51 protein-coding genes and 2 pseudogenes (1 of these 53 running past the window's edge) are annotated in these 55,532 nt (G+C 73.5%); 29 read left to right on the forward strand and 24 right to left on the reverse strand.

Going from position 1 to position 55,532, the window contains the following annotated elements:
- Positions 1-220 carry the start of an aa3-type cytochrome oxidase subunit II gene (ctaC, locus tag ACWDBB_RS19305; RefSeq protein WP_392869423.1) on the reverse strand. The gene continues 635 nt to the left of window position 1, outside the view, so only the first 220 of its 855 coding nucleotides appear in the window; it begins with the start codon at positions 218-220; its stop codon lies beyond the left edge, outside the window.
- A 369-nt stretch (positions 221-589) separates the two neighbouring features.
- Between ctaC and ACWDBB_RS19310 the strand changes: the two genes are divergently transcribed.
- Positions 590-2,014, forward strand: a complete 1,425-nt coding sequence (locus ACWDBB_RS19310; RefSeq protein ID WP_449790751.1) for an aminotransferase class V-fold PLP-dependent enzyme — start codon at positions 590-592, stop codon at positions 2,012-2,014.
- A 10-nt stretch (positions 2,015-2,024) separates the two neighbouring features.
- Here the strand turns inward: ACWDBB_RS19310 and ACWDBB_RS19315 are convergent, their stop codons facing one another.
- Entirely contained in the window at positions 2,025-3,002 is a 978-nt protein-coding gene (locus ACWDBB_RS19315) for a carbohydrate kinase family protein (protein WP_402405398.1), read from the reverse strand.
- A 273-nt stretch (positions 3,003-3,275) separates the two neighbouring features.
- On the opposite strand from ACWDBB_RS19315, the gene ACWDBB_RS19320 reads away from it, so the two are divergent.
- Together ACWDBB_RS19320 and ACWDBB_RS19325 are read left to right on the forward strand one after the other, a co-directional pair.
- Entirely contained in the window at positions 3,276-3,482 is a 207-nt protein-coding gene (locus ACWDBB_RS19320; protein WP_449790752.1) for a hypothetical protein, read from the forward strand.
- Positions 3,483-3,608: 126 nt separating this feature from the next.
- A complete protein-coding gene (locus ACWDBB_RS19325; RefSeq protein ID WP_449790753.1) occupies positions 3,609-4,289 on the forward strand; it encodes a hypothetical protein in 681 nt (226 codons plus the stop codon).
- Between the two features lie 68 nt (positions 4,290-4,357).
- Here the strand turns inward: ACWDBB_RS19325 and erpA are convergent, their stop codons facing one another.
- Entirely contained in the window at positions 4,358-4,711 is a 354-nt protein-coding gene (gene erpA, locus ACWDBB_RS19330; RefSeq protein ID WP_316520866.1) for an iron-sulfur cluster insertion protein ErpA, read from the reverse strand.
- A 255-nt stretch (positions 4,712-4,966) separates the two neighbouring features.
- Here erpA and ACWDBB_RS19335 point away from each other — a divergent pair, with 255 nt between their 5' ends.
- Positions 4,967-5,827 (forward strand): GNAT family N-acetyltransferase, encoded by an 861-nt coding sequence (locus ACWDBB_RS19335; RefSeq protein ID WP_449790754.1) that lies wholly within the window; start codon positions 4,967-4,969, stop codon positions 5,825-5,827.
- Between the two features lie 52 nt (positions 5,828-5,879).
- On the opposite strand, the gene ACWDBB_RS19340 is transcribed toward ACWDBB_RS19335, so the two are convergent.
- From ACWDBB_RS19340 to ACWDBB_RS19350, 3 genes are all read right to left on the reverse strand, one after another.
- Positions 5,880-7,247 (reverse strand): pyridoxal phosphate-dependent decarboxylase family protein, encoded by a 1,368-nt coding sequence (locus tag ACWDBB_RS19340; RefSeq protein ID WP_449790755.1) that lies wholly within the window; start codon positions 7,245-7,247, stop codon positions 5,880-5,882.
- A gap of 186 nt (positions 7,248-7,433) precedes the next feature.
- Positions 7,434-7,898 carry an Lrp/AsnC family transcriptional regulator gene (locus ACWDBB_RS19345; RefSeq protein WP_449790756.1) on the reverse strand — a complete coding sequence of 155 codons (465 nt, stop codon included), beginning with the start codon at positions 7,896-7,898 and terminating at the stop codon, positions 7,434-7,436.
- 160 nt (positions 7,899-8,058) lie between these two features.
- Positions 8,059-8,982: an NADP-dependent oxidoreductase gene (locus ACWDBB_RS19350; RefSeq protein WP_449790757.1), complete on the reverse strand. Its 924-nt coding sequence runs from the start codon at positions 8,980-8,982 to the stop codon at positions 8,059-8,061.
- 191 nt (positions 8,983-9,173) lie between these two features.
- Between ACWDBB_RS19350 and nadA the strand changes: the two genes are divergently transcribed.
- The gene (nadA, locus tag ACWDBB_RS19355; RefSeq protein WP_392869438.1) at positions 9,174-10,358 is read left to right on the forward strand and encodes a quinolinate synthase NadA; all 1,185 of its coding nucleotides are present in this window, start codon (positions 9,174-9,176) and stop codon (positions 10,356-10,358) included.
- A gap of 114 nt (positions 10,359-10,472) precedes the next feature.
- Here the strand turns inward: nadA and pspAA are convergent, their stop codons facing one another.
- On the reverse strand, positions 10,473-10,766 hold the full coding sequence (pspAA, locus tag ACWDBB_RS19360) for a PspA-associated protein PspAA (RefSeq protein WP_392869440.1): 294 nt from the start codon (positions 10,764-10,766) through the stop codon (positions 10,473-10,475).
- Positions 10,767-10,803: 37 nt separating this feature from the next.
- Complete coding sequence (locus ACWDBB_RS19365) at positions 10,804-11,610, reverse strand: PspA/IM30 family protein (RefSeq protein ID WP_392869442.1); 807 nt, start codon at positions 11,608-11,610, stop codon at positions 10,804-10,806.
- Between the two features lie 301 nt (positions 11,611-11,911).
- On the opposite strand from ACWDBB_RS19365, the gene ACWDBB_RS19370 reads away from it, so the two are divergent.
- Complete coding sequence (locus ACWDBB_RS19370) at positions 11,912-12,511, forward strand: DUF3043 domain-containing protein (protein ID WP_449790758.1); 600 nt, start codon at positions 11,912-11,914, stop codon at positions 12,509-12,511.
- Positions 12,512-12,708: 197 nt separating this feature from the next.
- Positions 12,709-13,431, forward strand: coding sequence for a class I SAM-dependent methyltransferase (locus tag ACWDBB_RS19375; protein ID WP_402405485.1), 723 nt, complete (start codon positions 12,709-12,711; stop codon positions 13,429-13,431).
- Between the two features lie 22 nt (positions 13,432-13,453).
- Here ACWDBB_RS19375 and ACWDBB_RS19380 read toward each other — a convergent pair whose 3' ends face one another.
- Positions 13,454-13,654 carry a hypothetical protein gene (locus ACWDBB_RS19380; protein ID WP_392869445.1) on the reverse strand — a complete coding sequence of 67 codons (201 nt, stop codon included), beginning with the start codon at positions 13,652-13,654 and terminating at the stop codon, positions 13,454-13,456.
- Between the two features lie 37 nt (positions 13,655-13,691).
- Here ACWDBB_RS19380 and cobU point away from each other — a divergent pair.
- The 7 genes and pseudogenes from cobU to ACWDBB_RS19415 all read left to right on the forward strand — a co-directional run.
- Positions 13,692-14,345 (forward strand): annotated as a pseudogene (cobU, locus tag ACWDBB_RS19385) (bifunctional adenosylcobinamide kinase/adenosylcobinamide-phosphate guanylyltransferase); the annotation flags it as partial.
- Positions 14,346-14,373: 28 nt separating this feature from the next.
- Positions 14,374-15,498 (forward strand): nicotinate-nucleotide--dimethylbenzimidazole phosphoribosyltransferase, encoded by a 1,125-nt coding sequence (locus tag ACWDBB_RS19390; protein WP_449790759.1) that lies wholly within the window; start codon positions 14,374-14,376, stop codon positions 15,496-15,498.
- 82 nt (positions 15,499-15,580) lie between these two features.
- Complete coding sequence (locus ACWDBB_RS19395) at positions 15,581-16,372, forward strand: adenosylcobinamide-GDP ribazoletransferase (RefSeq protein WP_449790760.1); 792 nt, start codon at positions 15,581-15,583, stop codon at positions 16,370-16,372.
- Positions 16,373-16,630: 258 nt separating this feature from the next.
- A complete protein-coding gene (locus tag ACWDBB_RS19400; protein WP_449790761.1) occupies positions 16,631-18,133 on the forward strand; it encodes a leucyl aminopeptidase in 1,503 nt (500 codons plus the stop codon).
- 539 nt (positions 18,134-18,672) lie between these two features.
- Positions 18,673-20,079, forward strand: coding sequence for a dihydrolipoyl dehydrogenase (gene lpdA / locus ACWDBB_RS19405; protein WP_263455757.1), 1,407 nt, complete (start codon positions 18,673-18,675; stop codon positions 20,077-20,079).
- A gap of 80 nt (positions 20,080-20,159) precedes the next feature.
- A complete protein-coding gene (sucB, locus tag ACWDBB_RS19410; protein WP_449790762.1) occupies positions 20,160-21,902 on the forward strand; it encodes a 2-oxoglutarate dehydrogenase, E2 component, dihydrolipoamide succinyltransferase in 1,743 nt (580 codons plus the stop codon).
- A 157-nt stretch (positions 21,903-22,059) separates the two neighbouring features.
- On the forward strand, positions 22,060-22,575 hold the full coding sequence (locus ACWDBB_RS19415; RefSeq protein WP_449790791.1) for a DUF4240 domain-containing protein: 516 nt from the start codon (positions 22,060-22,062) through the stop codon (positions 22,573-22,575).
- Positions 22,576-22,585: 10 nt separating this feature from the next.
- On the opposite strand, the gene ACWDBB_RS19420 is transcribed toward ACWDBB_RS19415, so the two are convergent.
- Together ACWDBB_RS19420 and ACWDBB_RS19425 are read right to left on the reverse strand one after the other, a co-directional pair.
- A complete protein-coding gene (locus tag ACWDBB_RS19420) occupies positions 22,586-23,686 on the reverse strand; it encodes a DUF2510 domain-containing protein (protein WP_449790763.1) in 1,101 nt (366 codons plus the stop codon).
- 197 nt (positions 23,687-23,883) lie between these two features.
- Positions 23,884-24,390: an N-acetyltransferase family protein gene (locus ACWDBB_RS19425; protein ID WP_449790764.1), complete on the reverse strand. Its 507-nt coding sequence runs from the start codon at positions 24,388-24,390 to the stop codon at positions 23,884-23,886.
- A gap of 66 nt (positions 24,391-24,456) precedes the next feature.
- On the opposite strand from ACWDBB_RS19425, the gene ACWDBB_RS19430 reads away from it, so the two are divergent.
- Both ACWDBB_RS19430 and ACWDBB_RS19435 read left to right on the forward strand, forming a co-directional pair.
- A complete protein-coding gene (locus ACWDBB_RS19430; RefSeq protein ID WP_449790765.1) occupies positions 24,457-25,362 on the forward strand; it encodes a TIGR01777 family oxidoreductase in 906 nt (301 codons plus the stop codon).
- Between the two features lie 459 nt (positions 25,363-25,821).
- Positions 25,822-27,153 (forward strand): FAD-dependent oxidoreductase, encoded by a 1,332-nt coding sequence (locus ACWDBB_RS19435; protein WP_449790766.1) that lies wholly within the window; start codon positions 25,822-25,824, stop codon positions 27,151-27,153.
- A 245-nt stretch (positions 27,154-27,398) separates the two neighbouring features.
- On the opposite strand, the gene ACWDBB_RS19440 is transcribed toward ACWDBB_RS19435, so the two are convergent.
- The gene (locus ACWDBB_RS19440; protein WP_449790767.1) at positions 27,399-29,249 is read right to left on the reverse strand and encodes a regulator; all 1,851 of its coding nucleotides are present in this window, start codon (positions 29,247-29,249) and stop codon (positions 27,399-27,401) included.
- 368 nt (positions 29,250-29,617) lie between these two features.
- Here ACWDBB_RS19440 and ACWDBB_RS19445 point away from each other — a divergent pair, with 368 nt between their 5' ends.
- From ACWDBB_RS19445 to ACWDBB_RS19475, 7 genes are all read left to right on the forward strand, one after another.
- On the forward strand, positions 29,618-30,379 hold the full coding sequence (locus tag ACWDBB_RS19445; RefSeq protein WP_449790768.1) for a 3-hydroxybutyrate dehydrogenase: 762 nt from the start codon (positions 29,618-29,620) through the stop codon (positions 30,377-30,379).
- Positions 30,380-30,529: 150 nt separating this feature from the next.
- Positions 30,530-31,939, forward strand: a complete 1,410-nt coding sequence (locus ACWDBB_RS19450) for an MFS transporter (protein WP_449790769.1) — start codon at positions 30,530-30,532, stop codon at positions 31,937-31,939.
- Positions 31,940-32,006: 67 nt separating this feature from the next.
- Positions 32,007-33,917 (forward strand): helix-turn-helix domain-containing protein, encoded by a 1,911-nt coding sequence (locus tag ACWDBB_RS19455; protein WP_449790770.1) that lies wholly within the window; start codon positions 32,007-32,009, stop codon positions 33,915-33,917.
- Positions 33,918-34,068: 151 nt separating this feature from the next.
- Positions 34,069-34,839 (forward strand): lipoyl(octanoyl) transferase LipB, encoded by a 771-nt coding sequence (lipB, locus tag ACWDBB_RS19460; RefSeq protein WP_449790792.1) that lies wholly within the window; start codon positions 34,069-34,071, stop codon positions 34,837-34,839.
- A gap of 162 nt (positions 34,840-35,001) precedes the next feature.
- Entirely contained in the window at positions 35,002-35,955 is a 954-nt protein-coding gene (gene lipA, locus ACWDBB_RS19465) for a lipoyl synthase (RefSeq protein WP_360349931.1), read from the forward strand.
- A gap of 145 nt (positions 35,956-36,100) precedes the next feature.
- Complete coding sequence (locus ACWDBB_RS19470; RefSeq protein ID WP_449790771.1) at positions 36,101-36,352, forward strand: hypothetical protein; 252 nt, start codon at positions 36,101-36,103, stop codon at positions 36,350-36,352.
- A 129-nt stretch (positions 36,353-36,481) separates the two neighbouring features.
- A complete protein-coding gene (locus tag ACWDBB_RS19475; RefSeq protein ID WP_449790793.1) occupies positions 36,482-37,180 on the forward strand; it encodes a DUF4191 domain-containing protein in 699 nt (232 codons plus the stop codon).
- A gap of 111 nt (positions 37,181-37,291) precedes the next feature.
- Here ACWDBB_RS19475 and ACWDBB_RS19480 read toward each other — a convergent pair whose 3' ends face one another.
- Positions 37,292-37,759, reverse strand: a complete 468-nt coding sequence (locus tag ACWDBB_RS19480) for an RDD family protein (RefSeq protein WP_449790772.1) — start codon at positions 37,757-37,759, stop codon at positions 37,292-37,294.
- 286 nt (positions 37,760-38,045) lie between these two features.
- Between ACWDBB_RS19480 and glnA the strand changes: the two genes are divergently transcribed.
- Positions 38,046-39,458 (forward strand): type I glutamate--ammonia ligase, encoded by a 1,413-nt coding sequence (glnA, locus tag ACWDBB_RS19485; RefSeq protein ID WP_449790773.1) that lies wholly within the window; start codon positions 38,046-38,048, stop codon positions 39,456-39,458.
- A 99-nt stretch (positions 39,459-39,557) separates the two neighbouring features.
- On the opposite strand, the gene ACWDBB_RS19490 is transcribed toward glnA, so the two are convergent.
- The 5 genes from ACWDBB_RS19490 to ACWDBB_RS19510 all read right to left on the reverse strand — a co-directional run bounded on the left by ACWDBB_RS19490 (position 39,558) and on the right by ACWDBB_RS19510 (position 45,496).
- Positions 39,558-40,811 (reverse strand): acyltransferase family protein, encoded by a 1,254-nt coding sequence (locus tag ACWDBB_RS19490; protein ID WP_449790774.1) that lies wholly within the window; start codon positions 40,809-40,811, stop codon positions 39,558-39,560.
- Positions 40,812-40,900: 89 nt separating this feature from the next.
- Entirely contained in the window at positions 40,901-41,494 is a 594-nt protein-coding gene (locus ACWDBB_RS19495; RefSeq protein WP_449790775.1) for a phosphatase PAP2 family protein, read from the reverse strand.
- A complete protein-coding gene (locus ACWDBB_RS19500; protein ID WP_449790776.1) occupies positions 41,487-42,776 on the reverse strand; it encodes a diacylglycerol/lipid kinase family protein in 1,290 nt (429 codons plus the stop codon). Before ACWDBB_RS19500 ends, ACWDBB_RS19495 begins: the two co-directional genes overlap by 8 nt.
- Positions 42,777-43,002: 226 nt before the next feature.
- On the reverse strand, positions 43,003-44,100 hold the full coding sequence (locus ACWDBB_RS19505) for a PP2C family protein-serine/threonine phosphatase (RefSeq protein WP_449790777.1): 1,098 nt from the start codon (positions 44,098-44,100) through the stop codon (positions 43,003-43,005).
- Positions 44,101-44,278: 178 nt separating this feature from the next.
- Positions 44,279-45,496 (reverse strand): cytochrome P450, encoded by a 1,218-nt coding sequence (locus tag ACWDBB_RS19510; protein ID WP_449790778.1) that lies wholly within the window; start codon positions 45,494-45,496, stop codon positions 44,279-44,281.
- Between the two features lie 191 nt (positions 45,497-45,687).
- Here ACWDBB_RS19510 and ACWDBB_RS19515 point away from each other — a divergent pair, with 191 nt between their 5' ends.
- Positions 45,688-46,044, forward strand: coding sequence for an arsenate reductase family protein (locus tag ACWDBB_RS19515; protein WP_449790779.1), 357 nt, complete (start codon positions 45,688-45,690; stop codon positions 46,042-46,044).
- A 26-nt stretch (positions 46,045-46,070) separates the two neighbouring features.
- On the opposite strand, the gene ACWDBB_RS19520 is transcribed toward ACWDBB_RS19515, so the two are convergent.
- Positions 46,071-46,541, reverse strand: coding sequence for a pyridoxamine 5'-phosphate oxidase family protein (locus ACWDBB_RS19520; protein WP_449790780.1), 471 nt, complete (start codon positions 46,539-46,541; stop codon positions 46,071-46,073).
- A 135-nt stretch (positions 46,542-46,676) separates the two neighbouring features.
- On the opposite strand from ACWDBB_RS19520, the gene ACWDBB_RS19525 reads away from it, so the two are divergent.
- Together ACWDBB_RS19525 and ACWDBB_RS19530 are read left to right on the forward strand one after the other, a co-directional pair.
- Complete coding sequence (locus tag ACWDBB_RS19525; protein WP_449790781.1) at positions 46,677-47,225, forward strand: DUF1697 domain-containing protein; 549 nt, start codon at positions 46,677-46,679, stop codon at positions 47,223-47,225.
- 207 nt (positions 47,226-47,432) lie between these two features.
- Positions 47,433-47,996, forward strand: a complete 564-nt coding sequence (locus ACWDBB_RS19530; RefSeq protein ID WP_449790782.1) for an FHA domain-containing protein — start codon at positions 47,433-47,435, stop codon at positions 47,994-47,996.
- Between the two features lie 45 nt (positions 47,997-48,041).
- Here ACWDBB_RS19530 and ACWDBB_RS19535 read toward each other — a convergent pair.
- Positions 48,042-48,497: pseudogene (locus ACWDBB_RS19535) on the reverse strand (DUF1152 domain-containing protein); the annotation flags it as partial.
- Between the two features lie 127 nt (positions 48,498-48,624).
- Between ACWDBB_RS19535 and ACWDBB_RS19540 the strand changes: the two are divergent.
- Complete coding sequence (locus tag ACWDBB_RS19540; RefSeq protein WP_449790783.1) at positions 48,625-49,218, forward strand: DUF6891 domain-containing protein; 594 nt, start codon at positions 48,625-48,627, stop codon at positions 49,216-49,218.
- 50 nt (positions 49,219-49,268) lie between these two features.
- Here the strand turns inward: ACWDBB_RS19540 and ACWDBB_RS19545 are convergent, their stop codons facing one another.
- The 3 genes from ACWDBB_RS19545 to ACWDBB_RS19555 form a co-directional block, all read right to left on the reverse strand.
- Complete coding sequence (locus ACWDBB_RS19545; protein ID WP_449790784.1) at positions 49,269-49,706, reverse strand: hypothetical protein; 438 nt, start codon at positions 49,704-49,706, stop codon at positions 49,269-49,271.
- Between the two features lie 238 nt (positions 49,707-49,944).
- Positions 49,945-50,805, reverse strand: a complete 861-nt coding sequence (locus ACWDBB_RS19550) for a hemerythrin domain-containing protein (RefSeq protein WP_449790785.1) — start codon at positions 50,803-50,805, stop codon at positions 49,945-49,947.
- A gap of 277 nt (positions 50,806-51,082) precedes the next feature.
- Complete coding sequence (locus ACWDBB_RS19555) at positions 51,083-52,141, reverse strand: alpha/beta hydrolase (protein ID WP_449790786.1); 1,059 nt, start codon at positions 52,139-52,141, stop codon at positions 51,083-51,085.
- A gap of 434 nt (positions 52,142-52,575) precedes the next feature.
- Between ACWDBB_RS19555 and ACWDBB_RS19560 the strand changes: the two genes are divergently transcribed.
- Positions 52,576-53,331, forward strand: a complete 756-nt coding sequence (locus ACWDBB_RS19560) for an SDR family oxidoreductase (RefSeq protein ID WP_449790787.1) — start codon at positions 52,576-52,578, stop codon at positions 53,329-53,331.
- Positions 53,332-53,415: 84 nt separating this feature from the next.
- On the opposite strand, the gene ACWDBB_RS19565 is transcribed toward ACWDBB_RS19560, so the two are convergent.
- Entirely contained in the window at positions 53,416-55,152 is a 1,737-nt protein-coding gene (locus ACWDBB_RS19565; protein WP_449790788.1) for a carbohydrate-binding module family 20 domain-containing protein, read from the reverse strand.
- Positions 55,153-55,532 lie beyond the last annotated feature (380 nt).

Genomic DNA, 55,532 nt, shown 5'->3' on the forward strand with positions numbered 1-55,532 from the left:
ACATCAGTACGCCGACCACCAGCGCCGCGATCCAGGAGCCCTGCCACATCCGGAGGACCATGGGCCCTTCCTCGGTGACGGGGCTCGGGAGGCCAAGCCTGGGGAGGTCGTTGGCCGAGCAGCCGGTGGCGGTCGCGATGACGAGGCCCAGTGCCAGCGCCTGAGGCAGCTTCCGCCGCATCGTGCGCCGCGGCGAGCGGTCGGAGCCGTTGGGACTCACGTAGCGCCTTCCCGAAGTCTCGCCCGCCTTCGCGTCGCCCCGGGGAGGAGTGTGAGCCTCCCCGGCGACCCGTCCACGGGCACGGTTTGAATGCTTATGCGGGCCAAACCCTACTCCAGCCTTATGCGCTCCTGACGGGCAGCCCCCGGTAACGCGCCGCCTGCTAGCCCGATCAGGCCCGGCAGGGGCTGCGTCGCAGGTCATCGCAGGCATTCGAGGTCCGTACGCCCGATCGGGGGATGACCTCGGACGACGCCCGTGACGGCCCGTCGGGCGCGGACGAAGCGGACATTCGGGATGATCGACTGACGGCGGGTGAGTCGCGCGGTCGGACCGGGTCGCGGACCGGGTGTGTCGTTAAATGTGACCGTGTATTTCGACGTGGCCTCGACGGCCCCCCTGCACCCCGTCGCGCGGCAGGCCCTGACCGCCGCCCTGGACGAGGGCTGGGCCGATCCGGCCCGGCTGTACCGCTCCGGCCGGCAGGCCCGGATGCTGCTGGACGCCGCCCGCGAGACGGTCGCCGCGGTGCTGGGCGCGCGGCCCGACGAGATCGCCTTCACCGCGAGCGGCACCCAGGCCGTCCAACTGGGCCTGCTGGGCGCCCTGGCCGGGAACCGGCGGCGCGGCGGCCACTTCGTGCACTCCGCGGTGGAGCACTCCAGCGTGCTGCACGTCGCCGAGCGCCAGCTGGCGGGCGGGGGCGAGGTCTCGGTGGCGCCGGTGGACCGGGGCGGCCGGGTCGACCCGGGGGCGCTCGGCGCGCTGCTACGCCCGGACACCGCGCTGGCCGCGGTGCAGAGCGCCAACCACGAGGTCGGGACGGTGCAGCCGGTCGGCGAGGTCGCCGCGCTGTGCGCCGAGGCTGGCGTCCCGCTGCTGGTGGACGCGGCGCAGAGCGCCGGACGGCTGGACGTCCCGGCGGGCTGGTCGCTGCTGACGGCGAGCGCCCACAAGTGGGGCGGCCCGCCCGGGGTGGGGGTGCTGGCGGTGCGCAAGGGCGTCCGGTACGCCTCGCCGCTGCCGGCCGACGAGCGCGAGGGCGGCCGGGTGCCCGGCTACGTCAACGTCCCGGCGATCGTGGCCGCGGCCGCCTCGCTGCGCGCCGTACGGGCCGAGGCCGAACGGGAGAACGCCCGGCTGCACGCACTGGTCGAACGGATCCGCACCCGGGTGCCGCGGCTGGTGCCCGAGGTCGAGGTGGTCGGCGACCCGGTGCGGCGGCTGCCGCACATCGTCACCTTCTCCTGCATGTACGTGGACGGGGAGGTGCTGCTGACCGAGCTGGACCGGGCGGGCTTCGCGGTCTCCTCCGGCTCCTCCTGCACCTCGTCCACGTTGACGCCCAGCCATGTGCTGGCGGCGATGGGAGTGCTCACCGAGGGGAACGTGCGGGTCTCGCTGCCGTACGGAACGGCCGAGGCCGACGTGGAGCGCTTCCTCGCGGTGCTGCCGGACCTGGTGGCCGGCGTCCGGGCGCCGCTCGGGCTGGACCTGCCGGCGCCGGCGGCGCCCGTGGAGCTCACCGGCGCCGAGCCTCCTGAGGCGAACGGGCGAGTCACGGTCATCGACGCCTTGGGCAAGCGCTGCCCGCTGCCGGTGATCGAGCTGGCGAAGCGGATCGGCGAGGTGCCGCCGGGCGGCACGGTCGTCGTGCTGGCGGACGACGACGCGGCCCGGCTGGACATCCCGGCCTGGTGCGGGATGCGCGGGCAGGAGTACGCGGGCGAGGCCCCGGCCGCCGAGTACGGCGGCGACCGGGGCTCGGCCTACCTCGTGGTGCGCCGCTCCTGAGCGGGGCGGACTACTTGACCAGGCGCGCGGCGATCTCGCCGGCCGCCTCGGCGCCGTAGGCCTCCTCGAAGCGCTTCAGGAAGGTGGCCGGGCGCAGCTCGTACTCCTGGGTGCCGACGGTCTCGATCACCAGGGTGGCGAGCATGCAGCCGAGCTGGGCCGAACGCTCAAGGTCGAGGTCCCAGGACAGGCCCGCCAGGAAGCCGGCGCGGAAGGCGTCGCCGACGCCGGTCGGGTCGACCTTGGCCTCCTCCTTGGCGCAGCCGACCAGGATCGGCGCCTCGCCCTTGCGCTCGATCCGCACGCCCTTGCTGCCCAGGGTGGTGACCCGGGTGCCGACGCGGGTGAGCAGTTCCTCGGCGCCCCAGCCGGTCTTGCTCTCGATCAGCGCGGCCTCGTACTCGTTGGTGAAGAGGTACGCGGCGCCGTCCACGATCTCGCGGATGTCGTCGCCCTCCAGGCGGGCCAGCTGCTGGGAGGGGTCGGCGGCGAAGGCGTAGCCGCGGGTGCGGCACTCCTGGGTGTGGCGGACCATGCCCTGCGGGTCGTCGGCGCCGATCAGGACGAGGTCCAAGCCGCCGACGCGGTCGGCGATCGGCTTCAGCTCGATGTTACGGGCCTCGGCCATGGCGCCGGTGTAGAACGAGGCGATCTGGTTGTGGTCCTCGTCCGTCGTGCACATGAAGCGCGCGGTGTGGCGGGTCTCGGAGATGTGGACGGAGTCGCAGTCCACACCGTTGCGCTCCAGCCAGCTGCGGTACTCGGCGAAGTCCGCGCCGGCGGCGCCGACCAGGACGGGGCGCAGGCCGAGGACCCCCATGCCGAAGGCGATGTTCGGCGCGACGCCGCCGCGGCGGATGTCCAGGGCGTCGACCAGGAAGGACAGCGACACGGTGTGCAGCTGCTCGGCGACGAGCTGGTCGGCGAACCGACCCGGGAACGTCATCAGGTGGTCGGTGGCGATCGAGCCGGCGACGGCGATACGCACGGAAGGTCTCCTCAGGGTGGCTGCTGGGCCAGCGGGCAGGCGGGGATGAACCCACCCACGGTACCCGGCCCCGGGGAGCCCCCAGGCAGGAGTGCCGCAAGTTGCCGCCCGTAAGGCCAGGGTGGCACCCGTTGCCCCCCGACGTGTACTACCTCCCGGTAGCACTGGTGGGCGGCCGGGCCACTGCCTAGGGTCGGCCGTGGAGGGCCCGTCGTGCGGGCCCCGTCGAAGACCGTGGCAGCGTGGCCACGGCCCTGGATCGGAGCGATACCGATGACGACCGACCACTGCGCCCCGCCCGTCCTGCGGACCGAGGACGGCGAGACGCTCGACGCCCTGGTGGACTCCTCCCGGCGGCTGCGCCGGTTCTGGCCCGAGGTCGCGGCCGGCCCGGAGCCCGCCGCTCCCTCGCCGACCGGCTTCCGGGTGCCCTCCGGCGCGCGGCGGGTGGTCGCCGGGATGGCCGAGTACGGGTTCTGAGCCCCGCCGGGCCGGGTTGATCGGAACGGGTCGGGACCGGCGCGGAACCGGATCCGACCGGAGCACGTCACATCCGCGCGGAGCAGCGAGGAGGCGGCACCGCTGAGCCCTCGGGAGGATGTGCAGATGGACCTGGAGACGATGCCCCGGCGCGGTCGGCGGGCGGTGGCCCTGGCCGCTCTGGCACTGGCGGCGGTGGTGACGGTTGCCGGCTGTGACGGGGGCGGCAAGCCCGCCTCGGACTCGGCGGTGAGCGGCGCGGGCGCCGCCTCCGCCTCGGCGAGTGCCTCCGCGCAGGCCCCGGCGGACTCCGCGAGCCCGTCCTCGGCGGCCGCGACCGGGCCGGCTCCCGGTACCGCTCAGCCGCCGGCCGGCCAGACGGCCACGGCGGCCTCGCCGGCACCCGGGCAGCCGGCCCCGGCCACTCCCCCGGGCAACGGGATCGCGGTGGGCGAGCCGAACCCGAACGGGTCGGGCTCGCCGGTGCGCCCGCCGGTCGGCTACCGGGTGGACGGCACCACCACGCTGACCGTCTACTTCTTCGGCGGGGTCTGCACCACGTACGCGCTGAAGGCGGACGAGTCGCAGCCGGGCCGGGTGGACGTGCTGGTCGTGCCCGGACCGCCGACCGTCCAGCCGGGTCAGGTGTGCAACGCCCTGGCCAAGCGACAGTCGGTGTCGACCGACCTGCGCTCGCCGCTGGCGGGGCGGACCGTGGTGGACCGGACCAGCGGCCAGGAGGTGCCGCTGGAGGGCGACCCGCACATCGGGCCTGACCCGGTGAGCCCGGACGTCGCCGGACGGTAGCCGCGCCGCGGCCGGAGGAACGAGAAGGCGGCCCCGGGGTGACCCCGGGGCCGCCTTCCGCAGCGGGCTTAGCTGAACGAGTCGCCGCAGGCGCAGGAGCCGGTGGCGTTCGGGTTGTCGATGGTGAAGCCCTGCTTCTCGATGGTGTCGACGAAGTCGACGGTGGCGCCGCCCAGGTACGGGGCGCTCATCCGGTCGGTGACGACCTTGACACCGTTGAAGTCCTTGATCACGTCGCCGTCGAGCGAGCGCTCGTCGAAGAACAGCTGGTAACGCAGGCCGGAGCAGCCGCCGGGCTGGACGGCGACGCGCAGCGCGAGGTCCTCGCGGCCTTCCTGCTCCAGCAGGGCCTTGACCTTGGCCGCGGCGGCATCGGTGAGGAGGATGCCACTCTCGACGGTGGTCTCGTCCTGGACGGTCATCTGCTTTCTCCCGGTCTTGACGACGGTCTGCCGCCAGTGCCAACCAACCGCCGTCCGGTTTCATTTCCCGGGTGGGCGATGAATTGTGCGGCCTGTTCGCGGCTGGATATCCGTGGGCCGGGTGTGCCACCCGCGTCCCCTACGCTCCCCATGCTCGCACACCCCCGGACGGCGGGTCACCGTCGCGCGGTCCCGAGGTCGTGGATCCGGGTGAACCGGCCCCGCGGCGGGCCGCCGGACGCCAGGATGGTCCTCATGATCATTCGCCCGGTCAGGGACACCGCCGCGGACGCGGAGGCCGTCCGGGAACTCGCCGACGCCGCGTTCGTCGACACCTCCCCGGCCGGGGCGGCACCGGGGCCGACGCCCCTGCGGCTGGCCGGGACCAGACACCTGGCGCGCACCGATCCCGGGGGCTGCTGGCTGGCCGAGAGCGGCGGCGAGCCGGTCGGGGCGGTGCTGTCGATCCGTCGGGAGGGCCTGTGGGCGCCCTCCCTGTTCGCCGTCCGGCCGTCCGCCCAGGGCAAGGGCGTCGGGCGGCTGCTGCTGGAGCGGGCGGCGGCGCACTCCCGGGGCTGCCTGCGCGGAATGGTCTGCGCCGCGGACTCCCCGGCGGCGGCCCGCCGCTACCGGCTGGCCGGGTTCACCCTGCACCCGGCGATGCGGCTGGCCGGACGGGTGGACCGGGACGGGCTGCTCGACCCCGGGGACATCCCGGTGCACCGCGGCAACGCGACCCACCTGCACCTGCTGGACTCGGTGGACCGGCGGCTGCGCGGGTCCGCGCACGGGCCGGACCACGAGCTGATGCTGGGCCACTTCGAGGAGCTGCTGATCGCCGACGCGCTGGCCGGCAGCGGCTACTGCTACCGGGACGGCGGCGTGGTGCGGCTGCTCGCGGCCACCAGCAAGCGGATCGCCGCCCGGCTGCTGCGCGAGGCGCTGGCCCGGGTGCCGGACGGCGTCGAGGCACGGGTGGAGCACCTGACCGCGGAGCAGGAGTGGGCGCTGGACGTCGGGTTGGAGGTGGGGCTGACGCCGCGGGCCGGCGGCTTCGTCGGGGTGCGCGGGATGCGGCCGCCGACGCCGTACCTGCCGAGCGGGGCGTTCCTGTAGGCACGCGTACGGCCCCGCCGGAGTGCCGGCGGGGCCGTGGACGTCAGGGGGCTCAGACCATGGTGTCCAGGATCTCCCGGACCATCTCCATGGTGGTGCCGGGGTGCAGGAAGGCGAAGCGGGCGACCGTCTCGCCGTCCCAGCCGGTGGGGGTGACGAAGCCGATCTGGTCCGCGAGCAGCTGCTGCGACCAGCGGTAGTAGTCGTCGTTGGTCCAGCCCACGCGCTTGAAGCAGACCGCCGAGAGCTGCGGGTCGAACAGCAGCTCCAGGTGCTCGGTCTCGCGGATCAGCTGGGCGGTCTCCCGAGCCAGCGTGAGTCCGGCCTCGATGGCGTCGGTGTAGGCCTGGACGCCGTGCACGGCCAGCGAGAACCAGAGCGGCAGGCCGCGGGCACGCCGGGTCAGGTGGTAGGCGTAGTCGGTGGGGTTCCACTCGTCGCCCTCGGTGTGCAGGACGTCCAGGTAGGAGGCGTCCTGGGTGTGCACGGCGCGGGCGAGCTGCGGGTTGCGGTAGATCAGCGCGGCGCAGTCGAAGGGGGCGAACAGCCACTTGTGCGGGTCGACCACGAAGGAGTCGGCGTGCTCGATGCCGTCGTAGCGCTCGCGCACCGAGGGGGCGAACAGGCCGGCACCGCCGTAGGCGCCGTCCACGTGGAACCAGAGGTCGCGCTCGCGGGCGACCTCGGCCAGGCCCTTGAGGTCGTCGACGATGCCCTCGTTGGTGGTGCCGGCGGTGCCGACGACGGCGATCACCGTCTCGGGGTCGGGGTCGGCGGCCAGCGCGGCGCGCAGCGCCTCGCCGGTGAACCGCCGGTCGACGGTCGGGACCTTGAAGGCCTCGACGCCGATGATGTTGAAGGTGTTCTTGACCGAGGAGTGCACCTGGTCGGCGACGGCGATCCGCAGCCGGGCCTCCGGGCCGACGCCCAGCCGGCGGCGGGCGGTGTCGCGGGCGACGACCAGGGCGGAGAGGTTGCCGGCCGAGCCGCCGGAGACGAAGGTGCCGCCGGCCGACTGGGGCAGGCCCGCCCGGTCGGCGATCAGGCGCAGCACCTGGTTCTCGGCGGCGATCGCGCCGGCCGCCTCCAGCCAGGAGATGCCCTGCAGGGAGGCGCAGGAGACGACCATGTCGAACAGCAGCGCGGCCTTGGTCGGGGCGCACGGGATGAAGGACAGGTAGCGCGGGCTGTCGGCGGAGATGACCGCCCGGGACAGCTCGTGGTCGTACAGCTTGAGCACGTCGACCGGGTTGTTGCCGTGCTGGTTGAGCAGGCCGGCCAGCTGGGCGCGCAGGTGCTCGCCGTCACCGGGGTGGTCGAGCGGGACGGGGTCGTACTGCAGCCGCTCCCGCATGTAGTCGAAAACCAGGTCGACCAGTTCGTTGTCGGGCCGGTGCATGCGGTCGGGTGCTGCGGACACGGCTGTCCCTCTCGGCGTGGGGTGTCGGGGGGCGCCCGGACGGCGGGAGGCTTCACCGCGACGACCGGACGTGATCAGAGTAGGCAGCGCGAACGCCCCGCCGCGCGTCGGAACGCGGCTGGTCAGGCAGGTTTCGGGCGTCTTCGGGCGGGTCCGCGCAGGATTCCTGCGTACGGCCGGCTGGCGCTACCCGATGAGCTGGGAGAGGACCACCGAGGAGCGGCTGCGCTGCACGCCGGGCTCGCGCCGGATGCGCTCGATGACGGCTTCCAGGTGGCGCGTGTCGGCGGCCCGCAGGTGGACCAGGGCGTCCGGGTCGCCGGTGACCGTCCAGGCGGCGACCACCTCGGGGAACTGCCGCAGGCTGGCGAGGATCTCCTCGGGGGCGGTGCGCTCGCGGCAGTAGACCTCGACGAAGGCCTCGGTCTGCCAGCCCAGCACGGACGGATCGAGTACCACGGTGAAGCCCCGCACCACGCCGCGCGCCCGCAGCCGGTCGATCCGCCGGCGCACGGCGGTGGCGGAGAGGTTCACCTGCAGGCCGATCTCGGCGTACGAGGCGCGGCCGTCGCTGCCGAGCCGGGCGAGCAGGAGCCGGTCGGTCTCGTCCAGGTCGGCCCCGACCACCTCGTGCGCTCGGCTGCTGGTCATGGGTACGGGGCTCCACGGGTCGTACGGGGGGCGGCGGGGTCGCTCCGGGCGGCGGACTGCCACTGCCGAAACGGTTCGTCACCATTCTGGCGGATGACCTGGACGAGTTCACCGCCGCCGGATGACGGGCGGGAGGCCGTCACGGGACGTCGGGAAGCCGTCACGGGACGAGCAGCACGATCTTCCCCCGGGTGCGGCCCTCGGCGCTGAGCGCCTGGGCGGAGGCGGCCTGGGCCAGCGGGAAGGTGGAGGCGACGGTGACGGTCAGCCGCCCGTCGTCGGCGAGCGCGGCCAGCTCGGCGAGGCCGCCGGCGTCCGGGCGGACCCAGACGTACCGGCCGCCGACCGCCTTGACCCCGAAGTCGGCGACCGAGGCGATCCGGCCCGGGTCCGCCACCAGCTCGGCCGAGACCCCGACGGCGCCGTGGCCCACCAGGTCGAGCGCCGCGTCCACCCCGTCGGGGGCGAGCGCGCGGACCCGGTCGGCCAGGCCCTCGCCGTGGGCCACCGGATCGGCGCCGAGGCCGCGCAGGAAGTCGTGGTTGCGCTCGGCCGCGGTGCCGATCACCCGGGCGCCGGCGGCCCTGGCCAGCTGCACCGCCAGATGGCCGACCCCGCCGGCGGCGGCGTGCACCAGGACGGTCTCCCCCTCGGCCAGGCGCAGTGCCCGCAGGCTCTGGAGGGCGGTGAGCCCGGCCAGCGGCAGGCCGCCGGACTGCGCCCAGTCCAGCGCGGCTGGCTTGCGGGCCAGGGTGCGGACGGGCGCGGAGACCAGCTCGGCGTAGGTGCCGTGCTCGACGGCGTCCTTGCGGACGTAGCCGAACACCTCGTCACCCGGGGCGAACTCGGTGACCGCGCCGCCGACCGCGCGGACCACGCCGGCCACGTCCCAGCCCATGACCAGCGGGAAGTGCGCGTCGAGGATGCCGTCCAGGGCGCCGTCCCTGACCTTCCAGTCCACCGGGTTCACCCCGGCCGCCCGGACCTCGACCAGCACGGAGTCGGGGCCGACCTTGGGGTCGGGCAGGTCGATGTACTCGACCACCTCGGGGCCGCCGTAGCGGTTGATCGCAATTGCTTTCATGGGCTCAGCCATACCCGCGGGCTTCGAAATATCGATTCGGCCACCGACGGAAGCATCCGTTTCGACGAGCGGTTCTCGTCACATCGACAGGATGGCCATCGTCACTCTGACGCTAAGCGGTTAGAATAGATAGCGTCAGTTAGACGAAAAGGCCCCACCGCTAGCTCGGCCGCACAGAAGGGCACCCGCCCGTGACCACCACCATCACCGAGACCCACGGCGTCGACCCCACCCCGACCCCGCTCGCTCTGCTGCTGCTCGGCCGCGAGGCCGACCCGAACAGCGAGCGCGGCGTCGAATGCCCCGGTGACCTCCCCCCGGCCTCCGACCCGAACCTCGTCGAGCGCGCCCGCGCGGCCAAGGCCGCGCTCGGCGACCGCGTGTTCATCCTCGGCCACCACTACCAGCGCGACGAGGTGATCGAGTTCGCCGACGTCACCGGCGACTCCTTCAAACTCGCCCGCGACGCGGCGGCCCGCCCCGAGGCCGAGTACATCGTCTTCTGCGGCGTGCACTTCATGGCCGAGTCCGCGGACATCCTCACCAGCGACCGGCAGCAGGTCGTCCTGCCGGACCTCGCCGCCGGCTGCTCGATGGCCGACATGGCCACCGCCGAGCAGGTCGCCGAGTGCTGGGACGTGCTGACCGACGCCGGCATAGCCGACGTGACCGTCCCGGTCTCGTACATGAACTCCTCCGCCGACATCAAGGCCTTCACCGGCCGGCACGGCGGCCTCATCTGCACCTCCTCCAACGCCAAGCGCGCCCTGGAGTGGGCCTTCGAGCAGGGCCAGAAGGTGCTGTTCCTGCCCGACCAGCACCTCGGCCGCAACACCGCGGTGCGGGACATGGGCTTCTCGCTGGACGACTGCGTGGTCTACAACCCGCACCGGCCGAACGGCGGCCTGACCGCCGAGCAGCTGCGGAACGCGAAGATGATCCTCTGGCGCGGCCACTGCTCGGTGCACGGCCGGTTCAGCCTGGACTCGGTGAACGACGTCCGCGAGCGGATCCCCGGCGTGACCGTCCTGGTGCACCCCGAGTGCAAGCACGAGGTCGTCGCGGCCGCCGACATGGTGGGCTCGACCGAGTACATCATCAAGGCGCTGGACGCCGCCGAACCCGGCTCCAAGTGGGCCATCGGCACCGAGCTGAACCTGGTCCGCCGCCTGGCCAAGGCGCACCCGGACAAGGAGATCGTCTTCCTGGACCGCGCGGTCTGCTTCTGCTCGACCATGAACCGGATCGACCTGCCGCACCTGGTCTGGGCGCTGGAGTCGCTGGTCGAGGGCCGGGTGCCGAACGTGATCACCGTCGACCCGGAGACCGAGAAGTACGCCAAGGCGGCGCTGGACCGGATGCTGGCCCTGCCGTAGTCCGCAGTTCCCGGGCCCGGGCCCGGGCCCGGGAACCCGCGGCCGTACGCACGAAGGGCGGGCCCCCTCCCATCGGAGGGGGCCCGCCCTTTCGTCTGGCAGCAGCCGCAGGCGCTACTCGGGGAAGCCCGGGATCACGCCCTCGCCGTCGGCCATGAGCAGTTCGCGGACCTCGTCGATCGTCGCGTCGGCACTCGGCAGGATCAGCTCGGACGGCTCCAGGGAATCCAGCGGCACCGGGGTGCCGAACTGCTTCACCGCGTCGATGAGCTTGCCGTAGGCCTGGCGGAAGAGCGTCTCGTCCCCCGACTCCACTGCGGTGACAAGCTCCGCGTCGAGCTCGTTGAGCAGGTTCAGGTGGTCCTCGCCCACCTCGTACTGCCCTTCACCCATGACCCTCATGATCATGCCGTGCGTCTCCCTGGTTCGTGGGGTCGAGCTCAGATCACTTGTTGTAATTGATGCGCGGAGTGTCCTGCTGCGGCTGCGGCTGGGCACCCGGCTGCTTGCCCTGCTCGATCGCGGCGGGGCCGGCCGAGGACGGGCCGGACAGCTCGGCCTTCATCCGGGCCAGCTCCAGCTCGACGTCGGAACCGCCGGCCACGCGCTCCAGCTCGGCCTCGATGTCGTCCTTGCGGCCGAGACCGCTCGCGTCGTCGAGCGCGCCGGAGGCGAGCAGCTCGTCGATGGCGCCGGCGCGGGCCTGCATCTGGGCGGTCTTGTCCTCGGCACGCTGGATCGCCAGGCCGACGTCGCCCATCTCCTCCGAGATGCCGGAGAAGGACTCGGCGATGCGGGTCTGCGCCTGCGCGGCCGTGTACGTCGCCTTGATGGTCTCCTTCTTGGTGCGGAAGGCGTCCACCTTGGCCTGAAGTCGCTGGGAGGCGAGCGTGAGCTTCTCCTCCTCGGCCTGGAGCTGCTGGTACTGCGTCTCCAGGTCGGTGATCTGCGACTGCATGTTGGCCTTGCGGGTCAGCGCCTCGCGGGCGAGGTCCTCGCGGCCGAGCGACAGCGCCTTGCGGCCCTGGTCCTCGTACTTGGCCGACTGCTGCTGGAGCTGGGTCAGCTGGAGCTCGAGCCGCTTGCGCGAGGTCGCGACGTCCGCGACACCGCGCCGTACCTTCTGCAGCAACTCGAGCTGCTTCTGGTACGAGTAGTCGAGCGTCTCACGCGGATCCTCCGCCCGATCCAAGGCCTTGTTCGCCTTGGAGCGGAAGATCAGCCCCATACGCTTCATGATTCCGTCGCTCATGGGCCTCGGGTGCCCCCTTCTCCGGCCTGCGGTCTCTATCTCGTTACCAGACACGACGAGTGTATGTGCAGCGAGCCCGTCGCCGCAGTGCACCTGCCTGCAACAAGACTGCTACAGCGACCGGAGGCGTTTCCTCCTCCCCCGGGTGGATCCGCCCCTCATACCTCCCATCGTCCATCCGACTGATCCCCTACGGGAAGGCCCCCGGAAACGCGGCCCGGCCGCCGTCCCTGCGGTATCGATATGCGTTTGGGTCCGAGGTCACCCGTGGAAGCCGCCCGGCACCCCGTACGCTGGTGGTGTGTTCCGACGCCGTTCAGATGATGCCGCCGCCTCCGCCACCGTGCTGGAGAAGCAGGACGAGACGACCCAGGCCCGCGACCCGCAGGCCAAGAAGGGCCGCCCCACCCCCAAGCGCAGTGAGGCCGAGGCCAACCGGCGTACCCGGGTGACCGTGCCCAAGGACCGCAAGGAGGCCGCCCGCCAGGGGCGCGAGCGGATGCGCGCCGAGCGCGAGAAGCAGCGCCAGGCCCTGATGAACGGCGACGAGCGCCACCTGCCGGCCCGTGACAAGGGTCCGGTGCGCAAGTTCGCGCGCGACTACGTGGACTCCCGCTGGTCGCTCGCCGAGTTCTTCCTCCCGGCCGCCGTGGTCATCCTGGTGCTCAGCATCGTCAAGGTGCCGACCCTCCAACTGCTCTCCACGCTGCTGTTCCTGCTGTTCTTCGTGTTCGTCGTCCTGGACTTCGTCCGCCTCGGCCTCGGCCTGCGCAAGCAGCTGGCCGAGCGCTTCGCCGGGCAGAACACCCGCGGCGCCGTCGCGTACGGCATCATGCGCACCCTCCAGATGCGCCGGCTGCGCCTGCCCAAGCCGCAGGTGCGGCGCGGGGAGAAGCCCTGACCGCCGAACCGGTCGACTCCGGCTGGGCCTCGCCCTCCTGGGAGGGGCCCGGCCTCTACGCGGTGCCCGGACAGGGGCGCACGCTTCCGGGGCAGGGCGAGGGCGGCCACGACCGGATCGCGCAGGAGCGCCGGCTGCCCTCGCGCAGCGGATCCTTCGCGGGCGGCACCGCCGCCTGGCCGACCCGGCCCGGCGGACTGCGCAACTTCGTCCGCCAGGAGCTCGTCGCCCGCCAGCTCGCCGAACAGTTGTCCGGCCGCAGCGCGCAGCGCGTCCTCGACATCGGCTGCGGCCAGGGCACCCAGGCGCTGCGGCTGGCCCGGGCCGGCCACTACGTCACCGGGATCGACTCCGACCCGGTCGCGCTCGGCGTCGCCCAGGCGGCGCTCGCCGAGGAGCCGCCGGAGGTCCGCGGCCGGATGCAGCTGCTCAGCGGCGACGGCCACCAGTGCGGACGTTGGTTCGGCCCGCGCAGCTTCGACGTGGTGCTCTGCCACGGCGTGCTGATGTACCTGCCCGACCCGGACCCGATGATCGCCTCGCTGGCCCGGCTGCTGGCGCCCGGGGGACTGCTCTCGCTGCTCGTCCGCAACCGCGACTCGCTCGCCCTGCGGCCGGCCGCCGCCGGGGACTGGCGGGCCGCCCTGCACGCCTTCGAGAGCGACCGGTACTACAACCGGGTCGGACTGGCCGCACGGGCCGACCGGCTCTCCGACCTCACCGTCACCCTCTCCGAGGTGTCGGTGCCGCTGCGGCACTGGTACGGCGTGCGGGTCTTCACTGACAACGCCGCGGACGACGCGGCCCCGCCGGTGGACGGGCGGCAGCTGGCCCAGCTCCTGGAAGCCGAGGACCGGGCCGGCCGCACCGACCCGTACCGGCAGGTCGCCGCGCTCCTGCACGTGATCGGGGCGAAGTAGCCCCGCGCGCCCGGCCCCGGGCTCAGCCCTCGTGCAGGCTCATCGCGTAGACCTTGTTGCCGTCCTCCAGCAGGACCGCGGTGTCCACGCCCTCCTCGGCGAGCTGCTTCCAGGTCTCCCCGATCCAGGTCTCGGCGTCCCCCTGGCCGGCGAACTCCTCCTGGCCGCCGCCGGGCGTCACCGCGCTGCCGTCCGCCTTCTCGTACCGCCACGTCCAGACCATGCCCGGCTCCTCCCACTGACGCTGCCTGTGTGCTGCGCACCATAGCCTGCCCGACCCGACCCGCCGTATACCTCTCGGGCAGGATGGCGGCATGGCGACCCCACCCGAGCCCACCCGTCCCCCGCTGCCCCGCACGCTGCTGCTCGGCGGCGCCCGCTCCGGCAAGTCCACCCGCGCCGAACAGCTGCTGGCCGACCACCCGGACGTCCTGTACGTGGCCACCGGCGGCACCCGGGACGGCGACGCCGAGTGGGCCCAGCGGGTCGCGCTGCACCGGGAGCGCCGGCCGGGGAGCTGGCGCACCGCCGAGACCTGCGACCTGGAGGCCGTGCTCGCCGACCCGGCCGACCCGGCACCGGTGCTGATCGACTGCCTCGCCCTGTGGCTGACCGCCGTGATGGACGAGTGCGGCGCCTGGGACGACGCGGTCTGGGCGGACGGCGGCGAGGCCGCCGTGCGGCGCCGCTGCGACGCGCTGGCCCGGGCCTGGGCCGCCACCGGACGGACGGCCGTCGCGGTGAGCAACGAGGTCGGCATGGGCGTCGTCCCGGCCACCCCCGCGGGCCGCCGCTTCCGCGACACCCTGGGCCGGCTCAACATGGCCGTGGCGGACGCCTCGGAGCGCGTCCTGCTGGTGGTGGCCGGACAGGCGCTCACCATCAAGCCGGACGTCAAGCCAGCCTCAAACTGAACACCTTCGGCGTGTAGCCTTCCGGACGATGGACACGACCGTGGATCTCGATACGTTCTCCTCTCTCGTCGAGCGCCCCGACGAGAGCGCCCGGCGGGCCGCCGAGGAACGCTGGCAGGCGGCCGACCGGCCGCGCGGCGGGCTCGGCCGGCTGGAGGAGCTGGGCAGCTGGCTGGCCTCCGTACAGGGGCGCTCGCCGGTGCTGCCGGTCTCCGCCCCCAAGGTGCTGCTGTTCGCCGCCGACCACGGCGTGGCGGCGCTCGGGGTCTCCCGGATGCCCGCCGAGGGCGGCACCGCGGCCCGGGTGCGGGCCGTGCTCGACGGCAGCGCGCCGGTGTCCCGGCTGGCCGCGCGCTACGGCGCCCAGGTGCGGGTCGTCGACGTCGCGGTGGACGCCGACCCGCACGAGTTCCCGGACGAGGTGGTCGCCCACCGGATCCGGCGCGGCTCCGGGCGGATCGACGTCGAGGACGCGCTCACCGCGCAGGAGACCGTCCGGGCGTTCCGGGCCGGCATGGCCGTCGCCGACGAGGAGGCCGACGCCGGCACCGACCTGGTGCTGCTCGGCGACCTCGGGGTCGGCGCCACCACGGTGGCCGGCGTACTGGTCGGCGCGCTCTGCGGGACGGACGCGGCGGCGGTGACCGGGCGCGGCTCCGGCATCGACGACCGCGTGTGGATGGTCAAGTGCGCCGCCATCAGGGACTCGCTGCGGCGGGCCCGGCCGGTGCTCGGCGACCAGCTGGCGCTGCTCGGCGCCACCGGCGGGGCCGACTTCGCGGCGATCACCGGCTTCCTGCTCCAGGCGGCCGTCCGACGGCTGCCGGTGGTGCTGGACGGCGTGGTCTCGGCGGCCTGCGCGCTGGTCGCGCAGCGGATCGCCTTCCGGGCGCCGGAGTGGTGGCGGGCCGGGCAGTCCAGCGGCGAGCCGGCCCAGGCGAAGGCGTACGACCGGCTGACCCTGACGCCGCTGCAGGACCAGGGCATCACCATGGGCGAGGGCGTCGGCGCGCTGCTGGCGCTGCCGCTGCTCCAGGCCGCGGGCGACCTGCTCGCCGACGAGGCGCCGAAGCCGTTCGTACCGGCCGCGCCGAGCGCGCCGAGGGAGCAGCCCAAGCTGCCCTCGGCGGCGGACCTGCTGCGGAAGCTGTAGCGGCCCGGCTGACTGCCTGACACCCCACAAGAACGCCCCTGGCCAGGGGCGTTCTTGCTTGTTTGTGAGAGGAACGCGATTCATGGCGAACGGCGGCGATCGGGCCGGCTGGGCCGACGGCCTGAGGTTCGGGTTCGGGACGCTGTCCGTCCTGCGGGTGCGGGTGGAGCGGTGGGACCGGACCGCGGCGGCCCGGGCGATGCTGACGGCCCCGCTGGTCGGGCTGGTGCTGGGGGCCCTGGCGGCCGCGGCCGGGGCGCTGGTGGCCTGGCGGGCGGGCGGGCTGCTCGGCGCGGTGACCGCGGTGGGGGTGCTCGCCGGACTGACCCGCGGGCTGCACCTCGACGGTCTGGCGGACGTCGCCGACGGGCTGGGCAGCGGGAAGCCGGCCGAGGACGCGCTGCGCATCATGAAGCAGTCCGACATCGGTCCGTTCGGCGTACTGACCCTGATCCTCGTGCTGCTCGCCCAGGTCGCCGCGCTGGCCGGGCAGTTCGGCCACTCGCCGCTGCGCGGCGCGCTCGCGGTGCTCGCCTCGGCGACGGCCGCCCGGTGCGCGCTCTCCTGGGGCTGCGTGCGGTCGGTGCCGGCCGCCCGGCCCGGCGGGCTGGGGGCAATGGTGGCGGGCACCGTGCCGCCCGCCGGGGCCGCCGCCGCAACGGCCGCCGCGGCGCTCGCCCTGGCCGCCGCGGGACTGCTCGACGGACGGTCAACTCTCTTTCTCCCACTGGCCGTTGTGCTCGGCACCGGCTGTGCCCGACTGCTGCTCGGCCGGTGTGTGCGGCGGTTCGGCGGGATCACCGGCGACGTGCTCGGCGCGATGGCCGAAACCGCCGCGACCGCCTCGCTGTTCGCCCTGGCTTTGCTCGGCTGATACCGGGCGGCGCGTGATCCCAGCATGCGGACTACCATGCGTGGAGCACCGCAGCCCTGCACCGTGGCAGGTCCTGCCCGCCCGGCGCGCACCGAGGAGCCGGGGCCTCTGGTGTGCGCGGCCGCGCGGACGGCCGCGCGCACCAGGGGGCCCGGACCCGCGGAGGCCCGCCGGCGGACGGCCTCCGTGGGCGGGCTGCGCCGGTGCGGCAGCCTCGCCGTGGCCGGCCGTGGACCGCGAAAGAACAGGACGCATTACGTGACTGCATTGTCTGTGAGCACCTCCTCCGCCGCCTCGCTGCGCGCGGACGCCCTGGTGGTCGGTGTCGCGAAGGGCCCCAAGGGCATCGTGCTGGCCCCCGGCGCCGAGGCCGTCAACGAGGCGTTCGAGGGCAAGCTGACCGAGGTCCTCAGCACCCTGGGCGCGACCGGCGCCGAGGGCGAGGCCGTCAAGGTCCCCTCCCCCGCCGGCCTGAAGGCCGCGCTCGTGCTCGCGGTCGGCCTGGGCGAGGCCGCCGAGGGCGCCTACGAGCTGGAGACGCTGCGCCGCGCCGCCGGTGTCGCCGCCCGCACCCTGGCCGGTGCCAAGAAGGCCGCGCTGGCCCTGCCGGCCGAGTCCGCCGAGGAGGTCGAGGCGGTCGCGCTGGGCGGTCTGCTCGGCTCGTACGCCTTCGGCGCGTACAAGGCCGACGGCAACGGCAAGGAGCCGGTCGGCGAGCTGGTCCTGCTGACCGTCCGCAAGGGCAGCAAGGACGCCAAGGCCGCCGTGGAGCGCGCCGCCGCGATCGGCGAGGAGATGAACCGGGCACGCGACCTGGTCAACACCGCGCCGAACGACCTGAACCCGAAGAGCTTCGCCGCGATCGCCCAGGCGGCCGGCAAGGAGCACGGCCTCAAGGTCGAGGTGCTGGACGAGAAGGCGCTGACCAAGGGCGGCTTCGGCGGCCTGCTGGGCGTCGGCGGCGGCTCGGAGAACCCGCCCCGCCTGGTGAAGGTGGCCTACACCCACCCGAAGGCCAAGGCCACCCTCGCCTTCGTCGGCAAGGGCATCACCTACGACTCGGGCGGCATCTCGCTGAAGCCGGCCGGCCACAACGAGACCATGAAGTGCGACATGGCCGGCGCCGCCGCCGTGTTCGCCGCCGTGGTGGCCGCCAAGCGCCTGGGCCTGGTCGTCAACGTGACCGCCTGGCTGGCCCTGGCCGAGAACATGCCGTCCGGCTCCGCCACCCGCCCGGGCGACGTGCTGAAGATGTACGGCGGCAAGACCGTCGAGGTCCTGAACACGGACGCCGAGGGCCGCCTGGTGCTGGCCGACGCGATCGTGCGGGCCGGCGAGGAGAACCCGGACGTCATCATCGACGTGGCCACCCTGACCGGCGCCATGGTGCTGGCCCTGGGCAACCGCACCTTCGGCGTGATGGCCAACGACGACGAGCTGCGCGAGGAGCTGCACGTCCTGGCCGGCGAGGCGGGCGAGCAGTCCTGGCCGATGCCGCTGCCGGCCGACCTGCGCAAGGGCTTCACCGAGTCGACCATCGCCGACCTGGCCAACATGGGCGAGCGGATGGGCGGCGGCCTGGTGGCCGGCCTGTTCCTGAAGGAGTTCGTGGCCGAGGGCACCGACTGGGCGCACCTGGATATCGCCGGCCCGGCGTTCCACGAGGGCGCGCCGTACGGCTACACCCCGAAGGGCGGCACCGCGAGCGCGGTGCGCACCCTGGTCCGCTTCGCCGAGCAGAGGGCGAACGGCAAGGCCTGATCCGGAGCGACCCGAACCGGAGCGACCTGAACTGGCGAGGCCCGATCCGGAACGGCCTGAACCGGCGAGGCCGAACCGGCGTGGCCCGGTCCAGGGCCCCGATCGAGGGGGCTCCTGGTCGAGGACCCGCCGCGACGGGGCCCGGCGCGCGTGCGCCGGGCCCCGTCGCAGTTCCGGCCGGGCGGCCCGGAGTGCCGGCCGGACGTTCCGGAGTTCCGGCCGGGTTACCTGCGAGTAGGTCGGGGCGCCGGGGCGCACCCCTGTTCGCTGCGGGCGAAACTTTGTTCCGCACTGCGGAAGAAGCTGCGGCGAGCGGCGCGGACGACGCCCGTCCGGCGGCTGTCAACACCTCGCTGAGCTGCGATGATGCCCTTCCGTCGGGGGCATTCCCGCCCCGGTGACCGCTCCGCGGGACACCCCTGGCTCGGGCCCGGACATCAGCCACCGTGAACAAGTGCGAAGATGTATTTCCGGCACGACTGGGCGCCCCACAAAGGCTTCCGACCCACCGGACCGCGACCGGCCCGGCGACCCACCCCATGCATGGAGGACGTGACGTGGCGAACGACGCCAGCACCGTTTTCGACGTAGTCATTCTCGGAGGCGGAAGCGGCGGTTACGCCGCGGCGCTCCGCGCCGCTCAGCTGGGCCTGAGCGTTGCCCTGGTCGAGAAGGGTGAGCTGGGCGGCACCTGCCTGCACCGCGGCTGCATCCCGACCAAGGCTCTCCTGCACGCCGCGGAGATCGCGGACGAGACGAAGGAGGCCGCCGAGTTCGGTGTGCTGGCCACCTTCCAGGGCATCGACATCAACGGCGTCCACAAGTACAAGGACGACGTCATCGCCGGCCTGTACAAGGGCCTCCAGGGCCTGGTGGCGTCCCGCAAGGTCACCTTCATCCAGGGCGAGGGCAAGCTCTCCTCGCAGACCTCGGTTGACGTCAACGGCCAGCGCATCGAAGGCCGCCACATCGTCCTGGCCACCGGTTCCGTGCCGCGCTCGATCCCGGGCCTGGAGATCGACGGCAACCGCGTGATCTCCTCGGACCACGCCCTCAAGCTCGACCGCATCCCGAAGTCGGCCGTCATCCTCGGCGGCGGCGTGATCGGCGTCGAGTTCGCCTCGGTCTGGAAGTCCTTCGGCGTCGAGGTCACCATCGTCGAGGCGCTGCCGCACCTCGTCCCGCTGGAGGACGAGAACTCCTCCAAGCTGCTGGAGCGCGCGTTCCGCAAGCGCGGCATCAAGTTCGAGCTGAAGGCCCGCTTCTCGGGCGTCGAGTACACCGAGACCGGTGTCCGCGTCTCCACCGAGAACGGCAAGCAGATCGACGCCGACCTGCTGCTCGTCGCCATCGGCCGCGGTCCGGTCTCGGCCGGCCTCGGCTACGAGGAGAACGGCGTCGCGATGGACCGCGGCTACGTCCTGGTCGACGAGTACATGCGCACCAACGTGCCCACCATCTCCGCCGTCGGTGACCTCGCCCCGACCCTGCAGCTGGCCCACGTCGGCTTCGCCGAGGGCATCCTGGTGGCCGAGCGCCTGGCCGGCCTCAAGCCGATGCCGATCGACTACGACGGCGTCCCGCGCGTGACCTACTCCAACCCCGAGGTCGCCTCCGTCGGCATCTCCGAGGCCAAGGCCGTCGAGCTGTACGGCAAGGAGAAGGTCGTCACCCTCAAGTACAACCTGGCCGGCAACGGCAAGAGCAAGATCCTGAAGACCGCCGGCGAGATCAAGCTCGTCCAGGTCAAGGACGGCGCCGTGGTCGGCGTCCACATGGTCGGCGCCCGCATGGGCGAGCAGGTCGGCGAAGCCCAGCTGATCTACAACTGGGAGGCCCTGCCGGCCGAGGTCGCGCAGCTCATCCACGCGCACCCGACCCAGTCCGAGGCCCTGGGCGAGGCGCACCTGGCGCTGGCCGGCAAGCCGCTGCACGCGCACGACTGATCACGCCCCACCCCCTTTCCCGGTACTTCCCGTACGCAAGTACTTCCCGTACGCAAGACTTGATAGGAGTCGCTGAAACCATGGCGGTCTCAGTAACACTGCCCGCGCTGGGCGAGAGCGTTTCCGAGGGCACTGTCACCCGCTGGCTGAAGGCCGAGGGTGAGCGTGTCGAGGTCGACGAGCCGCTGCTCGAGGTGTCGACCGACAAGGTCGACACCGAGATCCCGGCCCCGGCTTCCGGCATCCTGTCCTCCATCAAGGTCGCCGAGGACGAGACCGTCGAGGTGGGCGCCGAGCTGGCGGTCATCGACGACGGTTCGGGCGCCCCGGTCGCCGCCCCGGCCCCCGCCGCCGAGGCCGCGCCCGCCGCCGCCCCGGCTCCGGCCGCTCCGGTCGCCGAGGCTCCGGCCGCTCCGGCCCCGGTCGCCGCCCCGGCCGCCGACGCCACCCCGGTGCTGCTGCCGGCGCTGGGCGAGTCGGTCACCGAGGGCACCGTCACCCGCTGGCTGAAGGCCGAGGGTGACACCGTCGAGATCGACGAGCCGCTGCTCGAGGTCTCCACCGACAAAGTCGACACCGAGATCCCGTCGCCGGTCGCCGGCACCCTGGTGAAGATCCTGGTCGGCGAGGACGAGACCGCCGAGGTCGGCGCCCAGCTCGCGCTGATCGGCGCCGCCGGTGCCGTCGCCGCCGCTCCGGCCCCCGCTGCCCCCGCTGCCCCGGCTGCTCCGGCCCCGGTCGCCGCTGCCCCGGCTGCTCCGGCCCCGGTCGCCGCTCCGGCCCCGGTTGCTGCTCCGGCCCCGGTCGCCGCTGCCCCGGCTGCTCCGGCTCCGGTCGCCGCTCCGGCCCCGGTTGCTGCTCCGGCCCCGGTCGCCGCTCCGGCCGCTCCGGTGGCCGACAACGGTGACGCCTACGTCACCCCGCTGGTGCGCAAGCTCGCCGCCGAGCACGGCGTCGCGCTGTCCTCCGTCGCCGGCACCGGCGTCGGCGGCCGCATCCGCAAGCAGGACGTCATCGCCGCCGCGGAGGCCGCCAAGGCCGCTCCGGCCCCCGTCGCCGCTGCCCCGGCCGCCGCGCCGAAGGCCGCCGCCGCGCCGTCCGCCCTGCGCGGTCAGACCGTCAAGATGACCCGCATGCGCAAGGTCATCGGCGACAACATGATGAAGGCGCTGCACGAGCAGGCCCAGCTGACCAGCGTGGTCGAGGTGGACGTCACCAGGATCATGTCGCTGCGCGCCAAGGCCAAGGAGGGCTTCCTGGCCCGCGAGGGCGTCAAGCTCTCCCCGATGCCGTTCTTCGTCAAGGCCGCCGCCCAGGCGCTGAAGGTCCACGCGGTCGTCAACGCCCGGATCAACGACGCCGAGGGCACGGTCACCTACTTCGACACCGAGAACATCGGTATCGCGGTGGACTCCGAGAAGGGCCTGATGACCCCGGTCATCAAGGGCGCGGGCGACCTCAACATCGCCGGCATCTCGAAGAAGACCGCCGAGCTGGCCGCCAAGGTCCGCGACAGCAAGATCACCCCGGACGAGCTGTCCGGCGCCACCTTCACCATCAGCAACACCGGCTCGCGCGGTGCGCTGTTCGACACCGTGATCGTGCCGCCGAACCAGGTCGCCATCCTGGGCATCGGCGCCACCGTCAAGCGCCCGGTGGTCATCGAGGCCGACGGCGGCACCGCCATCGGCATCCGCGACATGACCTACCTGTCGCTCTCCTACGACCACCGCCTGGTGGACGGCGCCGACGCCGCCCGCTACCTGGTCGCGGTCAAGGAGATCCTCGAGGCCGGCGAGTTCGAGGTCGAGCTCGGCCTCTGACCCCACCAGGTCCCCGCGGAAACCCGCGTACGGAACCCCGCGTCGTCCCCGGACGGCGCGGGGTTCCGCCGTTCCCGGCCCCTGACGGACCGAGTCCCGAACGCGCGCCGAGTCGCGGCATGCGCGGACGCGGCCGAACGGGGATGCTGGAGCCGTGATGGACGAGACGGACTTCTGGCAGATCATCGACGAGACCCGGGACGCCGCCGAGGGCGACCCAGACGAGCAGGCCGACCTCCTGGTGGAACGGCTCCTCCAGCTGACCCCGGACGACGTGATCGACTTCGCCCGGCTGTTCCAGGCGCGGTTCCACCGGGCCTACCGCCACGACCTGTGGGGCGCGGCCTACCTGCTGCTCGACGGCGCCTCCGACGACACCTTCGACTACTTCCGGTCCTGGCTGATCGGCCAGGGCCGGGAGGTCTTCGAGGGCGGGCTGGCCGAGCCGGACGACCTGGCGGACCTGCTGCCCGAGTTCGACGAGGAGGAGGACGGCGAGGCCGAGGACCTCGGCTACGCCGCCGACGAGGCGTACGAGCAGCTGACCGGTCTGCCGCTGCCCGAGGTGGGCGGGCGGCAGCCGGCGCGGCCGTCCGGGACGGCGCTGGACTTCGACGACCCGGACGTCATGGCGAAGCGCTTCCCCAAGCTCTGGGAGCGGTACGGGGACTAGGTGTCGGCCCTCAGACGCTGCTGCCGGCGGTGCCGTCCTGCTTGATGCCCCGGAGGATCCGGTCCAGCGCCGCGAACTCCGGCGCCGCCGGGTTGTCGTCCACGCCGCCCTCCATGACCACGTAGCCGCCGCCCTTGGCCGGGAGGGCGGCCACCAGGACGTAGCCCTGGGTGCCGTCCGTGGTGCGGATGTGCCAGCGGGTGGCGTAGCCGAGCACCCCGGCCACGTGGACGTACCCGGAGCCGGCGTCGGTGTGCGAGCTGACCCCGGAGAAGATCTGCGCGGCGTAGACGGGCATCTGGGCGTCGGCGGCCGCCTTCGGCGTGGCGCCCTGGACGGTGTCCTTCTCGACCGAGAACTGGCCGCGGATGCAGGAGCTGCCGTCCGGGCAGGTGTAACGGCCGGTGCCGAGGTAGACCGTCGAGTGCGGCGGGTTGGCGGACACGTCCCAGCCGTCGAAGACCGGCACGGTGATCGCGTGCTGGGGGTCGGGGACGGTGCTCTTGACCGCCGGCAGGGGCTTGGGCGCGACGGGGCTGCCGGTGGGTACGGTCGGGCTGGGGCTCGGTGAGGGGCTGCCGCTCTCGGTCACGGTGACGGTCGGGGCCGGGTCCGCCTTCGGGTCGCCGCCGCCGCTGAGCGCGACCCCGGCGACAATCCCGACCACGGCCAGCACGGCGACCGCGATGCCGATGACCGGGCCGGTCCTCGACCTGGTCTTCGGCGGCGGGTAGCCCGGGCCCGGGTAGCCGTAGCCGGGGTCCTGAGGCGGGTAGCCGGCCTGGGGCGGGTAGCCGTCGGCCGGGGCCTGGTAGCCGCCCTGGCCCGGGGCCGGGTAACCGAGCGGGGGCTGGGCCTGGGCCTGGTAGCCGCCCTGGCCCGGGTAGCCGTAGGCCGGTGCCGCCTGGCCGCCCGGGTGGCCGTGGCCGGGCGGCTGCCGGTCGGAGGGCGGCGAGGTCTGGGTGGGGGCGTCGGCGAGCCCGCCCGCGACGCCGCCCCTGAGCGGTCGGACCTCGCTGGTCCAGGCGTTGCCGTCCCACCAGCGCTCGTGACCGGGGGCGCCGTCCGCACCCGGGACCGGGTACCACCCGGGAGGCGTCGAGTTGCTCACGGCCGTACGGTACCCGGCGCGGCGGCGGTCCGGACAGGGCGGAACCGTCACGACTCCGCACCACTCGCGGGCGGTGAACCGCCTTTCGCGGCAAGCCTGTTCGAGCGGTCGGCCGCCTGCCCGGGCGGGGCCCAGGGCAGGGTGCCGGCGAGTCCGGGGCAGGGCCACGGCGAGGCCCGGGCAGGCCTTCTGGCGGCTCAGTCGGTCAGGCCGCGGGCCATCCAGACGTCGTCCACGAACCGGCCGTCGATCAGGAACTCCTCGGCCAGCGAGCCCTCGACGACGAAGCCGCAGCTCTCGTAGAGGCGGCGGGCCGGGGCGTTCCAGCCGAGCACCCGCAGCGTCATCTTGCGGGCGCCCTCCGCCCGGGCCGCCGCGCAGGCCGCTTCGACCAGTCGGCGGCCGACGCCCCGGCCGCGGACGGTGTCGTCGACGGCGAGGCCCTGGATCTGCCGTACGTGCCGGTTGCTCGCCAGCGGGGTGGGCGGGACCTGGCGGACGTAGCCGACGATCCGGCCGTCGAGCACGGCCAGCAGGTAGTGCTCGGGGGCGTGCCGCTCGTCGAAGATCGGGTCTTCGACGGCCGGTTGCGGGGAGACGTCGGACAGGAAGGACCAGGCCGCGTGGTTGAGGACGGCGAGCTCGCGCTCGTCCTCGCTCCGCGCCGTACGGATGATCAGATCGTCGTCAGGCATGCGCGCCATGCTAAGTCAGGTGCGCGCGGGGTGTGACGGGCAGTCGGAGACGCCGGGAACTGCGAGGATGGGTGCATGCGCATCGCTGTCACGGGTTCCACGGGTTTGATCGGTTCGGCGCTCGTCCGCTCCCTGCTGGCGGACGGCCACGAGGTGGTCCGGCTGGTCCGGCACCGTTCGAAGACCGGCCCACGGCCGGACGGCAGCACGGCGATCGGCTGGAACCCGCTGGGCGGCGAGGTCCAGCGGGGCGGCCTGGACGGGGTCCAGGCCGTGGTGCACCTGGCCGGCGCCGGGGTCGGCGACCGCCGCTGGTCGGACTCCTACAAGCGGGAGATCCGGGAGAGCCGGGTGTACGGCACCGAGACGCTGGCCGTCGCCCTGGCCGCGCTCAAGGAGCCGCCGCAGGTCCTGGTGAGCGCCTCCGCGGTCGGCTGGTACGGGCAGACCGGCGACCGGGTGATCGACGAGGACTCCCCCGCCGGCGACGACTTCCTGGCCGAGGTCTGCCGGGAGTGGGAGGACGCCGCCAGGCCGGCCGAGCGGGCCGGGATCAGGGTCGTCCACCCCCGCACCGGGATGGTGCTCTCCTCGGCCGGCGGGGCCGGCGCACGGCTGTTCCCGCTGTTCAAGCTGGGCCTCGGCGGGCGGCTCGGCAACGGGCGGCAGTACTGGAGCTTCATCTCGCTGCACGACGAGGTGGCCGCGCTGCGGTTCCTGATCGACCACGACGACCTCTCCGGCGCCTTCAACCTCACCGCGCCCAACCCGGCGACCAACGCCGAGCTGACGGCCGCGCTCGGCCGGGCGCTGCGGCGGCCGACGCCGTTCCCGGTGCCGGAGGCGGTGCTCAAGGCGGTGCTGGGCGAGCTGGCGGTCGAGGTGGTCGGCAGCCACCGGGTGGTGCCGCGGCGGCTGCTGGACGCGGGCTTCCGCTTCACCCACCCGGAGGTGTACTCGGCGGTGCTCGCGGCGTTGTGACGGGCGGGCGCCGGGGACGGCGGAGCGGGCGGGCGCCGGGGAGGGCGCCGGTGCCGGACGGCGGGGCGCGCGGGGTGGCTGCGCGCGCTGGGCGGGTCTGCGCGCGTGCGGGTCGCGCGGACCCGTGCGTACTCCGACTACGGCATCCGCCCTGGCCAGCGGCATATGCCGGGCGGATTCCGAGGGGGCCCGAGGAGGGGGCGCACGGGAGCACACGGTGGGCGCGTCGCACGCCCCCGGTGACCGTACGCGCCCGCCGACCCCCGAACCCGGCCGCCACGGCGCACTGTCCGTGACCGCGCCCCGCCCGGTGCCGCACTACCCTCCCCGCCCCTCGGATCCGGTCGAGTGTGACTGTCTGACACTCACACTGACGGGGCATCACCCTCCACGGACCGTGTCCCGGCACCCCGCTGCCTGCGTCGGCCGGAGCCCCGGGACCAGGGAGGGAGCACCCCAGTGCCCACGTACGACTTCACCCGCCGCGCCCGCCGGCCGTCCGACCCGGACGTCGTCGTGGTCGGCGCCGGACTCGCGGGCCTGGCCGCCGCCCGCGCGCTCACCGGCCACGGCCTCACCGTTCAGGTCCTGGAGACCACCGACCGGATCGGCGGCCGGATGGCCACCCGCGAGCAGGACGGCTTCCGGCTCGACGACGGCAGTCACCTGCTGAACACCGCCTTCCCGGAGCTGCGCCGCACGCTCGACCTCGACCACCTCGACCTGCGCCCGCTCGCGCCCGGCGTACTGGTGCACAGCGCCGGACGCCGCTACCGCGCCGGGGATCCCCAGCTCACCGTCGCCCGCCAGGCCGCCGCCCGGGCCCCGCTCGGCAGCCCGCTGGACAAGGCCCGGCTGGCCGGCCGGCTCGGCCGGCTCGCCGCCACCCCGGTCGGCCGCCTCCAGGCCCGGCCGGAGACCACCGCCGCCCGCGCACTGGCCGGCCACGGCCTCGCCCAGCGCACCGTGGACGGCTTCCTGCGCCCGCTGCTCAGCGCCCTGCTCTCCGATCCGGCCCTCGGCACCAGCAGCCGGGTCGCCGACCTGGTGCTGCGCTCGTACGCGCGCGGGCGCCTGTGTCTGCCCGCCGACGGGATCGCGGCGGTACCGGCCCAGCTGGCCGCCGCCCTGCCCGCCGGCACCGTACGCACCGGGGTGCGGGTCACCTCGGTCGCCGCGGACGGCGTGGAGACCGTCGCGCACGGGCGGATCGGCGCCCAGGCCGTCGTCGTCGCCACCGGCGCCCGCTCCGCCGCCGAACTGCTGCCCGGGCTACGGCTGCCGGCCTTCCACGCCGTCACCACCTACTTCCACGCGGCCGACGCCGCCCCGCTGGGCGAGGCCGTCCTGCTGCTCGACGGCGACCGGCCGAACGGTCAGCCGCCCCTGGTCTCGCACTCGCTGGTGCTCAGCGAGCTGCACCCGTCCTACGCCCCGGCCGGTCAGGCGCTGATCGCCACCACCGTGCTCGGGCGTCGCGCCTTCGACATGGGCGGCCCGGCCGGGCTGGAGCCGGCCGTCCGGGCCCGGCTGGCCGAGCTGTACGGCGGCTCGACGTCGGGCTGGCAGTTCCTCGGCGTGCGGCACGTCCCGGACGCGCTGCCCGCGATGCCGCCGCCGCACAACCCCCGCCGCCCGGTGCGGCTGCTGGCCGGGCTGTACGTCGCCGGGGACCACCGGGACACCAGCACCGTGCAGGGCGCGCTGGTCTCCGGGCGGCGGGCGGCGCAGGCGGTGCTGAGCGACCTCGGCGTCCCGGCCGAGGCCCCGGAGGCGGAGGCGGCGGCCTGACGGGCGGGGCACCTGCCGGCCCCGCCGCCCCGCCCGCGCACCTCGCGGCGCCGGGACACGGCAGCGGTCTGCCGGAGTGACAGACCGACAGCGTGCCCGGCGTCCTGGCCCACGCGGAGGCACCAGGCCGGGCCCGGCCTCCGTGCGCCGGGTGCGTGGGGCCCGTCCCCACGCACCCGGCCCGCCGGTGGGCGACCGGCTCCCGCCGGCCGGTCGGTACTCCGCCGGTCGGATCACTCGGCCGGTCAGATCACCCCCGCCTGCCGGGCCGTCTCCTCGAAGGCGCGGGCCACCGGGCTGCCGCGGTACGGGGTGAGGCGACGGTGGAAGTCCCGGACGTACTCCAGCGAGCGGGCCGAGCGCATCTCCCCGGCCGCCCGCAGCGCGTCGGTGGCCATGGTGCAGGCCTCGTCGAGGTCCCCCATGCCGAGCCGGGCGGTGGCCAGCACCAGGCGGCAGAAGATCCGGCTGCGGGCGTAGGCGGGCGAGCGCAGCCGCAGCGACTTCTCGGCGTGCTGCGCGGCCGTCCGCCACTGCTGGAGGTCGCGGTAGCAGTGGGCGAACTCGTCGGAGAGCTGGGCCTCGTCGAAGTACCGCGCCCAGGAGGGAAGTTCGTCGCCGGTCCGGGCCGCGGCCAGCGAGCGCTCGGCGCGCACCAGGGCGGTGGTGCAGGACCTGACGTCGCCCAGCAGGCCGTGTCCGCGCGCCTCGGCGGCGTGCATCAGCGACTGGACGACCGGCGGCACGGCGGTGCCCACGCCCTGCTGGGCGACCCGGGCGAGCTGGACGGCCTCCCGGCCGTGGCCCAGGTGGACGGCCTGCTGGCTCATCGTCACCAGGACGTACCCGCCGAGTGCGCGGTCCCCGGCGGCCTGGGAGAGCCGCAGCGCCTGGACGAAGTAGCGCTGGGCGAGGCCGTGCGCGGCGATGTCGAAGGACGTCCAGCCGGCCAGCCTGGTGAGGTCAGCGACCGCGCCGAACAGGGCCCGGCCGATCTGCTCGCCGTAGCGGCCGCGCAGCATCGGCTCGGCCTCGCTCTCCAGGTAGCGGACCAGCGCCTGGCGGGCGTGGCCGCCACCGTAGGCGTGGTCGAGCGCGCGGAAGAGGTCGCCGACGGCCCGGATGGCGGCGATGTCACCGCGGCCGACCCTCAGGGTGGGGCGGGACTCGCGGGCCGGGTCGCTGTACGGCGGCTCGACGGCGACCGGCGGCCGGCGGCTCTGGATCGGCACCCGGCCGATGGTCGGGGCGGTGCCGGTGGTCCCGGCCGTGCTGCGGGCAGTGGGGGCGCCGGGCGCCGGGCCGCGCGCCGGGCTCCCGGGGGACGCGCCGGGCGCACCCGGCGCCGGGGCGCCGGTGATGGCCGCGGAGGTGGCGCTGCCGGCGGGCGGGCCGGCGGCGTCCGGCCGGGCCAGCGTGGAGCCGTCCCGGGCGACCCGCTCGTCGGTGCGGCCGATCAGCCAGTCCCGGCTGGGGACGACCAGGCCGGCCGGGGTGAAGGCGATCCGGCGCAGCTCGGACTGCGGGCCGTTGTCCTTGCGCCACATGCTCGCCACGATGTCCACCGCCTCCTGCGGCGTCTCGGCGAACTCCAGGCCCGCGTAGACCGGGGCGCAGGCGTCCAGGCCGAGGTCCTGGGCGGTGAGCCGGCGGCCGAGCCGGCGGGTGAAGACCTCGGCGATCAGCGCCGGGGTGGCCCCGCGCGGCTGCTGGCCGCGCAGCCAGCGGGTGACCGAGGTCTTGTCGTAGCGCAGGTCGAGGCCGTGCTCCAGACCGAGCTGGTCGACCCGGCGGGCGAGGCCGGCGTGCGAGAAGCCGGCCTCCTCGATCAGCGCCGCGAGCTGGCCGTTCTGCGGGGCCGGGCCGGAGTGGCCGGGGCCGCGGGCCGGGGCGGGCGCGACCGGGTTCTCGTGCCGGTCGGGTGTGGCCTGCACCGGCAGCCGAAGGTCGTCGGCGTCCGGGGCGTCGGCGGGCAGCGTCTCGGCGGTCAGGGCGTCGGGGGCGTCCGGAAGGGTCCGGCCGACCGGCCCTCGGCGCTGGCCGAGCGGGTCGAGCGGTCCGTACGCCGGGCTGTCGGTTGCAGGCCGTTGGGGCATGTCTGTCAACACCTCTCGGACGTCGCACCGGGCTTCACCAGCACTTCGGCGGCCTGGGGCGGCGCCCCCTGTCGGGAATCGGCGTGAATGTAGCGAGCATTCGGGCGCTATGGGTGGATCTGACCGAGCAATCCACCGAACGGGTGAAGCAAGCGCGCCCATTGTGGGGAAGCGGGCTCGGGATGGGTTTGGTCGTCCGGGATCGAACCTTCGGCCGTTCCGGGGGCTTTCCCGAGGGCTTCCGCGTGGGTCGATCCGCCGTTCGGACCTCGCTCCGGTGTCATGGCGGACGGCACCACAGCCCAGCGGTGTGCTGTGGAGGTCTGCCACATGGGAGCGAGGCCGTCGGATTCCTACCGTTCTCGGCCATGGACACCTCTACTGCCCGCCCGCTCGCCGGCCGCACGGCCATGGTCACCGGGGCCGCCTCGGGCATCGGCCGGGCCTGCGCCGAGGCCTTCGCCGAGGCCGGAGCCCGGGTCTACGTCGTCGACCTCGCGGCCGGCCCGGCCGAGGAACTCGCCGAGCGGATCGGCGGCCGCGCGATCGTCGCCGACCTCGCCGACCCCGGAGCCGTGGACGCCCTGCCGGACGACGCCGACATCGTCGTCAACAACGCCGGTCTCCAGCACGTCGCGCCCGTGCACGAGTTCCCGCCGGACCGCTTCACTCTGATCCAGCGCGTCATGGTCGAGGCCCCGTTCCGCATCCTGCGCCGCACCCTGCCGCACATGTACGAGCAGAGGTGGGGCCGGGTCGTCAACGTCTCCTCCGTCCACGGCCTGCGCGCCAGCGCCTTCAAGTCCGCGTACGTCACCGCGAAGCACGCCCTGGAGGGCCTGAGCAAGACCGTCGCACTGGAGGGCGCGCCGCACGGCGTCACCAGCAACTGCATCAACCCGGGCTACGTCCGAACCCCCCTGGTGGAGAAGCAGATCGCCGCCCAGGCGCTCGCCCACGGCATCCCCGAGGACGAGGTGGTCGAGCGGATCATGCTCGACCGCACCGCCGTGAAGCGCCTCATCGAGCCCGACGAGGTCGCCCGACTCGCCCTCTGGCTCTGCTCCTCCTCCGCCTCCTACATCACCGGCGCCAGCCTCCCCGTCGACGGCGGCTGGACGGCGCACTGAGTGGGGACGCTCCGCGCCCCCACCGCCCGCTCATAGGGCAGAGCGGCACATTCGACCCCGGGACTGTGTGGACCACCCACATAGTCCCGGGGTCGGGCGCTTCCTACCTTGTGGCGACATCGACTCCCCCTGGTTCTGGAAGTGGTGGCCATGAACACCTCCGCGCGAGGTACGGCGGCGAGCAGCTCACTCCCTAAAGTGGTGGCTGCGAGCCTGATCGGCACGACGATCGAGTGGTACGACTACTTCCTGTACGGAACGGCGGCGGCGCTGGTGTTCGGGAAGCTGTTCTTCCCGCACAGCGATCCGCTGACCGGGACGCTGCTGTCCTTCCTGACCTATGCGATCGGGTTCGCGGCACGGCCGCTCGGGGCGCTGGTGTTCGGTCACTTCGGGGACCGGGTGGGGCGCAAGAAGCTGCTGGTGGTGAGCCTGCTGCTGATGGGCGGGTCGACCACGGCGATCGGGCTGCTGCCGACCTACGACTCGATCGGGGTCGCGGCGCCGGTGCTGCTGACGGCACTGCGGCTGGTGCAGGGCTTCGCGCTCGGCGGTGAGTGGGGCGGTGCCGTGCTGCTGGTGTCGGAGCACGGGGACCAGCGGCGGCGAGGGTTCTGGGCGTCCTGGCCGCAGGGCGGGGCGCCGGCCGGGAACCTGCTGGCGGCCGGGGTGCTGTCGCTGATGACGGCGGTGCAGTCGGACGCGGCGTTCCTGGCGTGGGGCTGGCGGGTGCCGTTCCTGCTGTCCGCGGTGCTGGTCGCGGTCGGGATGTGGATCCGGCTCGCGGTGGACGAGTCGCCGCTGTTCAAGCAGGCGCTGGCGGCCCAGCAGCAGCGGCAGGCGGAGCGGCGGACGGCCGAACGGCTGCCGCTGGTGGAGGTGTTGCGCAACCACTGGCGGGAGGTGCTGGTGGCCATGGGCGCGCGGATGGCGGAGAACATCTCCTACTACGTGATGACGACCTTCGTGCTCACCTACGCCGTCACCCACGCCCACTTCTCCAAGCAGACCGCGCTGAACGCCGTCCTGATCGCCTCCGCGATCCAGTTCGCGCTGATCCCGCTGTTCGGCGCGCTGTCCGACCGGATCGGGCGCAAGCCGGTCTACCTGGTGGGCGCGGTCGGGGTGGGTGTCTGGGCCTTCGTCTTCTTCGGCATGGTCGACACCAGGTCCTTCGGCTCGCTGGTCACCGCCGTCACCGTCGGCCTGGTCTTCCACAGCGCCATGTACGCGCCCCAGGCTGCCTTCTTCTCCGAGCTGTTCGCGACCCGGATGCGGTACTCGGGCGCCTCGATCGGGGCCCAGTTCTCCTCGGTGGCGGCCGGCGCCCCCGCGCCGCTGATCGCCACCGCGCTGCTCAAGGACTACGGCAGCTCCACCCCCATCGCCGTCTACGTCGCCATCGCGGCGGCGATCACCGTCCTGGCGGTGCTCTGCGGCCGGGAGACCAGGGGCCAGGACCTCACGGAGGTCGACGGGGAGGCCGCAGACGGTGCCCAGGCCGGGTCGGAGGGCCAGGAGGCCGGTGCCGGCGACCGCGGGAAGCCCGCCGTCGCCTGAGGACCGAGCCGATACGATCGCGCTTTCTCGGAACCGACGGAACCGACGCCGATTGGCAGCACGCACCATGAACCACCCTCACGAAAGCGCCGCGCCCGCGCTGCGGCGGCTGCTCGACCTGCTCGCCTCCGGCGCCGCCACCGAGGACTTCGCCGACGTGCTGGCCGACGCCCGCCGCCGCGGGGCGCCGGCCGCCGTCCTCGCCGAGATCGACGACGCCACCTGGCAGGCCCTGCGGGTCCACCGCACCCTGCGTCAACACCGGCGCCGCGAAGCCGAGTTGACCGCCCTGTTCGACACCGCAGGAGACCTCGCCGCCTCCCGGGACCTGGACTCGGTGCTCCAGGCGATCGTCCGCCGGGCCCGGATGCTGCTCGGCACCGACACCGCCTACCTGACCCTGCCGGACGAGGCGGCGGGCGACACCTACATGCGGGTCACCGACGGCTCGGTCTCCGTCCTGTTCCAGACCCTGCGGCTCAGCCTCGGCGACGGCCTGGGCGGGCTGGTCGCGCAGACCGCCCGCCCGTACGCCACCCCCGACTACCGCAACGACGAGCGCTTCCACCACACCGGCACGATCGACGCGGGCGTGCTGGACGAGGGACTGGTGGCGATCATCGGGGTACCACTGCTGATCGGCGGGCAGGTCATCGGCGTCCTGTTCGCCGCCGACCGCACGCCGCGCGCCTTCTCCCCCGACGAGGTCGCGCTGCTCTGCTCGCTGGCCGCGCACGCCGCGATCGCCCTGGACACCGCCAAGTCGCTGGCCGACACCCGTGCCGCGCTCGCCGAGCTGAACGCCGCCAACGAGCTGGTCCGGGCCCACTCCGCCGCCGTGCAGCGCGCCGAGCAGGCGCACGACCGGCTCACCGACCTGGTGCTGCGCGGCGCCGAGGTGCCGGACGTCGCCGCCGCCGTCGCCGCCCTGCTGGGCGGGGAGATAGCGGTCCTGGACGCCGAGGGCGAGCCGCTGGCCGGCCGCTCCGCACCCGCCGCCGAACTGGCGGAGGCGGTCGCCGCCTCCCGCGCCGAGGGCCGGTCCGTACGGCACGGCGAGCAGTGGGTCTGCGCGGTGCTGGCCGGGCACGACGCGCTCGGCACCATGGTGCTGCGCGGCCGGCCCGACCTCGACGACGCCGACCGGCGACTGTTCGAGCGGGCCAGCGTGGTCACCGCGCTGCTCCTGCTGCTGCGCCGCTCGGTCGCCGAGACCGAGAACCGGATCCGCGGCGAACTGCTCACCGACCTGCTGACCGCCCCCGAGCGCGACCCGGCCGGGCTCACCGCGCGCGGCCGCCGGCTCGGCGTCGACCTCGCCCGGCCGCACCTGGTGCTGGTCGCGGAACCGGCCGACGGGAAGGACGACGACCGGGGACGGCTGGCCGGCGCGGCCCGGCGCTACCTCTTCGGCTCCCGCGGTGTCAGCGCCGAGCACGCCGAGACGGTGGTGCTGCTGGTGCCCGTCGAGACCGGCGGCGGCGCCGACCCCGAGGAGACCGCCCGGCGGGCCGCCGAGCGGCTGGCCCGGCTGGCCGGGTTCCCGGTCACCGTCGGCGCGGGCCGCCCGGCCGCCGGGCCGGCCGCGGTGGCCGCCTCGTACGGCGAGGGCCTGCGCTGCCTGCGGGCGCTGCGGGTGCTCGGCCGCGCCGGGGAGGGCGCCTCCGCCCGGGCGCTCGGCTTCCTCGGTGTGCTGCTCGGCGACGGCCACGACGTGGACGGCTTCGTCGGTGCGACGCTCGGCCCGCTGCTCGCCTACGACGCCCGGCGCGGCACCGAGCTGGTCCGCACCCTGCGCGCCTACTTCGACTGCGGCGGCAGCCTGACCAGGGCCAAGGACGAGCTGCACGTCCACGTGAACACGGTGGTCCAGCGGCTGGACCGGGTCGAGGCGCTGCTCGGGCGGGACTGGAACCAGCCGGAGCGGTCGCTCGAGCTGCAGCTCGCGCTGCGGTTGCAACTGCTCGCGGCGGGTTGACCGAGCGGGGGCAACGGGGGAGCGGGTACGGCGCGGCGGCGGCCAGCGGGCGGCTGAGGGGTCCTCGCGGGCGGGGCGTACAGTGGCGAGGTTGGTCTCGAACGCCTGGCAAGGAGCGGTAGCGGTGAGCGAGAACGTGCGTTTTGTTCACATGGGCATCGGCGAGCGGACCGTGCCCTACCAGGAGGCCTGGGAGGAGCAGCAGCGACTGCACGCCCTGCGGGTCGCCGACGAGATCCCCGACACCGTCCTGCTCCTGGAGCACCAGTCGGTGTACACCATGGGCAAGCGCACCAACCCCGCCGACCTGCCGCTGGACGGCACCCCGGTCGTCGAGGTCAACCGGGGCGGGGAGATCACCTGGCACGGCCCCGGCCAGCTGGTCGGCTACCCGATCGTCAAGCTGCCCGACCCGATCGACGTCATCGCCTACGTCCGCCGGCTGGAGGAGGCGCTGATCCGCACCGCCGGGGAGTTCGGCATCGACTCCACCCGGGTCGAGGGCCGCAGCGGGGTCTGGGTGCTGGGCGATTCCATCCCTGACGCCGTGGTGGACCCGGCGCAGGTGGTGGACATCGGCAAGCTGACCCTGCGGATGGGTCTGCCGCTGGGCATCGACCCTCGGCTGGCGGGCCCCGAGTACGCGCCCTCCAACGCCGGCCAGCGCGGTGACGACCGCAAGCTCGCCGCGATCGGCGTGCGGGTCGCCCGCGGGGTGACGATGCACGGCTTCGCGCTCAACTGCGATCCGGACATGACCTGGTTCGACAAGATCGTGCCGTGCGGCATCCGGGACGCGGGCGTGGCCTCGCTCAGCGGCGAGCTGAAGCGCGGGCTGAGCGCCGCGGAGGCGGCGCCGGTCGTCGAACGGCACCTGGCGGCCGTTCTCGCCGAGCTGCCGGAACCGGCGCTCAGCCGCTGAACCCTCCGCCCCGCCGGGGATCCGGCGGGATTCCCTGCGGCCACCGGGAATCTACCGGCCGGTAGCCATGTTGCCCTGCGATTGCAGGGCGGCAGGCCCGGCGAAGGCCGTACAACCACAGGCGTACCCTGGGGGTACCCCGTCTAGTTCTAGGAGTCGCACGTGTCCGCTGTCGCGCCCGACGGCAGGAAGCTGCTCCGCCTGGAGGTCCGCAACAGCGAGACCCCCATCGAGCGGAAGCCCGAGTGGATCAAGACCCGCGCGAAGATGGGCCCGGAGTACAACGCCCTCCAGTCGCTGGTGAAGAAGGAGGGGCTGCACACGGTCTGCCAGGAGGCCGGCTGCCCCAACATCTTCGAGTGCTGGGAGGACCGCGAGGCGACCTTCCTCATCGGCGGTGACCAGTGCACCCGCCGCTGCGACTTCTGCCAGATCGACACCGGCAAGCCCGCCGAGTTCGACCGCGACGAGCCGCGCCGGGTCGCCGAGTCCATCGTCACCATGGACCTCAACTACGCCACCATCACCGGCGTCGCCCGCGACGACCTGGAGGACGGCGGCGCCTGGCTGTACGCCGAGACCGTGCGCCAGGTGCACGCGATGACCGCCGGCCGCGAGGCCGGCCGCACCGGCGTCGAGCTGCTCATCCCCGACTTCAACGCGGTGCCCGAGCAGCTGGCCGAGGTCTTCTCCTCCCGCCCCGAGGTGCTCGCGCACAACGTCGAGACGGTGCCGCGGATCTTCAAGCGGATCCGCCCGGCGTTCCGCTACGAGCGCTCGCTGGACGTCATCACCCAGGCCCGCGCGGCCGGGCTGGTCACCAAGTCCAACCTGATCCTGGGCATGGGCGAGACCCGCGAGGAGGTCAGCCAGGCGCTGGCCGACCTGGTCGGCGCCGGCTGCGAGCTGATCACCATCACCCAGTACCTGCGCCCCTCGCTGCGCCACCACCCGGTCGAGCGCTGGGTGAAGCCGCAGGAGTTCGTCGAGCTCCAGGAGGAGGCCGAGGAGCTGGGCTTCGCGGGCGTCATGTCGGGCCCGCTGGTGCGGTCCTCGTACCGGGCCGGCCGGCTGTACCGGCAGGCGCTGGAGCGGCGCGAGCAGGCCGCGGTCTGACCGCACGCTGACGCCGGTCAACCGCGCGCTGACGCCGGCCTCGCGGTCCACTGACCGGTTCGAGCCATGGGAAGGGCGGAGCTTCGGCTCCGCCCTTTCGCCTTCACCACGCTTTGACGGACTGGTCACGGACTGGTAACACAGGGTGGGGACGCTGGACGCCTGGTGGGCGTTCGATTCTTCTCAGCCACGGGAGGAGCTGTTCGGCATGCGGATGCGGATCCGGTCGGTGAGGGTGGCGCTGCGGTTCGCCGAGAGCGTCCTGCTGGCCCCCGGCCAGCGGCACGCGCGCCGCAACGCGTGGGCGGCGGTGTGCGAGGACCGCCGGCACGCGGCGGACCGCCGGCACGACCACGCGGCGACGACGACGGTGCCGAAACGACCCGTTCGGCAGTAACGCTCCGGCACCGCCGGGACCGCCGTCCCCACCCCGGCGTCGCTCTGCGCGACGGCGTGTGGGCGCGCGGGTCACGGTTGGGGCGAACGGGTACCCGGGCTTGGATATCCCGCACCCGTGCCACGTACCATGAGCGTTATGGCGAGGGAAACATCCGAGAACCCCGGGCGGCTGAAGCAGATCCGTCTGGCGTACACCATGACCAAGAAGGTCGACACCAAGATCGGCCTGATCATCGCCGGCGTCGGCCTGCTGACCTTCGGCGTGTTCCTCGCCATCGGCTTCGCGATCGAGCATCCCGTCTACCTGGGCATCCTGGGCTTCATCGTGGCCGTGCTGGCCATGGCGATCGTCTTCGGGCGCCGGGCCGAGCGCGCCGCGTTCGGTCAGATGGAGGGGCAGCCGGGCGCCGTCGCCGCGGTGCTGAACAACATCCGGCGCGGCTGGAGCTCCAACACCACCCCGGTCGCGGTCACCCGCAACCAGGACGCGGTCTACCGCGCCGTGGGCCGGGCCGGCATCGCGCTGATCGGCGAGGGCAACCCGAACCGGGTCCGCCAGCTGCTGATCTCCGAGAAGAAGAAGATGGCCCGCGTGGTCGGCGACGTACCGGTGCACGACATCGTGGTGGGCAACGGCGAGGGCGAGATCCCGCTGAAGAAGCTCCAGATCCACCTGATGCGCCTGCCCCGTGCCATCACCGCCGCCCAGGTCACCGAGACCAACGACCGCCTGCGCGCGCTGGGCGACCTGCTCTCCAAGGCGCCGATCCCCAAGGGCCCGATGCCGAAGGGCGCCCGGATGCCCAAGGGCGGCCAGGTCCGCTGACCCTCCCCCTCCCCTGACGACACGAGAACGGCCCCGCCGCGGAAGCTCCGCGGCGGGGCCGTTCCGGCGTTCGTACGGCGTGCCGTGTGGCGGCCCGTACGGCGCCGGGCGCTAGATCCGGACCTCGACGGTGCCGACCGCCTTGTCGTGCAGGCCGCGGGTGTCGCGGTCCCAGACCAGCGGCGGCACCACCAGGCAGAGCAGCAGGGTGCGCAGCAGGACCTGCGGGATGGTCGCGCGGCGGCCGTCCAGGCGGACCACCCGGAGGCCGAACAGCCGCTTGCCGACAGTCGTGCCGGTGGTGGACAGCAGCAGCGACACGACCAGGAAGTACAGCGGACTGGTCCACAGGTTGGCCTCGGCCTGGTCGCCGCGGGCGAGCAGCCCGTACGCGATCAGGGAGACCAGCCAGCCGTCCACGAACAGGGCCCCGATCCGGCGGCCGGGGCCGGCGATCGAGCCGGAGCCCTCCTTGGGCAGCCCGAGGCGTTCGCCGCGGTAGCCGAAGTCGGCGCCCATCTTCTCGGCGGCCGCCCGGGGGCCGTCGATCCACGATCCCAACGCTTCTCTGGTGTCCACGAATCCACACTAACCGGGCTGACGGCCCGCTCCGCCACCGGCTCCCCTCCCCGCCGGGCATCACCCCCGACCGGGTGAATCGTCGTTCCGGAAGCTTTCCAGGCAGTTTCCGAGTGGTCCAGACCACTTACGGAGTGGTGCCCAGCTGGGAGGGGTGATTTGTACCGCCCCGTACGCCTTTGCCACGCGCCCGGCGAGCGTGGTTAACATCTAGGAAACGAGCGGGTCACCGAATGGAAACGGCCCATTCCTATGGTGAGCCCAATTCGCACGCCGAGGAGGATGGATGTTCAACAACGCCGCCGAAGTGAAGCAGTTCATCCAGGACAACGACGTGAAGTTCGTCGACGTCCGATTCTGCGACCTGCCGGGCGTCTTGCAGCACTTCTCCGTACCTGCGGCGACCTTCGACCCGTCCGAGATCCTGATGTTCGACGGCTCGTCGATCCGCGGCTTCCAGGCCATCCACGAGTCCGACATGGCCCTGGTCCCGGACCTCGCCACGGCCCGCCTCGACCCCTTCCGGGCCGAGAAGCACCTCAACATCAACTTCTTCATCCAGGACCCGGTCACCGGCGAGGCGTACAGCCGCGACCCGCGCAACGTCGCCAGGAAGGCCGAGGCCTACCTCGCCTCCTCCGGCATCGCCGACACCGCCTACTTCGGGCCCGAGGCCGAGTTCTACGTCTTCGACTCGGTCCGCTTCGAGACCAGCGCCAACGCGTCCTTCTACCACATCGACTCGGAGGCCGGCGCCTGGAACAGCGGCGCCGCCGAGGGCGACGTGCGCGGCTACAAGGTCAAGTACAAGGGCGGGTACTTCCCCGTCCCGCCGGTCGACCACTTCGCCGACCTTCGCGCCGAGATGTCGCTGGAACTCGCCAAGGCCGGGCTGGAGGTCGAGCGCCAGCACCACGAGGTCGGCACCGCCGGCCAGGCCGAGATCAACTACAGGTTCAACACCCTGCTGCACGCCGCCGACGACCTGATGCTGTTCAAGTACATCATCAAGAACGTCGCCTGGCGGAACGGCAAGACCGCCACCTTCATGCCGAAGCCGATCTTCGGCGACAACGGCTCGGGCATGCACGTCCACCAGTCCCTGTGGAGCGAGGGCACCCCGCTCTTCTACGACGAGCAGGGCTACGCCGGGCTCTCCGACACCGCCCGCTACTACATCGGCGGCCTGCTGCGGCACGCCCCCTCGCTGCTGGCCTTCACCAACCCCTCGGTGAACTCCTACCACCGCCTGGTGCCCGGCTTCGAGGCGCCGGTCAACCTGGTCTACTCCCAGCGCAACCGCTCCGCCGCGATCCGCATCCCGATCACCGGCTCCAACGCCAAGGCCAAGCGCATCGAGTTCCGCGCCCCCGACCCTGCCTCCAACCCCTACCTGGCCTTCGCCGCCATGCTGATGGCCGGCCTCGACGGCATCCGCAACAAGATCGAGCCCCTGGAGCCGGTCGACAAGGACCTCTACGAGCTGGCCCCCGAGGAGCACGCCAACGTCCCCCAGGTGCCCTCCTCCCTCCCCGCCGTCCTGGAGGCCCTCGAAGCCGACCACGAGTACCTCCTCGCCGGCAACGTCTTCACCCCGGACCTCATCGAGACCTGGATCGACTACAAGCGCACCAACGAGATCGCCCCGATCGCGCTGCGCCCCCACCCGCACGAGTTCGAGCTGTACTACGACCTGTAAGGAGCCGCGGGGCTGACAGGTGTACCGGGCGGCCGGTCCGACGGAGGTCGGGCCGGCCGCCCGGTGCGTGCTGTGGCCGTCGGCGCGGGTGGGACGAGGTCAGCGGGAGTCGGGGGCGGGCTGCTGTGGGGGGTGGGCGTCCCGGGGGGTGAAGGCGGTGGCCCAGGGGGTGGTGACGGTCTCCGGGATTCCGCGGGGCCGGGTGGCGGGCTCCGGGAGGGGTTCGGCGGCGCGGAGTTGGTCGATGCTCTTCGTCATGCCGGCCTTGAGGCGGGGTGCCAGGGGCCTCTCGATGAGCCGGTGGGCCAGCCAGGAGGCGACGAGCATGCCGGCGGTGACGATGGCGACCGCCGTCCAGGGCTTGGTGCCGTGGTCGTAGAGGGCGCGCAGGGCGGTCCAGCCCATGGTCTCGTGGAGGAGGTAGAGGGGGTAGGTGAGGGCTCCGGCGAAGGTCAGCCAGCGCCACCGGATCCGGGAGCCCCAGCCCAGGGCGACCCCGATCATGACGAGGTAGGAGAGGCTGGTCAGCAGGACGGCGGGCCAGGTCGGCAGGTCGACGCGGCCGAGGAAGCGGCTCACGTTCACCTGGTGCTGGAGAGTGTAGAGGACCGAGACGATCCAGCTGATCCCGACGATGCCGAAGAGCATCAGGTTGGGACCGTACCGGTGGACCAGGTAGAGCGCGAGGCCGGCGACGAAGAACGAGGAGACCTGCGACATCGCGAAGAACTCCAGGACCGGCGACTTGGTGCTCTCCGAGACGATGCCGGCGACCGTCCAGATCGAGCAGAAGGCCACGATCCGCCGGTAGGTCACGCCCCGCCAGACCACGATGGCGAAGAGCAGGTAGAAGCGCAGCTCGATCCAGAGCGTCCAGTAGACGGCGTCGACGTGCTTGATGCCCAGGCCCTCCTGGAACATCGTCAGATTGGCGAGCACCTGCTCCGGGGGAAGCGGCTGGCGAACGAGCGGCCACATCGTGACGACCGCGGTGGTGAGCAGGACGGCGAACCAGTACGCGGGGTAGAGCCGGATGACCCGGGAACGGACGAAGTCGCCCACCGGGCGGCCCCAGCTGCTCATGCAGATCACGAAGCCGCTGATCACGAAGAACAGGCAGACGCCGGTCCACAGATAGGCGCCGAGGAAGGAGGCGCGGTGGAACACCTGCTCCACCGGCTGGCCCCAGGCACTGTCCGTGGCCGAGCCGCCTCCGCCGTAGCCGACGTAGTGGTGGAAGACCACCATCAGTGCGGCCAGGATGCGCAGTCCGTCCAGGACGGCGAGCCGGCTGCCCTTCGCGGACTCGCGGCGGCCCGAGGAACCTGATCGTTGCCGGGGGAAAATGGTCACGGCAGAAGATAGCGCACAGACGTTCCCGTGCCCGGTACGGCCGGATTGCCCACGGGGCGGGGCGGAGGTCGGACGGGGGCGCCGACGGCTCACGCCGGGAGGCTCGGCGGCAGGGACCGGACGACGGCCAGGGAGGCCACGGCGGCGGCGAAGCCGAGCAGCGCGCCCGCCGCGACGTCGCCCGGGTAGTGCACGCCGGTGTGGACCCGGGAGTAGCCGACCGCGGCCGCCACCGCGCCGAGCGGGACCGCCATCGGCGGCAGCAGCACGCCGACCGCGGTGGCGAAGGCCGTCGCCGAAGCCATGTGACCGGACGGGAAGGAGGCCGACTCGGGCATCGGCACCTGCCGGCCGACCACCACCTTGGCCTGCTCCCGGTCGGGCCGGGGGCGGCGGACCAGCTGCTTGCCGACCAGGTTCGCCGTCACCGAGGCCAGCGCCACCGCGCCGACCCCGGCCACCGCGGCCTGCCGCGGGCGGCCGGGGACAAGGGCGAGGAGCGCGGCGACGGCCAGCGAGATCTTCGAGTGGTCGGCGGCCCGGGAGAGGCGGCGCAGCGCGGAGTCCAGGGCCGGGGTGGGGGCGCCGGCGACGGCCGCGTAGACGGCTCCGTCGAGCGTCCGCAGGTCGGTGAGCACGGCCTGCGGGGCGGGCGGGGCGGCGTGGTGCTTCGGATCAGTCACGGGTCGGCCCCTCGATGGTCGGATCGGAGTGGCCGTGGGTGCCGGGGAGGCCGCGGCCGAGCGCGAGGTCGGCCAGCCGGTGCCAGTTCACGGGTGGCGCGGAGGCGGGGACGCCAGGGCGGTCGCGCGGCACCAGGACCCGCAGCACCCGCGGACGCAGGGTGCACACGACCGGTACGGGCATCCGCAGCGCCTCGCCGTCGACCGCCACCGGGATCTCGTCCCCGTCCGCGGTCGCCTCGACCCGCCGGGCGGTCAGCGCTCTCAGCCCGGTGGAGCGGCCGCCGCGCACGACCACGTCCGCGGCCTCGGCCGCGCCCTCCACCCGGATGCCGAGCACGCCGAGTTCGCCGCCGTCGAGCCGGGGGCGGCGGTCGCCGATGCCGAGGCCCTCGGTCGAGCCGTACGGGTTGTTGCTGACCAGCACCGCCTGCTCGCCGGTGAGCACGGTGGCGTCGGCCCGGACGTCGATGCGCGGCACGCCCTCGCCGACCAGCAGCTGGGGCAGCAGCGCCAGCACCGTTCCGATCTTGTCCTCCCGGTACTCGGGGCGCTGCACGATGTCGGCGTACACCCCGAAGGAGACGGTGTTGACGAAGGCCCGGCCCGAGACCTCGCCGAGGTCGACCCGCAGTTCCTCGCCGTCGGTCAGCGCGTCCAGGGCGCGGGACGGGTCCGTGCGGTCGAGGCCGAGGTCCAGGGCGAAGTGGTTGCGGGTGCCGGCGGGGAGCACCAGGAACGGCAGGTCGTGCTCGGCGGCGACGGCCGCGACCGGCGCCAGGCTGCCGTCGCCGCCCGCAACGCCGAGCAGGTCCGCGCCCTCGGCCACGGCCGTACGGGCGAGCGCGGCGGGATCGGTGGGGGCGGTGCGGTCGAACAGGACCACCCGGGCGCCGAGTTCCTCCGCCCGCTCGACCAGTCCGAAGCGGCCGACCTTCCCGCCGCCGGACTTCGGGTTCATGATCAGGACCGGCCGCTGCGGCCGGGGCGCGGCAACCGCCTGCATCGGCGGCTCCGGAGCGGCCCTGCGCAGTGCCGCGCGGGCGAGGGCCAGCGCGACTCCCCAGCACAGGACGAGGGCCAGGGCGGTCAGCCACAGCCGGTGGTGGGCGAAGAGCACCAGCACCGCGACCGGTGCCGCGATCGCGACGAGCAGCCCGAACACCCGGACCGCTCCCCGGTAGGCCAGGAACCACCAGATGCCGGCGGCCCAGACGACCAGTCCGAGCAGCCCCGCGGCGACCACCAGCAGTCCGCCCTCCCCCAGTGCGAACAGCAGCATGCCGACTGCCCCCGCCGCCGCCAGCAGGGCGACGCGCGCCAGCAGCCGCGCGCCGGCTCCCCCGCCGGTGTCCGCCGTCCGTGTCCCGTCGATCTCGTCCTCCCGTGCCGCGCCCTCGGGGCCCGGCCGGGCCCGGTGGTTGCCAGCAGCCTGCGCACTCCCGCGCCAGGGGGCATCCCGGCGGACCCGTCCGGGTGACGGGGAGCGGAACGGGGAGAGGCCTCGCCTACGGGGCGTCCGGGGTGAGGGCGAGGACGGCGAGGTCGTCGGCGAGGAGGCCGGCGTAGCGGTGGACGTCCTGGGCCAGGAAGGAGACCACCCGGTCGGGGGCGGTGCTGCCGAGGGCGGCGAGGCGGGGGGCCAGCGGATAGAAGGCGCCGGTGGTGTCGCGGGCCTCGCTGACGCCGTCGGTGTAGAGCAGGACGGTGTGGCCAGGCGGCAGCGCGACGGCGATCGCCTTGCTGCGCTCGTCGGCGGGGCCGAGGTGGCCGAGGCCGAGCGGGAGCTCGTCGGCGCAGGACACCGGGGATATGCCGCCTCCGCCGAGGAGCAGCGGCCTGGTGTGGCCGCGGTTGACGATCTCCACGCAGTCCGAGCCGGGCCGGTACTGGAGCAGGACGGCGGTGACGAACAGCTCGTCGTCGCCGCGGTCGGCGGCGTCGCGCAGCACCGCGCGGTCCAGCTGGTCGGCCAGTTCGACCAGCCCGGGGGTGTCGTACGCGGCCGCCCGGAACGCGCCGAGGACGTCGGCGACGGTGCGGACGGCGCCCAGGCCCTTGCCGCGGACGTCGCCGAGCAGCACCCGTACGCCGAAGCGGGTGTCGCACACCTCGTACAGGTCGCCGCCGACCAGCACGTCGGCCTGGGCCGGGCGGTAGAGGCCGGACAGCCGCAGCCCGCCGGTCCGCTCGGGCACCGGGCGCAGCACGGTGCGCTGCAGGGTCTCGGCGACCGTGCGGGCCTGGATCAGGTTGCGGTTCTGCCGGGTGCGCTGCCAGGACAGCGCGGTGCCCATGACGCCGGAGATCAGGGTGGTGATGTAGACCCAGACGTGGTGCTGCTCGGAGATGTGGTCCATGCGCAGTGCCAGGAGGAGCTGGAGCGCCAGCGAGCCGACCGTGGTGACGGCGGTCAGCACCGGACCGTAGCTGAACGCGGCCACCACGGGCAGCGCGGTCAGCAGGAAGCCGGCGGCGACGGCCTGCGGGACGACGGCCTCGGCGATCAGGTCCAGCACCAGCAGGATCGCCGGCAACCAGGGCACCCACCGCGGCACCTCGGGCTGCGGCGCCGCGGGGCGCGGCGGGCGGAGTGCTGTGGGCACGGTGGGGACCTCCTGGCAGGTGGCCGTTCCGGGTGATCGGTCCGGATTGGCCGCTTTCATCCCCCATGATCTCCCACGAACGGCAGCGCCACGAACGGCCGAACGTCCCGCCCGCCGGGGCCGGAGGAGCTCATTCCCCGGCCCGGCGGCCGCTGGTCGGCGAACCCTCGGCGGCCCCTCAGCGGACGGTCACCGGCAGGGTCTCGAAGCCGCGCAGCACCAGGCGGTCGCGCCGGGTGGGGACGCCGCCGGGGGCGAGCCGGGGGAAGCGGTCGAGCAGCGCGGGCACCGCGACCTCGGCCTCCAGCCGGGCCAGCTGGGAGCCCAGGCAGAAGTGGGCGCCGCCACCGAAGCTGAGCGGCTGGCTGTCGGTGCGGGTCGGGTCGAACACCTCGGGGCGCTCGTACCGGGCCGGGTCGTGGTGGGCCGAGCCGATCAGCAGGGTCACCCCGTGGCCGGGCGGGATCGGCATGCCCTCGATGGCCAGGCCCTCGCCCAGCGCGACCCGGCCGGTGACCTGGACCGGCGCGTCGAAGCGCAGCACCTCGTCGGTGAAGCCGGCCGGGGTGATCCCGCCGCTGCGCAGCCCGGCGACCACCTCGGGGTGGTGGAACAGCAGGTTCAGGCCGTTGCCGAGCAGGTTGGTGGTGGTCTCGAAGCCTGCCACCAGCAGCAGCACCAGGTTGGCCAGCAGTTCCTCGGCGGAGAGCCGCTCGTCGTCGGCGGCCGCTACCCTGGCCAGGTCGGTGACCAGGTCGTCCTGCGGACGGGCCAGGCGCTCGGCGGCCAGCTCGGTGAAGTAGCGGGTCAGCTCGTCGGCGGCCTTGTCGGCGTCGGTCAGCTCGTCCAGGTCCTGGACGAACTCCAGGGCGACGGTCAGGTCGGAGGCGAGGCCGCGGAAGCGGTAGCGGTCCTGCTCGGGCACGCCGAGCAGCTCGCAGATCACCCCGACCGGCAGCCGGAAGGCGAAGGCGTCCATGAAGTCCACCGGCGAGCCGTCGGCGCCCTGCTCGGCCATCTCGTCCAGCAGCCGGTCGACCGCCGCCTCCACGGCCGGGCGCAGCGCGGCGACCCTGCGGGCGGTGAACACCGAGGCGATCAGCGAGCGGACCCGGGGCTGGTCGGGGGCGTTGCGCTGGAGGATCGAGCGGCCGAACAGGACCAGCGAGGAGTGCTCCGTGTAGCCGGGGGTGAGGCCGGCCAGCATCTCGGCGGTCGCAACGCCGAAGGCGGGCATGCGCAGCACCTTGTTGGCCGCGGCGTAGCCGCTCACCATGAACATGCCGTTCCCGATCGGGGCCACCGGCCCCAGCTCGCGGGCCCTGGCGTACAGCGGGTACGGGTCGGCCGTGCCCTCCGTGGTCATCAGCTGCTCGATGATCGCCGCGCCGTCCATCCGGTGCTCCCCTCCACGAGATCAGGCTTCCCGCATGGTCAACCTCCGGTGGACGCAGTGAAGTTCCCGCACGGCTCGGCTCGTGCACGACGGGTGGGGCGCGCCGCGGCCGCCGGACGCGGGCGGGACGGGCCGGGCGCGGGCGGCGTGCGCGGCGGGACGGGCGCGGGCGGCTCGATAGGGTGGCCGGCATGGAGATCTGGATCAACCCGCGATGCGGCAAGTGTCGGACCGCGCTCGGCGAGCTGGACCGCGCCGGGGTCGAGTACACCGTGCGGCGCTACCTGGAGGAGCCGCCGACCGCGGCCGAGCTGGTGCGGGTGCTGGAGCGCCTGGGCCTGGAGCCATGGGACATCACCCGCACCGACGAGCAGGCCGCCAAGGACCTGGGGATGAAGGACTGGCCCCGGGAAGCGGGTGAGCGGGACCGCTGGATCGCGGCGATGGCCGAGCACCCGATCCTGATCCAGCGCCCGATCATCACCGCGGACGACGGTCACGCCGTCGTGGCCCGCACCCCCGAGGCCCTCAAGTCCGTCCTGCCGTAGGGCGGTTGCCGGCGGACCGGCGTCGGTCAGTGGCGCTGGATCCGCTCCACCGGCCGGCCCGGGTGCCAGTTGTGGACGAGCAGGTGGTCGCCCTCCACGGTGGTGTGCACCACCTGGTCGAGCTCCAGCCGGAACGCGTGGAACGGGGTGGGCGGCGGCTCGGGCAGATCGGCGGCGAAGGCGGCGAGTTCGGTCTCGTCGGCGACCTCCACCGCTCGGCCGGACACCTTGGAGTCCCCGCCGGCCATGGTCTCGTCCCCCGGGTGCGCGTGCAGCGCGAAACGGGCGTCGCGCCGGAGGTCACGCGCCTTGACCGCGCCGTACATCGACCCGATCCACAGGTCGGCGCCGACGAAGTCGACCTCCGTTCCGCTCACCCGGGGCGATCCGTCCTTGCGCAGCGTCGCCAGGACGTGGTGCTTGTTCGCCTCGAACCGGGCCCGGACCAGCGGCGCCAGATCGGGAGCCTCGTGCTCGAAATCCTGCCAGGTAGCCATGGCGCCAGTCTGGCACCCGGCACCGACGGCCGCCGTCCGCGGACCGCCCGGACGGGCGCGCGGGGAGAGAGCGGGCAGGAGCGGACGGACCGGGGGCGCCGGACCGTTGTCGGTGGCCGGTGCCAGACTGGCGGGGTGACCACCACAACCACGTACATCGCCTTCCTGCGCGCCATCAACGTCGCCGGACGGACGGTGCGGATGGAGCGGCTGCGGGCGCTCTTCTCCGACCTCGGGCTGGGCGGCGTCCGCTCCTACATCCAGAGCGGCAACGTCTTCTTCACCACCGACGAGCAGGACCGCGCGGCGCTGACCGGACGGATCGAGGCGCACCTGGAGGAGGCGCTCGGGTACCCGGTGCCGGTGCTGCTGCGGACGGTGGACGAGGTGGCCGGCCTGCTCGCCGCCGAGCCGTTCCGGGGCGTCGAGGTGACGCCGGACGTCCGGCTGGTCGTCGCCTTCCTCTCCGAGCCGCTGCCGGCCGACCTCGCCCTCCCCCACCGCTCGCCGAAGGGCGACGTCGAGGTGCTCGGCGCCGATCCGGGAACCGCGTACGTCGTGATCCACCTCCAGAACGGCAAGTGGGTCACCAAGGACATGTTCGGCAAGGCCTACCGGGGCGCGGTCACCTCCCGTTTCCTGCACACCACCGAGAAGATCCTGGCCGCCGCCCGCAAGGGCTGACGGCCCGTACGGCCGCCCCGAACCGGCCGGCACGGCACGGCATCCGGGAACCGGCCGTACGGCACCGGGAGCGGAGCCGGCCGCACGCCCCGAGCGCGCGGAACCGCCCGGCGGGAAAGGGCGTCTGGACTGCCGTGACGTACGAACCCCGCGCCCGGGCACCGCGCGATCTGGACAGCCGGAGTCGGCCGCGCCGAGAATTCGGCCATGACGCCTCCTGAACTCCCCACCGGCGCGGGCGGGCCGACCGGCGCGGTCCGCCCCTCCGACGCCGAGCGGGAGCAGGCACTCGGGGTGCTGCGGGACGGCGCGGGCAGCGGGCGGCTCTCGCACGACACCTTCCTCGGCCGGATGGACATCGTCCTGCAGGCCACCAGCCGCGGCGAGTTGGACGCGGCGGTGGCCGGGCTGCCGACCGGCGGACCGGTCGAGCGCTTCGTGCTGCGCACGGTCGGGCGGGTGTCCGCCTTCGGCGACCGGATGGGCCGGGCCTGGCGTACCGAGCGGCTGCCCGGGCTGAGCCTGCCCCAGGCCGGGGCAGGGCAGTTGACGATCGGCCGGCTCCCGGGCTCGGGGCTGCGGCTGCACGACGCCTCGGTGTCCAGAAACCACGCGGAGCTGCGGCACGAGCAGGGCGGCTGGGTGCTGTACGACCTCGGCTCGACCAACGGCACCCACGTGAACGGGCGCCGGATAGCGGGTGGCGTACGGGTCCGCCCGGGCGACCAGGTCCGGTTCGGGAACCTGGAGTTCCGGCTCGCCGCGTTCTGACCGGCCCGCCGACCCGTGGTCCGGACGGGCCCCGCCGCCCCCGCGTCAGTGCGGGAACTGCCGGGGCGGCCGCTGCCGGGGCAGCTCGTCCTGGAACTCCGCGATGACGGTGGCGATCTGGCGGGTCACCACGGTGCGCTCCAGCCGGTCCAGGTACCGGTGCTCGGCGGCCAGCGCCTCGACCGTGACGCCGAAGTAGAGCGTCATCAGCGGATTGACGAAGAGCTGCTCGCCCTTGGTCCGGTCGGTGAAGCGGACGTCCCCGAACTCGCCGCGCAGCGCGGCCGCCACCGAGCCGTTGACGATGCTGGGGTGCTCCGGGAAGGCGGCCCGGGCGTGCTCGACGGCGTCCAGGTAGAGCGCCCCCTCCCGGCTGTCGCGCGGAATGGAGAAGGCGCCGAGGTAGCCGCCGGCCCGGTCGATCGCGGCGAGGTTCTCCAGCACCAGGGAGTGGTTGACCCCGTGGTAGGCGTCGATGCCGAAGCCGAGGCAGGCGACCAGGACGCGCTCGGCGGCCAGCAGCCGGGTGATCAGCGGCGGTTGCAGCAGAGAAGTCACCGGCGGACGGCAGCAGGGCGACCGCGCCCGCCGCCCTCGGATTGTCAGTGGCGGGTGCGAGGATGCGGACATGACCGAGGAGACGGTTCTCACCCCCGACGTGCTGCGCGACGCCCAGGAGCGGGCCCGCGAGTTGATCCGGTGCGGCTTCCAGGAGCCGGACGAGATAGCCGAGTCCCTGGTCGATGACCTCGACGACCAGGGGCTGACGCAGGAGGAGGCGGAGCGGATCGTCGCTCCGCTGTGGACCGAGCGGCTGGCCGAGCAGGCGGCCTGGCCGGAGACCACCGAGGTGGACCGACTGGCGGACGCCTTCGACGCGCTGGAGGACCAGGGCATCGTCGCGGCGATGGACTTCACCTGCTGCGCGGGCTGCGGCTACGCGGAGATCGGCGGTGAGGCCGCGGCGGACTCGGTCGGCTTCGTCTTCTTCCACCAGCAGGACACCGAGGCGGCGGCCGCCGGGCGGGGGCTGATGCTGCGTTACGGCGGCTTCCGCGCCGAGGAGGAGAGCACCGCGGCCTCGGAGTGCCGGACGCTGGAGGTCGGGCGGGCGGTGGTCGCCGCGCTGGAGGCGGTCGGGCTTCCGGTGGAGTGGGACGGCTCGCCGCACACGGCGATCCGGGTCGCCCCGCTGGAGTGGCTCAACCGCCTGCCGGAGTAGGCGCCGGGGAGCGCTTCGCCGGTGTCGGGAGCCTGCGGTCGAGGCCGGGGTCAGTCCCGCTCGACGTGCAACTCGGCGTAGTGGTCGGCCTTGTTCGCCTTGCGCAGGGTGATCCTGACGCTGTTGACGGAGGTCTCGGAGTCCATGGCGGCGGTCTTCTTCCGGTCGCCGATGGTCACCTCGGCCGAGTCGTCGGTGACGTGGCCGACGGTCATCTCCATCGGGTTGTCGCCGCCGAAGACCTTGACGGTCTTGGTGCCCTCGGCCTTGTCGGTCTTGATGCCGACGGTGCACTTGTGGTCGTCCAGGCAGAGGGCCACGCCGCCCTCGCAGGCGGTCAGTCCGGCGCCGAGCACCAGGACGGCGCCGGCGGCGAGGAACACGGGGCCGCGCCGGGAGCGGGCGCGGGACCGAGTCCCGAAGTGGGCCCGGAAGCCTGTCCGGGAGCGGGGGTGGTGCGGGTCGGGGGTGCTGCGAGCTGTGGTCATGCCGTCGACGGTAGGGCGGCGGGCGCGGCCTGCCATCGACCGCCGGCGTGACGCCTTCCCTGGCACGGCCCGGAGCATCCGGGGCGCCTGGACCCCGAGGGCGATGGGGCGAATCCCCTAGGGGACGTGGGGAGTTGAGGTTTCACCCGATTCCCGACGCCTTCTGGCACATGCCGGAGGCCTGTGCTGGAGGCTCGTGCCACGCGCGTAGATCAACGGCCGGCGAAAGTTCCCCGGGTCAGTCGGTGACGCTCCCCAGTCCGATGCTCCCGACGCTCCCGACACTTCCGACGCCGCCGACCGCCGCGACGCCGCTGACCCCCACGACGCTGCCGACCGGACCGTCCGCCGGCCCCCACAGCGGCGAGGTGCAGCGCTGGTAGGTCGCGTGCCAGTGCGGCCAGCTGCGGGCCACGTCGTCGTCGCACTCGGCCAGCAGCCGCTCGACCAGCACGGGCTCCACACCCTCCAGCAACCAGACCAGCGCGTCCGCGACGCCCGGGCCGTCGGCCAGGCGCAGCAGGTCCAGCAGCTCGCCCAGCCCGCCGAGTCGGGAGCCCTCGGCGACCACCCGCTCCATCCGGGGCAGCAGTTGCCGCTCCTCGATCCGCAGGTGGGTCTCCAGCCGGGCGGCCAGGTCCTCCATCGCGTACGCGACCGGCCAGGCGCTGCCGGTGTCCCGGCTGGCTATCCGCACCAGCGTGGTGACCCGGGTGAAGGAGTGGTCCAGGTTGTGGTGGTCGTCCTCCAGCCAGTTGAGCAGCAGTCGCAGCTCGGGCGCGAAGCGGCGCACGATCGGCCAGAGCCGGGTGTCCTGCTGCTCGTGGTGGCAGGTGAGCATCGCGGTGACGAAGTTCCAGTGCCGCAGCAGCGCCTCGCCCTTGTCGTCCTCGTCGGGCTGGAGCAGTCGCAGCGCGTTGGGCAGCCGGGCGAGGTCCCGGCGCAGTGCGGCATGCACCAGGCGCAGCCCGGCGAACCGCAGGGTGGCCGGTTCCGCGTCGGCGGCCCGTCCGTACGCGTCCGCACCCAGGGGGACGGCTCCGGACTGGCCCTGCGCGGGCACGGTGGGGACGGGCTGGGGCACCAGGTGGATCGGCATGGCACTCTCTTCACGGCTTGGGGCACGGCGGGTGGTGGCGGCCGGTGGAGGACCGCCCCAGCCAAGGTGCTGGCAGTCGATCAGAAGCGAATCAATGTCCGATTGACGCGCAGGTCACGGGCCTGTGGACGAGCCTCGGCCCCGACGGAAAACAGCGGGGGACAGCGGGAAAGTGGGAGACGGGGAGTCCACCGGAAAGCAGGACCGCCGGCACCGGGAGCGCCGAATGCGCCCCGGCACCGGCGGCGGCAGGTGCGAACGGGTGGGAGCCGGGGCCTCAGTCGGACTCCGGCGGCGCCAGGTGGGCGGTGAGCCAGACCAGGGTGTCCGGGATCATCTTCTTGAAGTCCGAGGTCAGGTGCTTGCCACCGGGCTGCTCGTAGTACTCGATCTTCACCGGCGCGACCGCCTTGGCCACCCAGCTCTTGACCACCTTGGTCTCGTACGGGTTGGCGCCGCCCGCGGTGACCAGCATGCTCACATCGGCCTTGCCCTGGGCGACCAGCACGTCCGGGTTGTTGGCCGCGCGCTCGGCGTCGTGGCCCTTCCACAGCCCCGAGTCCGGGATGAAGTAGCCGTCGATCGGCACCGCGGCCTTGTAGACCTGCGGGTACTGGAGGGCGAGCTTGGCGCTGCAGAAGCCGCCGGTGGAGGCGCCCATCACGCCCCAGCCGTCACGGCCCTTCACGGTGCGGAAGTTGGCGCGGACGAAGTCCGGGATGTCCTCGGCCATCCAGGTGCCCATCTTGGGCTGGCCCGGTATGTCGGAGCAGTCCAGCGCGTTCTTCTCGTCGCCGTTGAAGTTCTGCACCGGCATGACCATGATGAACGGGTGGGACTTGCCCTCCTTGACCAGGCGCTCGTTCTCCTCCTGGATCGGCAGCTGGTTGTCGGTCCAGGTGTTGTAGCCGTTGCTCTGGCCGCCTGCGAACAGGGTGAGCACGGGGAAGCCGGTCTTGGCGAACTTGGGGTCGTTGTACTCGGGCGGCAGCCAGACCCAGACCTGCCCGGTGACGCCGGACTTCGCGCCGGTCACCTTGGTCATCATGATCGGGCCGGCGGAGGTGTCCCGGACCTTGTTGAGAGCGGCGGCGGGCCCGGTGGGCATCAGCACCTTGCCGGCGGCGGTCGGGGTCGCGCTGCCGGTCGTGGCCGGGCCGGTGCCGACGGCGCTCGGGCTGCCGGCCGAGCTGCTGCCGCCGGCCGGGGTGGCGTTCGCCGCGGCGCCGCCCCCCTTCCCACCGCCGGAACTCCCGCAGGCCGCGAGCGAGGCGGCCAGGGCGAGCACGGCGGCGCCGGACAGGACGGCGCGGGAACGGGACGACTGCCTAAGCACGGTGAGGACTCTCCGACCGATGTCGCGCCCGGTCCGTCTGGCCGGGCGGCGGCCCCCCGGTGGGGCCGGACAGACCCGGGGGCACAGCGATGGCACGTCCCCCGGAGCGATGGCGCGCCGCCCCTCGCGGGGGTGCGCCTTCCTGCGATCTTATGACGTAGGCCGGGGCGGCCCGGTTGCGAGGTCGCCACCGGAAATCCAATGTTTGTTCGCGATCGGGTAAAGACCCTCACCGGCCCCCCGACCGGCGGGGGCCGGACGGCGGGGGTGGCCCGTCCGGCCCCCGCCGGGCCGTCCGGATTTCGAGGGTTTTGCCCGGTGACGGACAGCCCTGCGGTCCGCGAGGATCCACAGGACACGCCCGACACGGGCCCGGGGCACGCCGGCGAGCGAGGCCCCGGGACCGACCGGGAACTGCCATCGAGGAGGGTGCCATGAAGGGTGCCGCGAACCCGCGGATCGCCGTCGTCACCGGAGCCGGGAGCGGCGTCGGCCGGGCGGTGGCCGTCGAACTGGCCGCTGCCGGCTGGCGGACGGTGCTGGCCGGCCGGCGGCCCGGGCCGCTGCGGGAGACCGCCGGGCTCTGCGCCGCCCCGGCCGACGTGGTGCCGACCGACGTCACCGACCCGGCCGCGGTGGACGCGCTGTTCGCCGCGGCCGCCGGGCGCCACGGCCGGGTGGACCTGCTGTTCAACAACGCCGGCGCCTTCGGCCCGGCCGTCCCGGTGGAGGAGCTGGCGGTCGAGGACTGGCGGGCGGTGGTCGACCTCAACCTGACCGGCGCCTTCCTCTGCGCCCGGGCCGCGTTCCGGCAGATGAGGGCACAGGACCCGCAGGGCGGCCGGATCATCAACAACGGCTCGATCTCCGCGCACGTCCCGCGCCCGCACTCGATCGCCTACACCGCGACCAAGCACGCCGTCACCGGTCTGACCAAGTCGCTGTCGCTGGACGGCCGCCCGTACCGGATCGCCTGCGGTCAGATCGACATCGGCAACGCGGCGACCGACATGACCGCCGCGATGGGCTCGGGCGCGCGGCAGGCGGACGGCCGGATCGCCCCCGAGCCGACCATGGACGTCGCCGACGTGGCGCGCACCGTACGGCACATGGCCGGGCTGCCGCTGGAGGCCAACGTGCAGTTCGCCACCGTGATGGCGACGGCCATGCCGTACATCGGGCGGGGGTGACGGACGGCTCCGTCGCCCCCGCCCGTCGTCGCCGCCACCCGCCCCGGGAGCGGCGGCGGCGAGGGGATCCCCGGAGGCCGGGCCTCACGGCCGCCAGGTGTCGTTCAGCGTGACCGTCCCGCCCGAGGGCACCGTCGCCGTCCGGTTGGCGCCGGACTCCCAGGTCACCGCGCCGCTCGCGTCCTTGCGGACGTACTTGTACTGGAAGGACGTGCCGGCCGGCAGCGACAGCGCCAGCGACCAGAGCGGGTAGCCGGCCGAGGAGAGCGGCAGCGCCTTCGCCGGGTCCCAGGCGCCGAGCGCCGCCGCGTCGCCGACCACGTAGATGTTCTGCCCGGGCGAGGTGGTCGCGTTGACGTTGAACGAGGCGGCGGAGACGCTCGCGCCGGGCTGGACGTACAGCGCGACCGCGTCGCCCGCGCCGACCGTCGCGGTGAACTGCCCGTTGGCGCCCACCTGGTACGTCGGCCCGGTGCAGCCGCCGCCCGCCTGCGGGTCGCCGTGCTGGACGTCGCAGTAGGTGCCGGCCGGCAGCCCGGTCTGGAAGGTCCGGGTGATCGCGCCGCTCTCGTGGTTGATCGCCACGTAGCCCCTGTTGCCGCGGCCGAAGGCGATCGCGTTGTTGCCGTTGGACCACCAGTCGGTCACCCCGGTGCCCGCCACCGCGTTGCGGAAGCCGACCATGTTGGCGACCTGCCGCCAGGCGTGGGTGCAGTTCCAGCCGTCCTGGTAGCAGGCGTTGACGGTGCCGCCGTTCGGCGGGCCGTCGTCCTTGTTGGTGAAGGAGTAGCCGGAGTAGACGTTGGGGGCGCCGTACGGCGAGGCCAGCAGGAAGACGTTGGCCAGCGTGTAGGTGTTGCCGTAGGTGTAGTTGAGGGTGGAGCCGTTGCGCTCGGTGTCCCAGTTGTCGACGAAGCCGCGCGCCTGGCCGCTCGGCAGGTAGCCCCAGGAGGCGCCCCAGCCGCTGAGGTTGGCGAGCTTGTCGGCGGTGAACATCCGCTTGAGGTCCATGCCGACCCGGAACTCGTCCACGTCGCCGGTGCCGGTGTACTCGGTGGGCTGGACCGGCTCGCCGGCGCCGTAGATGACCTCCTGGACCCAGTAGGCCTTGGGGTTGGCCATCTTGGCCTTGATCGCGGCGAGGTCGGCGGCGGCGATGTGCTTGGCGGCGTCGATCCGGTAGCCGTCGACCCCGAGCGAGGCCAGGTCGTCCAGGTAGTGCGCGATGGTGGTCTGGACGTACGTGCTGGCGGTGTCGAGGTCGGAGAGGCCCTCCAGCTCGCAGTTCTGGACGTTGCCGCGGTCCTGGTAGTCGGTGATCGGCTGGCGGCAGGTGTGGAAGTCCTGGTTCTGGTACGTGCCCGGGTAGTTGTACTTGGTGTACGCGGTGCCGCCGGTGCCCGTGCCGGAGCCCGCCGACATGTGGTTGACCACCGCGTCGGCGATCACCTTGACGCCGGCCGCGTGGCAGGTGGCGACCATGTTCTTGAAGGACGTGCGGTCGCCGAGCCGCCCGGCGATCTTGTAGCTGACCGGCTGGTAGGAGGTCCACCACTGCGCGCCCTGGATGTGCTCCTGCGGCGGGGAGACCTCGACGAAGCCGTAGCCCTTGGGTCCGAGGGTGGAGGTGCAGGCCTGGGCCACGGAGTCGAAGCGCCACTCGAAGAGGGTGGCGGTGACGTCCTTGCCGTTGCCGGCGGGCGGGGCGGCCTGGGCGGCGGGGGCGCCGAGGGCGGTGCCGAGCGAGAGCGCGAGCGCCGCCGAGGCGGCGAGCGCACCGGCCGCGCGGGCGGGCCGGCGGGCGGGGGCGGTGGTGACCACGTCGTCTCCTGAGGGTGGCTGGGGTGGGGCAGCCGAAGGGGGCGAAGTCTGCAGGGGTTTTCTGTAACTTGCCGGAAACTTGCAGCGCTGAACCTAGAGGCGCCCGGAGGGACCGTCAAGACCCCGGCACGACGGGGCCCCTGGTCCGACGAACCCCGCACGACAAGGGCCCCCGGCACGACAGGACCCCGGTCCGACGACACCCCGGCACGACAAGGGCCCGGCAGCCGTAGCCACCGGGCCCCTCACCTGTCCTGGTTCACCGGCCCGTCAGGAGCCGGTCCGGGCTCAGCCGGTCTGGACGGAGGTGTCGTCGATCACGAAGCTGGTCTGGAGCGAGGCGTCCTCGGTCCCGGCGAACTTCACCGTGACCGTCTGGC

It is taken from the genome of Kitasatospora sp. NPDC001095 (genome assembly GCF_053598615.1).

What these genes read in the sequence shown, in the direction of transcription:
- ACWDBB_RS19320 (WP_449790752.1), top strand. Translation starts at nt 3,276, where the DNA reads ATGACGACCGACCACTGCGCCCCGCCCGTCCTGCGGACCGAGGACGGC.
- ACWDBB_RS19325 (WP_449790753.1), top strand. Translation starts at nt 3,609, where the DNA reads ATGGACCTGGAGACGATGCCCCGGCGCGGTCGGCGGGCGGTGGCCCTG.
- erpA (WP_316520866.1), bottom strand. Translation starts at nt 4,711, where the DNA reads ATGACCGTCCAGGACGAGACCACCGTCGAGAGTGGCATCCTCCTCACC.
- ACWDBB_RS19335 (WP_449790754.1), top strand. Translation starts at nt 4,967, where the DNA reads ATGATCATTCGCCCGGTCAGGGACACCGCCGCGGACGCGGAGGCCGTC.
- ACWDBB_RS19345 (WP_449790756.1), bottom strand. Translation starts at nt 7,898, where the DNA reads ATGACCAGCAGCCGAGCGCACGAGGTGGTCGGGGCCGACCTGGACGAG.
- ACWDBB_RS19350 (WP_449790757.1), bottom strand. Translation starts at nt 8,982, where the DNA reads ATGAAAGCAATTGCGATCAACCGCTACGGCGGCCCCGAGGTGGTCGAG.
- pspAA (WP_392869440.1), bottom strand. Translation starts at nt 10,766, where the DNA reads ATGATCATGAGGGTCATGGGTGAAGGGCAGTACGAGGTGGGCGAGGAC.
- ACWDBB_RS19365 (WP_392869442.1), bottom strand. Translation starts at nt 11,610, where the DNA reads ATGAGCGACGGAATCATGAAGCGTATGGGGCTGATCTTCCGCTCCAAG.
- ACWDBB_RS19380 (WP_392869445.1), bottom strand. Translation starts at nt 13,654, where the DNA reads ATGGTCTGGACGTGGCGGTACGAGAAGGCGGACGGCAGCGCGGTGACG.
- ACWDBB_RS19390 (WP_449790759.1), top strand. Translation starts at nt 14,374, where the DNA reads ATGGACACGACCGTGGATCTCGATACGTTCTCCTCTCTCGTCGAGCGC.
- ACWDBB_RS19395 (WP_449790760.1), top strand. Translation starts at nt 15,581, where the DNA reads ATGGCGAACGGCGGCGATCGGGCCGGCTGGGCCGACGGCCTGAGGTTC.
- lpdA (WP_263455757.1), top strand. Translation starts at nt 18,673, where the DNA reads ATGCATGGAGGACGTGACGTGGCGAACGACGCCAGCACCGTTTTCGAC.
- sucB (WP_449790762.1), top strand. Translation starts at nt 20,160, where the DNA reads ATGGCGGTCTCAGTAACACTGCCCGCGCTGGGCGAGAGCGTTTCCGAG.
- ACWDBB_RS19415 (WP_449790791.1), top strand. Translation starts at nt 22,060, where the DNA reads ATGGACGAGACGGACTTCTGGCAGATCATCGACGAGACCCGGGACGCC.
- ACWDBB_RS19425 (WP_449790764.1), bottom strand. Translation starts at nt 24,390, where the DNA reads ATGGCGCGCATGCCTGACGACGATCTGATCATCCGTACGGCGCGGAGC.
- ACWDBB_RS19430 (WP_449790765.1), top strand. Translation starts at nt 24,457, where the DNA reads ATGCGCATCGCTGTCACGGGTTCCACGGGTTTGATCGGTTCGGCGCTC.
- ACWDBB_RS19440 (WP_449790767.1), bottom strand. Translation starts at nt 29,249, where the DNA reads ATGCCCCAACGGCCTGCAACCGACAGCCCGGCGTACGGACCGCTCGAC.
- ACWDBB_RS19445 (WP_449790768.1), top strand. Translation starts at nt 29,618, where the DNA reads ATGGACACCTCTACTGCCCGCCCGCTCGCCGGCCGCACGGCCATGGTC.
- ACWDBB_RS19450 (WP_449790769.1), top strand. Translation starts at nt 30,530, where the DNA reads ATGAACACCTCCGCGCGAGGTACGGCGGCGAGCAGCTCACTCCCTAAA.
- ACWDBB_RS19455 (WP_449790770.1), top strand. Translation starts at nt 32,007, where the DNA reads ATGAACCACCCTCACGAAAGCGCCGCGCCCGCGCTGCGGCGGCTGCTC.
- lipB (WP_449790792.1), top strand. Translation starts at nt 34,069, where the DNA reads ATGGGCATCGGCGAGCGGACCGTGCCCTACCAGGAGGCCTGGGAGGAG.
- ACWDBB_RS19475 (WP_449790793.1), top strand. Translation starts at nt 36,482, where the DNA reads ATGAGCGTTATGGCGAGGGAAACATCCGAGAACCCCGGGCGGCTGAAG.
- glnA (WP_449790773.1), top strand. Translation starts at nt 38,046, where the DNA reads ATGTTCAACAACGCCGCCGAAGTGAAGCAGTTCATCCAGGACAACGAC.
- ACWDBB_RS19500 (WP_449790776.1), bottom strand. Translation starts at nt 42,776, where the DNA reads ATGCTGCTGTTCGCACTGGGGGAGGGCGGACTGCTGGTGGTCGCCGCG.
- ACWDBB_RS19510 (WP_449790778.1), bottom strand. Translation starts at nt 45,496, where the DNA reads ATGGACGGCGCGGCGATCATCGAGCAGCTGATGACCACGGAGGGCACG.
- ACWDBB_RS19515 (WP_449790779.1), top strand. Translation starts at nt 45,688, where the DNA reads ATGGAGATCTGGATCAACCCGCGATGCGGCAAGTGTCGGACCGCGCTC.
- ACWDBB_RS19520 (WP_449790780.1), bottom strand. Translation starts at nt 46,541, where the DNA reads ATGGCTACCTGGCAGGATTTCGAGCACGAGGCTCCCGATCTGGCGCCG.
- ACWDBB_RS19530 (WP_449790782.1), top strand. Translation starts at nt 47,433, where the DNA reads ATGACGCCTCCTGAACTCCCCACCGGCGCGGGCGGGCCGACCGGCGCG.
- ACWDBB_RS19540 (WP_449790783.1), top strand. Translation starts at nt 48,625, where the DNA reads ATGACCGAGGAGACGGTTCTCACCCCCGACGTGCTGCGCGACGCCCAG.
- ACWDBB_RS19545 (WP_449790784.1), bottom strand. Translation starts at nt 49,706, where the DNA reads ATGACCACAGCTCGCAGCACCCCCGACCCGCACCACCCCCGCTCCCGG.
- ACWDBB_RS19550 (WP_449790785.1), bottom strand. Translation starts at nt 50,805, where the DNA reads ATGCCGATCCACCTGGTGCCCCAGCCCGTCCCCACCGTGCCCGCGCAG.
- ACWDBB_RS19560 (WP_449790787.1), top strand. Translation starts at nt 52,576, where the DNA reads ATGAAGGGTGCCGCGAACCCGCGGATCGCCGTCGTCACCGGAGCCGGG.